The organism is Robertmurraya korlensis (assembly GCF_023715225.1).
Lineage (GTDB): Bacteria > Bacillota > Bacilli > Bacillales > Cytobacillaceae > Robertmurraya_A.
Window position 1 is genome coordinate 1 of the sequence record NZ_JAMBNS010000015.1, and the last position, 57,671, is coordinate 57,671.

53 protein-coding genes, 11 tRNA genes, 1 rRNA gene, 1 riboswitch and 1 other annotated feature (1 of these 67 running past the window's edge) are annotated in these 57,671 nt (G+C 39.8%); of the genes, 11 read left to right on the forward strand and 54 right to left on the reverse strand.

Annotated features, from left to right (window positions below):
• The 13 genes from M3175_RS21050 to M3175_RS21110 all read right to left on the reverse strand — a co-directional run.
• Positions 1-221 (reverse strand): 16S ribosomal RNA (locus M3175_RS21050); the annotation flags it as partial.
• A 110-nt stretch (positions 222-331) separates the two neighbouring features.
• A tRNA-Gly gene (locus M3175_RS21055) sits at positions 332-405 on the reverse strand.
• Between the two features lie 19 nt (positions 406-424).
• Positions 425-501: transfer RNA gene (locus tag M3175_RS21060), tRNA-Pro, on the reverse strand.
• Between the two features lie 10 nt (positions 502-511).
• Positions 512-588, reverse strand: a tRNA-Arg gene (locus tag M3175_RS21065).
• A 73-nt stretch (positions 589-661) separates the two neighbouring features.
• Positions 662-747: transfer RNA gene (locus M3175_RS21070), tRNA-Leu, on the reverse strand.
• 61 nt (positions 748-808) lie between these two features.
• Positions 809-893, reverse strand: a tRNA-Leu gene (locus M3175_RS21075).
• 60 nt (positions 894-953) lie between these two features.
• A tRNA-Lys gene (locus M3175_RS21080) sits at positions 954-1,029 on the reverse strand.
• A 33-nt stretch (positions 1,030-1,062) separates the two neighbouring features.
• Positions 1,063-1,137, reverse strand: a tRNA-Gln gene (locus M3175_RS21085).
• A 6-nt stretch (positions 1,138-1,143) separates the two neighbouring features.
• Positions 1,144-1,219: transfer RNA gene (locus tag M3175_RS21090), tRNA-Asp, on the reverse strand.
• Positions 1,220-1,248: 29 nt separating this feature from the next.
• Positions 1,249-1,320, reverse strand: a tRNA-Glu gene (locus M3175_RS21095).
• 29 nt (positions 1,321-1,349) lie between these two features.
• Positions 1,350-1,440, reverse strand: a tRNA-Ser gene (locus tag M3175_RS21100).
• A 4-nt stretch (positions 1,441-1,444) separates the two neighbouring features.
• Positions 1,445-1,520: transfer RNA gene (locus tag M3175_RS21105), tRNA-Asn, on the reverse strand.
• A 140-nt stretch (positions 1,521-1,660) separates the two neighbouring features.
• The gene (locus M3175_RS21110; RefSeq protein ID WP_251523292.1) at positions 1,661-2,122 is read right to left on the reverse strand and encodes a SprT family protein; all 462 of its coding nucleotides are present in this window, start codon (positions 2,120-2,122) and stop codon (positions 1,661-1,663) included.
• 104 nt (positions 2,123-2,226) lie between these two features.
• Between M3175_RS21110 and cmpA the strand changes: the two genes are divergently transcribed.
• Positions 2,227-2,340 (forward strand): cortex morphogenetic protein CmpA, encoded by a 114-nt coding sequence (cmpA, locus tag M3175_RS21115; protein ID WP_251523294.1) that lies wholly within the window; start codon positions 2,227-2,229, stop codon positions 2,338-2,340.
• Between the two features lie 31 nt (positions 2,341-2,371).
• Here the strand turns inward: cmpA and M3175_RS21120 are convergent, their stop codons facing one another.
• The 14 genes from M3175_RS21120 to acpS all read right to left on the reverse strand — a co-directional run bounded on the left by M3175_RS21120 (position 2,372) and on the right by acpS (position 13,469).
• Positions 2,372-4,543 (reverse strand): Tex family protein, encoded by a 2,172-nt coding sequence (locus tag M3175_RS21120; RefSeq protein ID WP_251523296.1) that lies wholly within the window; start codon positions 4,541-4,543, stop codon positions 2,372-2,374.
• 112 nt (positions 4,544-4,655) lie between these two features.
• Positions 4,656-5,243 carry a PP2C family serine/threonine-protein phosphatase gene (locus M3175_RS21125; protein ID WP_251523433.1) on the reverse strand — a complete coding sequence of 196 codons (588 nt, stop codon included), beginning with the start codon at positions 5,241-5,243 and terminating at the stop codon, positions 4,656-4,658.
• Entirely contained in the window at positions 5,237-6,037 is an 801-nt protein-coding gene (gene sigB, locus M3175_RS21130) for an RNA polymerase sigma factor SigB (protein WP_251523298.1), read from the reverse strand. The genes M3175_RS21125 and sigB overlap by 7 nt, the downstream gene beginning before the upstream one ends.
• Positions 6,015-6,488, reverse strand: coding sequence for an anti-sigma B factor RsbW (gene rsbW / locus M3175_RS21135; RefSeq protein ID WP_251523300.1), 474 nt, complete (start codon positions 6,486-6,488; stop codon positions 6,015-6,017). The genes sigB and rsbW overlap by 23 nt, the downstream gene beginning before the upstream one ends.
• Positions 6,485-6,814, reverse strand: coding sequence for an anti-sigma factor antagonist (locus M3175_RS21140; RefSeq protein WP_251523302.1), 330 nt, complete (start codon positions 6,812-6,814; stop codon positions 6,485-6,487). The genes rsbW and M3175_RS21140 overlap by 4 nt, the downstream gene beginning before the upstream one ends.
• 56 nt (positions 6,815-6,870) lie before the next feature.
• Positions 6,871-7,881, reverse strand: coding sequence for a PP2C family protein-serine/threonine phosphatase (locus M3175_RS21145; protein ID WP_251523305.1), 1,011 nt, complete (start codon positions 7,879-7,881; stop codon positions 6,871-6,873).
• 12 nt (positions 7,882-7,893) lie between these two features.
• A complete protein-coding gene (locus M3175_RS21150) occupies positions 7,894-8,295 on the reverse strand; it encodes an anti-sigma regulatory factor (protein ID WP_251523307.1) in 402 nt (133 codons plus the stop codon).
• Between the two features lie 4 nt (positions 8,296-8,299).
• The gene (locus tag M3175_RS21155; RefSeq protein WP_119706363.1) at positions 8,300-8,656 is read right to left on the reverse strand and encodes an STAS domain-containing protein; all 357 of its coding nucleotides are present in this window, start codon (positions 8,654-8,656) and stop codon (positions 8,300-8,302) included.
• Complete coding sequence (rsbRA, locus tag M3175_RS21160) at positions 8,653-9,486, reverse strand: RsbT co-antagonist protein RsbRA (protein WP_251523309.1); 834 nt, start codon at positions 9,484-9,486, stop codon at positions 8,653-8,655. The genes M3175_RS21155 and rsbRA overlap by 4 nt, the downstream gene beginning before the upstream one ends.
• 308 nt (positions 9,487-9,794) lie before the next feature.
• The gene (ndoA, locus tag M3175_RS21165; protein WP_019156408.1) at positions 9,795-10,145 is read right to left on the reverse strand and encodes a type II toxin-antitoxin system endoribonuclease NdoA; all 351 of its coding nucleotides are present in this window, start codon (positions 10,143-10,145) and stop codon (positions 9,795-9,797) included.
• Positions 10,146-10,149: 4 nt separating this feature from the next.
• Entirely contained in the window at positions 10,150-10,431 is a 282-nt protein-coding gene (locus tag M3175_RS21170; RefSeq protein ID WP_066060032.1) for a CopG family ribbon-helix-helix protein, read from the reverse strand.
• Positions 10,432-10,630: 199 nt separating this feature from the next.
• Complete coding sequence (gene alr, locus M3175_RS21175) at positions 10,631-11,800, reverse strand: alanine racemase (protein ID WP_251523310.1); 1,170 nt, start codon at positions 11,798-11,800, stop codon at positions 10,631-10,633.
• Positions 11,801-11,923: 123 nt separating this feature from the next.
• Positions 11,924-12,940, reverse strand: coding sequence for a LolA family protein (locus tag M3175_RS21180; RefSeq protein ID WP_251523312.1), 1,017 nt, complete (start codon positions 12,938-12,940; stop codon positions 11,924-11,926).
• Positions 12,941-13,112: 172 nt separating this feature from the next.
• Positions 13,113-13,469, reverse strand: a complete 357-nt coding sequence (acpS, locus tag M3175_RS21185) for a holo-ACP synthase (protein ID WP_251523314.1) — start codon at positions 13,467-13,469, stop codon at positions 13,113-13,115.
• Positions 13,470-13,591: 122 nt separating this feature from the next.
• Between acpS and M3175_RS21190 the strand changes: the two genes are divergently transcribed.
• Positions 13,592-14,314: a rhomboid family intramembrane serine protease gene (locus M3175_RS21190; RefSeq protein WP_251523316.1), complete on the forward strand. Its 723-nt coding sequence runs from the start codon at positions 13,592-13,594 to the stop codon at positions 14,312-14,314.
• A gap of 8 nt (positions 14,315-14,322) precedes the next feature.
• Here M3175_RS21190 and M3175_RS21195 read toward each other — a convergent pair whose 3' ends face one another.
• From M3175_RS21195 to M3175_RS21215, 5 genes are all read right to left on the reverse strand, one after another.
• Positions 14,323-15,786 (reverse strand): PH domain-containing protein, encoded by a 1,464-nt coding sequence (locus tag M3175_RS21195; protein WP_251523318.1) that lies wholly within the window; start codon positions 15,784-15,786, stop codon positions 14,323-14,325.
• The gene (locus tag M3175_RS21200; RefSeq protein ID WP_251523320.1) at positions 15,779-16,255 is read right to left on the reverse strand and encodes a PH domain-containing protein; all 477 of its coding nucleotides are present in this window, start codon (positions 16,253-16,255) and stop codon (positions 15,779-15,781) included. The genes M3175_RS21195 and M3175_RS21200 overlap by 8 nt, the downstream gene beginning before the upstream one ends.
• Before the next feature lie 74 nt (positions 16,256-16,329).
• Positions 16,330-17,289: a UV DNA damage repair endonuclease UvsE gene (gene uvsE / locus M3175_RS21205; RefSeq protein ID WP_251523322.1), complete on the reverse strand. Its 960-nt coding sequence runs from the start codon at positions 17,287-17,289 to the stop codon at positions 16,330-16,332.
• 97 nt (positions 17,290-17,386) lie between these two features.
• The gene (gene cshA / locus M3175_RS21210; protein ID WP_251523324.1) at positions 17,387-18,871 is read right to left on the reverse strand and encodes a degradosome RNA helicase CshA; all 1,485 of its coding nucleotides are present in this window, start codon (positions 18,869-18,871) and stop codon (positions 17,387-17,389) included.
• 340 nt (positions 18,872-19,211) lie between these two features.
• The gene (locus M3175_RS21215) at positions 19,212-19,904 is read right to left on the reverse strand and encodes an alpha/beta hydrolase (RefSeq protein ID WP_251523435.1); all 693 of its coding nucleotides are present in this window, start codon (positions 19,902-19,904) and stop codon (positions 19,212-19,214) included.
• 770 nt (positions 19,905-20,674) lie between these two features.
• Between M3175_RS21215 and M3175_RS21220 the strand changes: the two genes are divergently transcribed.
• Entirely contained in the window at positions 20,675-21,508 is an 834-nt protein-coding gene (locus M3175_RS21220; protein ID WP_251523326.1) for a Cof-type HAD-IIB family hydrolase, read from the forward strand.
• 44 nt (positions 21,509-21,552) lie between these two features.
• On the opposite strand, the gene M3175_RS21225 is transcribed toward M3175_RS21220, so the two are convergent.
• The 10 genes from M3175_RS21225 to M3175_RS21270 all read right to left on the reverse strand — a co-directional run bounded on the left by M3175_RS21225 (position 21,553) and on the right by M3175_RS21270 (position 31,460).
• Positions 21,553-22,929, reverse strand: a complete 1,377-nt coding sequence (locus M3175_RS21225) for a UDP-N-acetylmuramoyl-tripeptide--D-alanyl-D-alanine ligase (protein ID WP_251523328.1) — start codon at positions 22,927-22,929, stop codon at positions 21,553-21,555.
• 58 nt (positions 22,930-22,987) lie between these two features.
• Entirely contained in the window at positions 22,988-24,061 is a 1,074-nt protein-coding gene (locus M3175_RS21230) for a D-alanine--D-alanine ligase (protein ID WP_251523330.1), read from the reverse strand.
• Between the two features lie 352 nt (positions 24,062-24,413).
• Positions 24,414-25,502: a D-alanyl-D-alanine carboxypeptidase family protein gene (locus M3175_RS21235; RefSeq protein WP_251523332.1), complete on the reverse strand. Its 1,089-nt coding sequence runs from the start codon at positions 25,500-25,502 to the stop codon at positions 24,414-24,416.
• A gap of 123 nt (positions 25,503-25,625) precedes the next feature.
• Positions 25,626-26,009, reverse strand: coding sequence for a VOC family protein (locus M3175_RS21240; protein ID WP_251523334.1), 384 nt, complete (start codon positions 26,007-26,009; stop codon positions 25,626-25,628).
• Positions 26,010-26,036: 27 nt separating this feature from the next.
• Complete coding sequence (locus M3175_RS21245; RefSeq protein WP_251523337.1) at positions 26,037-26,600, reverse strand: cob(I)yrinic acid a,c-diamide adenosyltransferase; 564 nt, start codon at positions 26,598-26,600, stop codon at positions 26,037-26,039.
• Positions 26,601-26,615: 15 nt separating this feature from the next.
• Complete coding sequence (locus M3175_RS21250) at positions 26,616-27,185, reverse strand: histidine phosphatase family protein (RefSeq protein ID WP_251523339.1); 570 nt, start codon at positions 27,183-27,185, stop codon at positions 26,616-26,618.
• Positions 27,161-27,952: an adenosylcobinamide-GDP ribazoletransferase gene (gene cobS / locus M3175_RS21255; RefSeq protein ID WP_251523341.1), complete on the reverse strand. Its 792-nt coding sequence runs from the start codon at positions 27,950-27,952 to the stop codon at positions 27,161-27,163. The genes M3175_RS21250 and cobS overlap by 25 nt, the downstream gene beginning before the upstream one ends.
• Positions 27,953-27,984: 32 nt before the next feature.
• A complete protein-coding gene (locus M3175_RS21260; RefSeq protein ID WP_251523343.1) occupies positions 27,985-29,472 on the reverse strand; it encodes an adenosylcobinamide amidohydrolase in 1,488 nt (495 codons plus the stop codon).
• A 1-nt stretch (position 29,473) separates the two neighbouring features.
• On the reverse strand, positions 29,474-30,535 hold the full coding sequence (locus M3175_RS21265; RefSeq protein ID WP_251523345.1) for a FecCD family ABC transporter permease: 1,062 nt from the start codon (positions 30,533-30,535) through the stop codon (positions 29,474-29,476).
• Positions 30,498-31,460, reverse strand: coding sequence for an ABC transporter substrate-binding protein (locus M3175_RS21270; RefSeq protein WP_251523347.1), 963 nt, complete (start codon positions 31,458-31,460; stop codon positions 30,498-30,500). Before M3175_RS21270 ends, M3175_RS21265 begins: the two co-directional genes overlap by 38 nt.
• Positions 31,461-31,602: 142 nt before the next feature.
• Positions 31,603-31,790, reverse strand: a riboswitch (cobalamin riboswitch).
• Between the two features lie 247 nt (positions 31,791-32,037).
• On the opposite strand from M3175_RS21270, the gene M3175_RS21275 reads away from it, so the two are divergent.
• Together M3175_RS21275 and M3175_RS21280 are read left to right on the forward strand one after the other, a co-directional pair.
• The gene (locus tag M3175_RS21275) at positions 32,038-32,595 is read left to right on the forward strand and encodes a glycerol-3-phosphate acyltransferase (protein ID WP_251523349.1); all 558 of its coding nucleotides are present in this window, start codon (positions 32,038-32,040) and stop codon (positions 32,593-32,595) included.
• An 11-nt stretch (positions 32,596-32,606) separates the two neighbouring features.
• Positions 32,607-34,184 carry an aminotransferase class V-fold PLP-dependent enzyme gene (locus M3175_RS21280; RefSeq protein WP_251523351.1) on the forward strand — a complete coding sequence of 526 codons (1,578 nt, stop codon included), beginning with the start codon at positions 32,607-32,609 and terminating at the stop codon, positions 34,182-34,184.
• A 69-nt stretch (positions 34,185-34,253) separates the two neighbouring features.
• On the opposite strand, the gene M3175_RS21285 is transcribed toward M3175_RS21280, so the two are convergent.
• Positions 34,254-35,018 carry a hypothetical protein gene (locus tag M3175_RS21285; protein WP_251523353.1) on the reverse strand — a complete coding sequence of 255 codons (765 nt, stop codon included), beginning with the start codon at positions 35,016-35,018 and terminating at the stop codon, positions 34,254-34,256.
• A gap of 250 nt (positions 35,019-35,268) precedes the next feature.
• Here M3175_RS21285 and mgtE point away from each other — a divergent pair, with 250 nt between their 5' ends.
• A complete protein-coding gene (mgtE, locus tag M3175_RS21290) occupies positions 35,269-36,627 on the forward strand; it encodes a magnesium transporter (RefSeq protein WP_251523355.1) in 1,359 nt (452 codons plus the stop codon).
• Between the two features lie 32 nt (positions 36,628-36,659).
• Here the strand turns inward: mgtE and M3175_RS21295 are convergent, their stop codons facing one another.
• From M3175_RS21295 to M3175_RS21305, 3 genes are read right to left on the reverse strand one after another with little or no spacing between them, the layout of a single operon-like run.
• Positions 36,660-37,775, reverse strand: a complete 1,116-nt coding sequence (locus M3175_RS21295) for a GerAB/ArcD/ProY family transporter (protein WP_251523357.1) — start codon at positions 37,773-37,775, stop codon at positions 36,660-36,662.
• Entirely contained in the window at positions 37,775-38,989 is a 1,215-nt protein-coding gene (locus M3175_RS21300; protein WP_251523359.1) for a Ger(x)C family spore germination protein, read from the reverse strand. The genes M3175_RS21295 and M3175_RS21300 overlap by 1 nt, the downstream gene beginning before the upstream one ends.
• Complete coding sequence (locus tag M3175_RS21305; RefSeq protein ID WP_251523361.1) at positions 38,986-40,623, reverse strand: spore germination protein; 1,638 nt, start codon at positions 40,621-40,623, stop codon at positions 38,986-38,988. Before M3175_RS21305 ends, M3175_RS21300 begins: the two co-directional genes overlap by 4 nt.
• Positions 40,624-41,127: 504 nt before the next feature.
• On the opposite strand from M3175_RS21305, the gene rodA reads away from it, so the two are divergent.
• The 4 genes from rodA to adhE all read left to right on the forward strand — a co-directional run bounded on the left by rodA (position 41,128) and on the right by adhE (position 46,086).
• A complete protein-coding gene (gene rodA, locus M3175_RS21310) occupies positions 41,128-42,306 on the forward strand; it encodes a rod shape-determining protein RodA (RefSeq protein WP_251523364.1) in 1,179 nt (392 codons plus the stop codon).
• Positions 42,307-42,430: 124 nt separating this feature from the next.
• Complete coding sequence (locus tag M3175_RS21315; RefSeq protein WP_251523365.1) at positions 42,431-42,865, forward strand: Dps family protein; 435 nt, start codon at positions 42,431-42,433, stop codon at positions 42,863-42,865.
• Between the two features lie 278 nt (positions 42,866-43,143).
• Positions 43,144-43,371: a hypothetical protein gene (locus tag M3175_RS21320; RefSeq protein ID WP_066059082.1), complete on the forward strand. Its 228-nt coding sequence runs from the start codon at positions 43,144-43,146 to the stop codon at positions 43,369-43,371.
• A gap of 111 nt (positions 43,372-43,482) precedes the next feature.
• The gene (gene adhE / locus M3175_RS21325) at positions 43,483-46,086 is read left to right on the forward strand and encodes a bifunctional acetaldehyde-CoA/alcohol dehydrogenase (protein WP_251523367.1); all 2,604 of its coding nucleotides are present in this window, start codon (positions 43,483-43,485) and stop codon (positions 46,084-46,086) included.
• A 200-nt stretch (positions 46,087-46,286) separates the two neighbouring features.
• Here the strand turns inward: adhE and M3175_RS21330 are convergent, their stop codons facing one another.
• The 7 genes from M3175_RS21330 to metG form a co-directional block, all read right to left on the reverse strand.
• Positions 46,287-46,442: a YpzG family protein gene (locus M3175_RS21330; protein WP_119706330.1), complete on the reverse strand. Its 156-nt coding sequence runs from the start codon at positions 46,440-46,442 to the stop codon at positions 46,287-46,289.
• A gap of 79 nt (positions 46,443-46,521) precedes the next feature.
• Positions 46,522-47,682, reverse strand: a complete 1,161-nt coding sequence (locus M3175_RS21335; RefSeq protein WP_251523369.1) for a mannitol-1-phosphate 5-dehydrogenase — start codon at positions 47,680-47,682, stop codon at positions 46,522-46,524.
• A gap of 1 nt (position 47,683) precedes the next feature.
• Positions 47,684-48,121, reverse strand: coding sequence for a PTS mannitol transporter subunit IIA (locus M3175_RS21340; RefSeq protein WP_251523371.1), 438 nt, complete (start codon positions 48,119-48,121; stop codon positions 47,684-47,686).
• Between the two features lie 12 nt (positions 48,122-48,133).
• On the reverse strand, positions 48,134-50,227 hold the full coding sequence (locus M3175_RS21345; protein ID WP_251523373.1) for a BglG family transcription antiterminator: 2,094 nt from the start codon (positions 50,225-50,227) through the stop codon (positions 48,134-48,136).
• A gap of 343 nt (positions 50,228-50,570) precedes the next feature.
• Complete coding sequence (locus tag M3175_RS21350) at positions 50,571-51,581, reverse strand: DUF1646 family protein (RefSeq protein ID WP_251523375.1); 1,011 nt, start codon at positions 51,579-51,581, stop codon at positions 50,571-50,573.
• Between the two features lie 142 nt (positions 51,582-51,723).
• Positions 51,724-53,136 carry a PTS mannitol transporter subunit IIBC gene (locus tag M3175_RS21355; RefSeq protein ID WP_251523377.1) on the reverse strand — a complete coding sequence of 471 codons (1,413 nt, stop codon included), beginning with the start codon at positions 53,134-53,136 and terminating at the stop codon, positions 51,724-51,726.
• A 382-nt stretch (positions 53,137-53,518) separates the two neighbouring features.
• On the reverse strand, positions 53,519-55,138 hold the full coding sequence (gene metG / locus M3175_RS21360) for a methionine--tRNA ligase (RefSeq protein ID WP_251523379.1): 1,620 nt from the start codon (positions 55,136-55,138) through the stop codon (positions 53,519-53,521).
• Between the two features lie 51 nt (positions 55,139-55,189).
• Positions 55,190-55,463: a binding site (T-box leader), on the reverse strand.
• A gap of 158 nt (positions 55,464-55,621) precedes the next feature.
• Between metG and M3175_RS21365 the strand changes: the two genes are divergently transcribed.
• On the forward strand, positions 55,622-56,884 hold the full coding sequence (locus M3175_RS21365) for an ATP-binding protein (protein ID WP_251523381.1): 1,263 nt from the start codon (positions 55,622-55,624) through the stop codon (positions 56,882-56,884).
• Between the two features lie 43 nt (positions 56,885-56,927).
• On the opposite strand, the gene bcaP is transcribed toward M3175_RS21365, so the two are convergent.
• Positions 56,928-57,671, reverse strand: the 3' portion of a protein-coding gene (gene bcaP / locus M3175_RS21370) for a branched-chain amino acid transporter BcaP (RefSeq protein ID WP_251523383.1). The gene runs 648 nt beyond the window's last position; 744 of the gene's 1,392 nt are visible here — the last part of the coding sequence; its start codon lies beyond the right edge, outside the window; the stop codon is at positions 56,928-56,930.

Here is a 57,671-nt window from a genome sequence, read left to right on the forward strand (position 1 = left end):
GCCGAAACCATCTTTCAGCTTTTCTACATGTGTAGAAAAGAATTATCCGGTATTAGCCCCGGTTTCCCGGAGTTATCCCGATCTCATAGGCAGGTTGCCCACGTGTTACTCACCCGTCCGCCGCTAACCTTTGGGAGCAAGCTCCCAAAGATCCGCTCGACTTGCATGTATTAGGCACGCCGCCAGCGTTCGTCCTGAGCCAGGATCAAACTCTCCAATAAAGAGTAAGATTAGCTCTTAAAGTTAAAACGTTGGCTAGTGTATATTTCAACACTAATCATTTTTTGTTGACGTATGATTTGTTTAGTTTTCAAAGAACAATTTGATTTGTTGGAGCGGGTGATGAGAATCGAACTCACGACATCAGCTTGGAAGGCTGAGGTTTTACCATTAAACTACACCCGCATATTAATATTTTATAAGATGGTCGGGAAGACAGGATTCGAACCTGCGACCCCTTGGTCCCAAACCAAGTGCTCTACCAAGCTGAGCTACTCCCCGTTATTCAAAATGGCGCGCCCGAAAGGAGTCGAACCCATAACCTTCTGATCCGTAGTCAGACGCTCTATCCAATTGAGCTACGGGCGCTCTTTTTAAAGAAGCAACTTTTATATAATATCATAACGACATTTTAATGTCAAACACTTTTTTATAGTTTTCTTGGTGCGGCCGAGAGGACTTGAACCTCCACGGGGTTGCCCCCACTAGGCCCTCAACCTAGCGCGTCTGCCATTCCGCCACGACCGCTCATTAAGAGCGATAGAATATATTATATATGATTTCTCCCAGTCAATCAACTAGAAATAAATGGTGCGGGTGAAGGGAGTCGAACCCCCACGCCTTGCGGCGCTAGATCCTAAGTCTAGTGCGTCTGCCAATTCCGCCACACCCGCATAATGATAAATGAAAGTTATTTTACTGAAGTGAAAAACTCTACTTAAGCAAAAAAACTATGGTGAGCCATGAAGGACTCGAACCTTCGACCCTCTGATTAAAAGTCAGATGCTCTACCGACTGAGCTAATGGCTCGTACTAATGAAAAAACCCCTTAAAATAAAAAAATGGCTGGGCTAGCTGGATTCGAACCAACGCATGACGGAGTCAAAGTCCGTTGCCTTACCGCTTGGCTATAGCCCAACAATATGGCGGTCCCGACCGGGATCGAACCGGCGATCTCCTGCGTGACAGGCAGGCATGTTAACCGCTACACCACGGGACCATATTTTTGCTAGTATAATAATTTAGAAGTGACCCCTACGGGATTCGAACCCGTGTTACCGCCGTGAAAGGGCGGTGTCTTAACCGCTTGACCAAGGGGCCATATTTTTAATAATGATAATGAAAGTTACTGGCGGAGAAGGAGGGATTTGAACCCTCGCGCCGGTTACCCGACCTACACCCTTAGCAGGGGCGCCTCTTCAGCCTCTTGAGTACTTCCCCAAAATGGCTCCACAGGCAGGACTCGAACCTGCGACCGTTCGGTTAACAGCCGAATGCTCTACCAACTGAGCTACTGTGGAATAAGAAAAGTGTTCGTGTCGTAATCTCGACTCTTTATATTATATTGAGCCAAGCTGTGAAAGTCAAGGGGAAATTTAAATTACTTTTTTTCGCCCATGTCAGTCACGGAATAATAATTTAACATCTTTTTCTCCACCTGTCAAACATGAATTTCAATTAACTTCCCCCGGCACTTTCCACAAACATACTTTGTTGTATTGATCCTTCTTTTTCTCCTATACTGCAGCTCACATCCAGAACACTGATATATACGAACAGTCTTTGCTGATTTCACTTCAGGGCGGTTTGGGAGAGTGGCACAAAATCGTGGTGCATTCACTTTTTTAAGAAGTGTTTTAAAGTCATGATCTCTGTGTTGATAGCCTTTTCCCTCTAAATGCAGATGATAATGACATAATTCATGCTTAATGATACCAATTAATTCTTGCTCTCCAAGCTGTTCTAGATAACTTCGATTAATTTCAATATGATGAGACCTCAACATATAACGTCCACCTGTAGTTCGAAGACGGGGATTAAAAAAAGCAGTATGTCGAAAGGGTTTGTTAAAAAACTGTAAGGAAATTTCCTCAACTAATTTTTGTAACTCTTTATCCTCCATACGTCCACCTCCGTTCCTAACTAAATAAAAATTCTACGAACATGACAACCCATTATAGCATACATTGAATATACCCCTTGAAATTTGTGCTAGGAGGTATGTCTATGCCTACTTGGTTTCAAAATCAGATGCAGAAAGCATTTTTAGAGAAAAATGCCTATCAAATAAAACTTCTTAACCAATGTTGGTTTTTTTACAGAAAAAAACACCGTTCATGATGAACGGTGTTTCCTTTGTCTAGCTCAGCCTTTAAGGTTGTAGCATCGTTAAAGCTACTCTGCCTTTTTGTTGGTCCACACTATCCACCCACACGGTGACTACATCTCCAACAGAAACAATATCGAGTGGATGTTTTACGAAGCGATTACTTAGTTTAGAAATATGCACAAGCCCGTCTTGCTTTACTCCAATATCAACAAAGGCTCCGAAGTCCACTACGTTTCGAACGGTTCCTTGAAGCTCCATTCCCACTTTTAAGTCCTCAAGTTTTAATACATCTTTCTTTAATAATGGCGCTGGAAGTTCGTCACGCGGATCTCTTTCTGGTCTAACTAACGCATCGAGGATATCCTTTAGTGTTAATTCTCCCATCTCAAGCTCTGCCGCAATAGCTTTTATGTCAACAGCTGATAAGGTTGTTTTTAGTGCTTCAGAACCTAGGTCAGCAGAGGTAAAACCTAATTTACTTAGAAGATTTTTAACTGCTTGATAATTTTCCGGATGGATTCCTGTGCGGTCAAGCGGTTCTTTTCCATCAATAACGCGTAGAAATCCAATCGCTTGTTCATAGGTTTTTGCACCTAACCTCGGAATTTTCTTTAACTGTGTTCGATTGACAAACTTTCCTTCTTCTTCACGTTTCTTAACGATATTGGTTGCAACGGTTTTTGAAAGACCAGCCACATATTGAAGCAACGAGGCTGAAGCTGTATTTACATTCACACCTACTTGGTTAACAGCGGTTTCCACGACAAAAGTTAATGATTCAGATAATCTCTTTTGAGATACGTCATGTTGATACTGACCCACACCAACTGATTTCGGATCAATTTTTACTAATTCTGCTAATGGATCTTGCAAGCGTCGGGCAATAGAAACGGCACTGCGCTCCTCCACTTGAAAATCAGGGAATTCTTCACGCGCTAAGTCAGAAGCTGAATAAACACTAGCACCCGCTTCATTCACAATTAAATAATAGATCTCTCTTTTTTGATCTTTGAGCATATCCACTACAAACTGTTCTGTTTCCCGAGAAGCCGTTCCATTTCCTACTGCTACCATCTCAACTTCATAGGTTTCAATGATTTCTTTAAACTTTTTCTCTGCTTCTTGTTTCTTCGATACAGGTGGGTGAGGATAAATCACGTCAATTCGAAGGACCTTCCCTGTTTCATCCACTACAGCTAACTTACATCCTGTTCGATACGCTGGATCCACCCCAAGAACAACCTTTCCTTTTAAAGGTGGTTGAAGCAGAAGATTTCTTAAATTCTCAGAGAATATATGGATCGCTCTTTCTTCTGCTTTTTCAGTTAGCTCATTACGAATTTCTCTTTCTATAGAAGGTTGAATTAATCTCTTATAGCCATCTTCAACTGCCTCAATAACCGTTTCAGCAACAAATGAATTAGAATTCTTAATCCATTTTTTCGTTAAATAGCCCATGTTACGTTCCACATTCGGCTTAATCGCAACACGTAAAATATCTTCTTTCTCCCCGCGATTGAGAGCAAGCGTACGATGGGGAACCACTTTGCTAATAGGCTCCGAATATTCATAATACATTTCATAAACTTTTTTCTCGTCTTTTTCCATATCCTTAACGGCAGCTTCAACAAAACCAGATTTAGCAGTCTCGCTTCTAATCCATTTTCTTGAATCTGCATCGTCTGAAACCCACTCAGCGATAATATCCTTCGCCCCGTTTATGACTTCTTCAATAGAGAGAACCTCAAGCTCGTCCGACAAAAATTCACTCGCCTTCTCTTCTATTGAACCATTTACAGGGAAGGTTACTAACCATTCCGCAAAAGGCTCTAATCCTTTTTCTTTCGCTACAGTTGCCTTTGTACGCCTTTTCTGTTTATACGGACGATATAAATCTTCCACCTCTTGAAGCTTAATAGACTTTTCTATCTGGCTTTTTAACTCGACCGTCAGCTTCCCTTGTTCTTCAATAATCCGAATAACCTCTTCTTTTCTTTGCTCAAGGTTTTGTATGTATTGCCAACGTTCCATAATGTCACGAATTTGCACTTCATCCAATGCACCCGTTTGTTCTTTACGGTATCTGGCAATGAACGGTAAAGTGTTTCCTTCTTCAAGTAATGAAATGACATTGTTCACTTGTTTGAAATTTAAATTCTGCTCTTTGGCTACCGTTTGTAAGAGTTCCTTACGCTTATCTATTGTTTGATCCAATGTACTTATCCTCCAACACGAATGTCTTTTTCCTTATTTTATCAAAGATTTCTAGAGCAACAAAATGAATGCTTCTAACAAAAAAGAGCTACCCCTTTATGTACAGGTAACTCTAATGCAATGTCCCTATAATAAATGTTGAATCATCCATTTTTGAAGTGAACCGCTCCCTTAGTTGGTTCGCAATACATTCATTGGACAATCCAGAGCTTAGTAGTGATTTTATTCCATTTGGCGTGATGCCATCCGAATGTATAAGAAATCTTGAGTTTGAAGAATAAGAATATCTCTTTGTATTAAATCTTACTGGTTTTCCTGATAAATATCCTGAGACGGGTAGCGGATATGTCAGTTCACCTTTATCCGAGTATAAAAAGAAACGGATATTTCCTACACAACTATAGTGAAATTCTTTTGTTTGAAAAAAAACCTTTAGTACCGCTACCGCAGCTCCTCTTTTCTGAAAAAGAGCCTGATTGCATTTTTTCATTAACTCTTCAACATCTTCATCATGATATTGTTGGACAACATCAACCACTGCTGAAGATGCCTCATTTGCTAGTTTTCCACTGCCCAGACCATCTGCGACGACACAGGTAAAATAATCATCCTGGAGAACGTAGTAATAGCTATCTCCGCATTCATACTTACCTTCCTTAGTTGTTTGTTGAACAATCACATCTATTGGCTGCGTCACGATAAGCACTCCGAGCCCGAGCTGTTATGATCTGAGCGAATGGCATCTTGAAGCTTTTTGATCGCTTTTCTTTGCAATCTTGACACATGCATCTGTGAAATACCTAATTTTTCGCCCGTGTCTTTTTGACTTAGATTGTCCAAATACGTATATTGGATAATCTCCCTTTCTCTGTCTGTTAGAACATGCAGAACCTTGTCTAGTACGAGTTTTTGATTCACTTTTTCATAACCTTCATCTATATTTCCTACCACGTCCAATAACGTGACCGTCCCTCCATCCGAATCAGCCTCAATGGAATGATCCACAGACAACGCCTGATAACTTCTGCCCATCTCCATTGCTTCTAGTACATCCTCTTCGGTTTCTTGCAAGGCTTCAGCAATTTCCCATACTTTTGGCGATCGCTGGAGAGTAGTTGTTAATTCTTCAACCGTCGCTTTGATTCTTGGTCCTAATTCTTTGATTCTTCTGGGAACATGGATACTCCAAGTTTTATCTCTTAAAAACCGCTTGATTTCTCCAACAATGGTAGGTACAGCAAAAGCTTCAAAGCTTCTCCCAAAATTCTCATCGTACCTTCGCATAGCACCTAAAAGACCAATATTCCCCACTTGGACAATATCCTCATGATAGGATTTTCCTTTTGAGTACTTTCGGGCAATCGTTTCAACTAAGCTTTTATAATGCAGAACCAACTGATTTTGGGCTTCATCATCCTGATTTTGCTGATACGCTTTTATATATCGATGAATTTCTTCTTTTGATAGCGAATTAGGTTGAGATTTGTTCTGCATTCCTCTCCACCTGCTCCCCTTCTAGGTATTTGGTCATAAAAACCGTCACACCCTCATTCTCATGAATGATTACTTCATCCATCAGCGTCTCTATCAAGTAAAGCCCTAGGCCTCCTTCACGCATAAACTCAACTGGTTCATTCCCACGATAAGGACCTACCTTTTCTCGAGCCGATTGAAAATCGAAACTCTTTCCGCTATCAGCCACGATGACTTCTAGTCGATCACTATATGACCCAAAACCTATTGCAACCTCTCCAAGCTTCCCTGTTTTATAGGCATGCTGAACCGCATTCGTGATCGCTTCACTTGTAGCAATCTTCAAATCTTCAATTTCGTCAAACGAAAAGCCCATCCGACTTGCAATGGCGGATAATGTTAACCGAATTACACCTACGTATTCCGGCTTAGCAGGAATTTTCATTTCAATGTAGTCACAAACTTCCGTCATTTTGGTTCACCCTCAATCTGGCTAATATTCATAATATCAGCTAGCCCGGTGATCTCAAAAAGTCTCTTTAACCGATCAGAAAGTCCAACTAACTGAAATTCCCCATTACTCGAGCGCACATTTTTAAACGTTCCAACAAACACACCTAAGCCTGTGCTGTCCATATATTCTACTCCAGAAAGATTAATAATCATGTTCACTCCGTCTCTCTCAGATAGAGGAAACAGTGTTTCTCTTAGCTTCGGTGCCGTATAAACATCAATTTCCCCTGTTACATCCACAGCAACACGATCATTATTTTCCGTGATATCTAACTTTATGTTCATATTCCCACCTCTTTACAAGTCAATTGCTATTATTCGATACCCTGAAAAATTAGTACTTAAACATTTCTTTTCAAGATTATTAACGTAAAATCATCTCGCAATTGAAAGTGTTGTAGCTTTTCTAACTCTTTATATATGTTGGTTACAATCTCTTGCGCGGGCAAATGGATATATTTTTTTATATAAGAGATTAATGTTTCTTTTTCAATAAACCCTTCTTCTGAACGACATTCTGTCACACCGTCTGACATCAAGATAATCATGTCTCCAACATTTATTGCTTGCTCATACTGCTTATACTTCGTTCGTTTCTCTACTCCTAACAGCAAACCCTTTGCCTCAATTTCAGTAAATTCTCCTGATTGTGCACGGTATAGAAATCCCGGTTCATGACCTGCAGAAGAATAGGCAAACGTATGCTTTCTAGGATGATACACACCATAGAACATGGTAATAAACATGCTAGGATCCACGTTTTGTTCAACGACCCGATTGAGATTTTCTAACACCTTACTCGGTTCTTGTTGATCATCCGGTTGGCTATCCATCGCATATTTAATCATGGACATACACAAGGCGGCTGGGATTCCTTTCCCAATCACATCGGCAATCGCTATACTTATATTATTCGTTTCATCTTGAACAAAGTGATAATAATCTCCATTCATATGCTTGGCTGGAACACTAATAGCCCCTATATCAAGCCAAGGAACGGAAGGGACATTCGTTCCTAATAAGGTTTGTTGTACATTTGCAGCGATCTCCATTTCCGTTCTTAGTTCCTGCTGCTTATGGCGCAAGCTTTGATGCTCTCTATAAGCTAGACCGTAGCCTAGCATCACTTCTAGTAACATATCAAAGGAAAGCGATACTTCTTCTGGTAATTCTGGATACATGTCATTCATAAGCGTTTTATGTAAACTGATGATTTCCTCAGGAGAGATTCGATGTTCGATAGACTTTCTACTGAACTTTTGGCCCTGATACAATACTTGTTCAGAAGGTTCGTTTATGTATTTTTCAAGTATGTGCCGATATTTTGCCTCCATCAATTCTCGAAAATCCATAAATGTTCCCCCTTAACGTACCCACTTAGTTGCCGTTATCTCTGTTCCATCACCTGGCGTTGAGTTAATTCCAAACTCATCCATCAAGCGTTTGACACCTGGCAATCCAGCTCCTAAACCACCTGAGGTCGAATATCCATCTTCCATTACTTGTCTTATATCCTTTATACCCGGCCCATTGTCTATCGCCACTACCTTCAATCCCGCTTTACCGTTTTCATATAATTTTTCAATGCAGATTTGGCCCTGACCAGCGTATAAATAAATATTTCTCGCTAATTCACTAATAGCAGTTGTGATTCTGGCCTGATCTACAGTTCCAAATCCAAGCTCTTTTGCCACATTTCGGCCTAGCTGCCTAGCTGCAACGATGTCCCATTCATTAATGATTTTTACGCAGGATTGGATTCCCATTCGGTTATTCCCCCAATTCCTGATGTAATTTCTCCAAACCTTTTTCTAGATCCAAAGCTGTTAGGACGTCATCTAAACCAATTCCTAACTCTATAAGAGTAATCGCCACCGCTGGCTGAATACCTGTAATGACAACTTTAGCACCCATAAGTTTAGACATGTTAATTACATCACCAAGCACCTTTGCGATGAATGAATCAATAAAATCAATGGAAGTTATATCAATTACAACACCATTAGCGCTTGTTTCGTGTATTTTATGAAGCAAATCTTCCTGAAATTGAAGGGCCGTTTGATCGTCCAATTCCCATTGAATCGATACTAGTAAGCAATTGTATAATTTTAGAATGGGTATCCTCAATTTTCTCCCCCCGTGCTGATAATCTTCTTGTTCATTATTTCAAGGGCTGACTCGATTCCCTTTTTTAGTGTATTTTTAGTTGTAATTTGATTTAAATTAATCCCAAGGTTGACGATGGTTTGTGCTATTTCCGGACGAATCCCTACTAGCATACATTTAGACCCAACTAGCCTAACTGCATCGGCTGCTTGAATAATATGATGAGCGACCATTGTATCAACGACCGGAACACCCGTAATATCTATAAGAACAACTTCTGAGCGATTTCTTACCACTCCATTTAACAAGCTTTCCATGATCTGTTTTGCCCTCTCCGTGTCTATCGTCCCAACTAGTGGCATAACTGAAATGCCCTCAAACACAGGAATTAAAGGAGCAGATAATTCTTGAAGAGCGATTTTTTGGAGTGATACCGTACGCTCCCAAGTCGAAGAGTATACGTTAACAATTTCGTTTGTCATTGGACTTATCCAGCTATCAAAGTCATAAATGATTTCCATTCGGTTCTCTTCATTTACATTGCCTGTTGCACTCATTCCTTCAAAAGCAATCCTTGCAAAGTCTCGTAATCCGTCCGTAACAAAACTTAATGGCCACGCAAGCCTAACTACTTTTTCAGCAAACTCTACAAGCTTTTCACTATACTTTTCATCAGAATCCTGTAGATTAGACACGATTAGATCAATGAACTCTCGGCTTGTCCCTACGAATACTTGGTCAGAAACTACCTTTAGAACCCGTTCGTCAGATTTTTCCCTCATGCTCTCGATCCACTTTGTTAGTATCTCTTCCCGATTCGTTTGAATATACTGTTCAATAGCTTTGTTCATTATATCCTCCCAATTTTAACATGATAAGTTCTATTAAAACGGGTTGTCTTTAAACTGTAACGTAAGATTAAAACCCAAATTATGAACCTATCAGTAATGATATCAATTTTATGCGAAAGCTTAAACTAATTATGACAATATTGCGACTTTGTTACATACCCTTTTTTTCGAGTATCTAAACATAGAAGGGCCCGATTAGCAACATAGGGATTGGAACAAAAAAAAGGATAGCACTCGGCCATCCTTTTTTTTGCACACTATGATCTCTTTTTCATACAATAAAAAAACGCCCTTTGTAGAGCGTATTTTTAGAATTCAATTAGACCTAGGCTAATTTGTAAAGCTTCGTCCACTTTCTCCATCATTTCGTCATCGAGATGAGTGATCTTATCGGTCAGACGTTGTTTATCAATTGTACGAATTTGTTCCAACAGGATAACTGAATCTCGTTCGAAACCATAGCGTTTCGCATCAATTTCAACGTGAGTAGGCAGTTTCGCTTTCTGAATTTGAGCTGTAATGGCTGCAATAATCACTGTGGGACTGAACCGATTCCCGATATCGTTTTGGATCACAAGAACTGGACGAACGCCACCTTGCTCGGAACCAACAACTGGGGATAGGTCTGCAAAATAAACGTCACCACGTTTGACAATCAAAGGATTATCCCCCACTTACTAGACGTTCAACTGTGTGTTCTGCCTCATACTCCGCTTGAAACGCTTCTGAAGCAATTGTTAAGTTGATCTTCGCCATCTCCATGTAGCCTCTTCTCATGGATTCACGAATTTGTCTCTTTTTCCGCTCACGCAAGTACATTTTAGTAGCTTGATAAATGAATTCGCTTCTGTTCACATTCTCCTGTTTCACAAAACCGTCCAATTCGGTTAAAAGATGTTGCGGTAATTTCACCATAATTTCTGTTGTTGCGCTGGACTCAGACACAAACATACACCTCCACCATCACTACACACCATTTTATCTCTACCATATTTTATAATAACACCAATCCACAACAATGCAAAGGGGAATAAGTCATACTTCAGTATTATCCACCAAAAAATTACCCTTTTATTCATGAAGTCTCCAAAGATGCATAAATATGGTGCTTTTTCTATAAATCCTTATTCTAAAAGGGTTTCAACTATACATACGTTTGTAAAATATCGTTTCTTTGCTCAACCATTTTTCCATATTTTTTATAAATTCTAGGCACACGACTTGAAATGATACAAGGAACTTCATAATTGATTGTCTCTAGTTTGGTTGCAATTTCATTCATCGAAATGAAATCCGCTTCTTGTTCTCCAATAAGTGTAACGAGTGTTCCAACGGGAAGCTCTTTAGGTAATCTAATCATGCATTGATCCATGCAAATCCGACCGACAATCGGTACTCGGTCTCCTTCAATCAGTACCTCTTGTCCGTGTAGTTTTCGGATCCAACCATCCGCATAACCAATTGGTAACGTGCCAATCCACTCAGGCTCAAGAGCCGTATACGTGGCACCATAGCTAACCGATTCCCCTTTTTCTAACTTTTTCACATGAACAAGCCTAGTATGAAGAGAAAATGCCTGTTGTAACGGAAACGGTAGTACTGATTCCATTTCTAATGATGGAGTGAGCCCATACATCCCAATGCCAAACCGAATCGCATTAAATGAGGCCTCACCAAAACGAAAGGATGCAGCACTGTTGCTCGCATGGACCATGTCCGGTTTCACCCTTAAATAGGATAAAAGCTCGTGAAATTGAGAGAGCTGCTTTCGAAAATAGCTCTCTTCTAGCTCATCCGCTGTAGCAAAGTGAGTATAGATACCCTCAAAAAGGAAACATCCACTTGATTCTAATAGCTCCTCAATGGATGTCAATTCCTCCCTTGAACGAACACCAATTCTTCCCATACCTGTATCAATTTTTATATGAATAGATAATTTTTCTCCTTCACCTAACATTCCCTTTGCTTGCTGTAACCATTCATATCGAAATACAGTTAATGTAATATTATTTTTAACAGCGACTGGTATATCCTCCGGACGACTGGCTCCTAACACAAGGATTGGTGCTATTATTCCTTTTTTCCTTAAAGCAATCGCCTCATCTAAAAACGCAACAGCCAAATAGGTGGCCCCTGCCTCTAAAGCCGCCCTTGCCACTTGTACATCACCATGACCGTACGCATTGGCTTTAACCACCGCGATCATTTGGACATGATTGGGCAAATGTTTTTTTAACTGCGTAACATTATACATGATTTTATCTAAATGAATTTCTGCCCATGTATCTCGATAAAACATAGTATTGTGACTCATATCTACACTTCCTTCTACTTCCGGTCTTACATATACTTACGATTATCGAATTCACAACCTTGATTGTCAACTTTCTTATCCATGCAAAAGAACAGGCTCCACAAAAGGAAGCCTGTTGATTATTTATTTACTTACATCCGCTTGTACTTGAACAGACCTTGCTAACATAGCCATTTCTTCTTCGGATAAGTCATTAGAGGCAAGCATGTAGTCTACACCTTGATACGTCCATGAAATTGTATTTCCTGACACGGCGCCAATCGTGAACCCAAGATCAATCGGTTCCCCAGAAACTGTCGTTGATGTAACCGACGCTTCGGCAACAATGGCTTTTTCCTGCACAAGCGTGAAGCTCTTTTCACCATCATATGTTAAAATTACACGTTTTCCATTCTCGGTTTTTACTTCTTTTTCTTCGATTAAGTCCACACCAGCAATCTCTTCTGTTGGATACATCACCGTGAACGCTTCATCTTTTACATTTGTCATAACAGGAACTTCAAGCTGGGCACCTGTCATATTTTTAGCCATATCAAAATCCTTCGCATCAAAGCTTGCATCAAATTTCACATTGGTAAATTCGACGGTGACTAATGCCTTTCGGTCAGGATCCATTACTTTTACGCTTACAGGTGTTAAATCCTTTTTAAAAGTAATTTCTTGGTAAGGTAGCATCTTGTTGTTTTGATACCTAGTCTTTGTTTCAAACACATAATGCTCTTTAGTCGAACTAAATTTGGCTTCCTTATCAGCAATAATGTCCTCAATCAGGGATTCATACAAATACGCCTGGCTGCTATTTTCCGGCCAATCGCTTTGGAAGCGGAAGCTCTTGTTAAGTGCTGGTGTTAATACAAACACTCCATCATCATTACGTAAAATCATTTGACTTTGGTCTTTTTGAGCATTTTTTAAATTTACTCGATAGTAAGTAGGAGCTTTGTGCCAAATTTGCACATCATACGTTTGAGGCTCAGTTCCCATTTGCAAAGTCATTGTGGCATCTGCCTTATACCCTTTCAAACTTTCAACCTTCCCGCTTAAATCCTTCACCACATCTTCTTGTGATTTAGATCCACAGGCGGCTAACATAAGTACTGCCATTAGCCCGGCGAATAGCAATAATAATTTCTTCCTCATTCCTTCAACCCCTTTAGTTTCATTTCTTCGTAGTAAGAAGGGTGAGGGAAGGATATGACCTCTTACGGTTGTTGAGTAACCGCTAAAGAAACTCGCCGCCATCCCTCGCTCTTCTGTTGCACTATGAATATATGAGACAACCTTGGGGAATATGTCCAACGATTAGAACAAGCTATTTATTTTTTTCAATGACCACCTGCGCAACTGCATACTCTTTACTATGTGATATAGAGAGGTATACCCCCTCACTAAAGGGTTTGACAATCATCGGTTGCCCTTTTTCATCCGACTGAATTTCGATGTCTAAAAAGGATAACGATTCACCAATCCCCGTTCCAACTGCTTTAGAAAAGGCCTCCTTGGCAGCAAATCGCCCAGCTAAGTATTCCGTTTTTCTTTTTCCGTTATATGTTTGATATTTATCTTTTTCTTTATGTGTTAGTATTCGATCGACGAACTTGCTTTGCCTTGTACTAAGCTCCTCAATTCGAGAAAGCTCCACGATATCAATACCTATTCCCGAAATCAAACGTAGCAACTCCTTCTAAAAATTTATTACGATGCATATGGTGTACAAACTGTAGGGTAATCACGTGTATTATCAACACGAAACAGTTATGATAGTATAAATGAAAATATTGGAGGGTTCTTATGTTTATCCGAACGGAGAGCTTCAAAGATTTTACCCGTTATTATCCCATTATAACCGGTATTGTCTTTATTCATATTGTTTTGTACTTGCTTATGGTTCTCCCTTTCTTTCCAGGTGGTCTGCTTTTTGAGAGGTTAGCTGGTGTGAATCTTTACATTATGGAAGGTGAACTTTGGAGGTTGGTGACGCCTATCTTCCTTCATAGCGGGTTTCCACATCTTTTATTTAATAGCTTTTCACTGGTGTTGTTTGGTCCCGGGCTCGAGCATCTCCTCGGAAGAAAAAGCTTTATCACCCTATATTTATCAACAGGTATTTTAGCAAACCTTGCTACCTTATTTTTAAAACCATTAACCTACACACATGTCGGGTCAAGTGGAGCGATTTTTGGATTGTTCGGGATTTATTTAGCGATGATCTTTTTTCGGAAGGAAATGCTTTCTCGTGAAAACACACAGGTGGTGTTAGCGATTGTCGTAATCGGTGTAATCATGACATTTGTTAACGCAAACGTCAATGTGACTGCTCATATTTTCGGACTTCTTGCCGGACTTATTCTAGGCTCCTTTGCCATTGACCGCGGAAAAGAGCTTACCACCTCCTTTCAAAGAATCACCAAAAGAACACTCACTTCCTCACGCAGTCCCAAGAAATGGAGCCCCACATCCATTCTGCTTGCATTGCTCATTTTCCTAGCATTAATTGGATTACTAAGCAGATAAAAAGCGCCTCAAAAAGGCGCTTTTTGGCTATGAGAATACCATTGATAAATCTCTTTGGCGTCCTCCTTTTCAATATCAACAATCGTCCCTCCGATTGCTCCCATCCCCGATTTAATGAGGCTTGTCATTGTTGCTAGATTCTTTCTTCTTTGAAAGATACTTTCTTTATAGTCCAGTGATTGAACATTAGGTTTTTTCATAAATAGGGTATGTTTAATAAGCCCTCTATATTGGATATTCAGCTGCTGACCCTCAATTCCCCAACCCGCATCTTTGTATATTAAATAAGACCAGGCACTAGAGAACACGAAAAGCAAAATGGACAATAAGCCCCATAGTTTAAAAATGGCTATCGCAGCTATCACAAACGGAACAACGATCAATGATCCACGCAGCAAATACCTTGGAAGAGAACGTTTCGGCGGTGAATTAAATGGCTGTGAAGTCGTTGAAATCGGAAGATGCTCCTGCAGGATATGAGCAACCTGCGCCTTTTTCACAGCTGGCAATAAAAGCACCTTCGCCCCCTCTGCATTTCTTACAGAACCACCTGCACTAATCATATAAACCGAACATAGTCCAAAGGGCTGCCTTAGAATATTTTCTGAAATTCGAATGGCTTGTATTCGATTCAAAGGAATGGTGATTTGTCTCTTTTCTAACAAGCCCCTTGAAATAATGATTTCTCTTTCTGTTTTCTTAACCGTAAATTGAGCGAATTTTACCATTGTTCCAATTAAAGCTGCCACCCAAGCGAGTAAGAACCCTAGAAAAACGAGTACAGCAACGATGACGATACCATTTGATATCACTTTTTCTACTTCATGATAGGCACTTTCATAAGGAATCAGATCATCTAACTGAGACAAAAATGCCACCATCGCAGAAAGAACCACCCCCACCCCACCAGAGGTCGTAGCTAACAAAAGAAGTTCTTTAGAGCTAATTTTATAAACAACCTTTTCTTCCACACGTTCTGCTTTGTTCGCAACTTCCGTATCAAAAGTCTCTTCAACAAGCTTCCCTTTCGCTTGAGCAATAATTTCTTGAATCCGATTCGCTTCGTCCTTCGTTATGGCGGTTAATACCGCTTCCGCATCTGCTGTCCCACTAGATCCAGCGGTTTCCACCTTCACTTTGACAAGTCCAAATGGCCGATGAAGAATACCTTCAGAAAAATCAAGGCTTTGAATGCGATCAAATGGAATATATCTCTTCTTCCTTACGAGCAGGCCATACTCCATTCGCAGCTCCCCCTCTTCCAATCGATAGGAAAAGCGGAGCCAATTTAATACGCCTATTCCAAGCACTACTATGACGATGGCAATAGACCCAGTAAAAAACCAAAGATCACCCTCTGAGGCCTTTGTTCCAAACACAAAGAAGGCGATAAACGGAATAATCAGCTCTTTCAGTTGCTTAATAAAATTCGTGACTGCTGCTATGGGATGAAGTCGCTTCGAATTAGACATCTTCATCCGCCACCCTTGCTAATCTTGAAATAAATTGACGCAGCTCTTCTGCCTCCTCCACCGGAAGAGCAGGGATTTCATGTACGGTTGCCGCTGTAGATACATCAACCGTAGCAAGTCCGTATTTTTTTAAAAGTGGGCCTTGTCTCGTATCAACATGTTGTACCCTTATCATCGGGACAAGCGTTCTCTTTACAACAAACACACCTTGTTGAAGCTCGATTTCCTGCTCTCTTACCTCATAACGCCACCGCTTCCAACGTAATAAAGGAAAAAGGTACACATATAAATAAACATGCAGAATGATTGCTCCAACTGCAGCCATTACAACCCAAACAGGCCATGAAAAGACATTGGATAGCCAAATCGCGCCGCCTGCCATAATCGCCATGATGGCAGAAGTAATGGCTCCTGTTATTCTCCACACTGAAAGGGCCTTGTCTGAAATTCGTTTCTGTGGTTCGTTCATATTTGCAAGTTCCCCCTACTCCATATAAACTCTTCTCTCTGTCATACGGTTTGAGCAGGAAATAAGTTTCATTATTAAATTTCAAAACTTGATTGATCCATCCAGCTTATGCTTTTTTCTTCCTTTAAATCATCTACTAGTTGAAATAGCGCGGCATCCTTCTTTTTCGCCTCAATCATACAATGTATCTCATTAACAGAGCCTTTAATTGTATGTAAAAAATGCAGAAACATCTCTCGATCAATCGTATCCGCATGGGCACGATATTCCTTTTCAGACTTTGGACTAGAAATATGCATCTTAATGGGTAACTTTGAAAAACTCCATGTGGAAACCACTCGATCCCATTCCTTTTCCCATTCTGGATTTTCGTGATAGGCTAAGTGGTGATGATAGTCAAACACTAGTGGAATCCCTAACTTTTCACATAAGTACAAGGTATGTTCGAGATGGAAGCTGGTATCATCATTTTCTAGCATAATCATACGCTGGATGGAAGCCGGAACATAAGCCCAGTTATGTATAAACTGCTCAAGTGCTTTTTCTTTGTCCTCGTATGCACCGCCTACATGCATGACACAACGATGTTCTGGGTCAATACCCATCCCTTTGAGCAAAGCTTCATGCATTGCAAGGGTCTTAATCGAATTATTTAGTATATCGGTGCTCTTCGAGTTCAGCAGGACAAAATGATCCGGATGGAAATCCACACGGATTGGATGCTCTTGTAAATATTGCCCGATTTCTTGCAATATCCCTTTTAAGGGTCTCATATACTTCCAGTCCGACAATTCCTCATGGTTAGCAAGCGGAATGAGTTTGGAACTAAAGCGAAAGAAATGAATCTCATTCGCTACATTATGCTTAAGAAGTCGCAGGCAGTTGGATAGATTATTTATTGCTATTCGCTCTAGTTTTTGAATAGCAGCTTCTCGGTCAGCAATTTGCGAAAATTGCTTAAATGTCATGGTTTGTGAAGGTGAGGCATTTTGAAGCTCTACACTCATCGCCACATACCCCAGTCGAACAATCATTTTAGAATCACCTACGTTATCATGTTTTTGCATAGTTTGTGGCAATTTTAAAGTAGTATACCAAAAAGCCCTAACCAGGATGGTTAGGGCTTTAATATTAACGATTATAGCTGTTTGATCTTGAATCATTTCGGTTAGAACCGCTGTGGCTGTGACGGCGGTTACCTTGACTTTGGCCTTGTCTTGGCTTAAAAGAACCTTTGCTTCTGTTTTTAGAATCGTATTTACCACGGCGGTCATTACTACGGAAGTCTTTTTTCATTGGTAATGGTTTCTCTTCGGTTAACGTCACCGGTGTTGAATCCGGCTCCTTCGTTAGCATTTTGAGTACCGCTGCCACGATTGTAGATGCGTCCTGTTGCTCTAGAAGCTCATCGGCCGCCTGCTTATAATATTGTAAGTTCTCAGATTCGATTGATTGAAGAATTTTTTCGATGGCCGCTTTTTGCTGCCCTTCTAATGCCTCATCTAATGTCGGAGGCACCATTTTCTCCATCTTTCTCTTAATCGTTTTTTCTACCACTGATAGGTATGATTTTTCTCTTGGGGTAATTAACGTCATCGCCATACCTGTTTTACCCGCACGACCTGTACGACCAATACGGTGTACATAGCTTTCAGGGTCTTGTGGAATATCGAAATTGTACACGTGAGTAACACCAGAAATATCTAGTCCACGTGCAGCAACATCTGTTGCCACTAACACATCAATGGATCCTTCTTTAAACTTTTTCAAAACAGACATACGTTTTGCTTGGCTTAAATCACCATGAATTCCTTCAGCCATATACCCACGTAAATTTAAGGCTTCGGAAAGCTCATCTACTCTACGCTTTGTACGTCCAAAGACAATTGCAAGCTCTGGCGCTTGAATATTCAATAGGCGCGTTAAGATATCAAACTTACTCTTTTCCTGAACCTCTAAGTAAAATTGCTCAATGGCAGGGACTGTCATTTCCTTTGCTTTTACTTTAACAACCTCAGGGTTCTTCATAAACTTCTCAGCCATACGTTGAATTGGTGCAGGCATCGTTGCTGAGAATAACAGAGTTTGACGCTCCTCTGGAGTTTGGGCAAGAATAGACTCAATATCCTCAATAAAGCCCATGTTTAACATCTCATCTGCCTCATCCAAAATCACGGTATGTACATTTTCAAGGCGAAGTGTTTTTCGGTTAATATGATCAAGAATTCTTCCTGGAGTTCCGACAATGATTTGAGGGAATTTCTTCAGAGCACGGATTTGTCTATTGATATCTTGCCCACCATAAATGGAAAGAACTCTTGCTCGTTTTCCGTAGCCAATTTTGTATAGCTCTTCAGATACTTGGATCGCTAACTCTCTTGTTGGTGCAATAACGATTCCTTGAACCACATTTGAGTTAACATCAATCTTATCGATTAAAGGAATTCCAAAGGCAGCTGTTTTTCCAGTTCCCGTCTGCGCTTGCCCGATCAAGTCCTTGTTTTCCAAGCTAAGCGGAATGGTTTGTGCTTGTACAGGAGTCGCTTCCTCAAAGCCCATTCTCTTTAACGACTTCATCGTTGCTGGACTAATACCTAAATCTTGAAACTTTGTCATCAATGTTACCAATCTCCTTTTGTAACGAAAATATTATCCCGTGTCCACTTTCCCCGTCCTAAGGGGGACGAAGTGAAACTTTCTCTGCATACGGCATCTTATGAAAAGTGCTCTTTAGGTAAAAAAGAGCAATCAGAAGTTTCACTATGTATAAGGTAATTTAGCATCTATAAGTTAGGTTACACACCCAACCGTCTTAATCACTATAAAGTGAACAAGTATATAAAAGTGAAAAAAGACATTCCCCAAGTGGAGTATGTCCGAAAGTCATCCTTCTCGTTGTCACTTTGAAGTTATCTTACCATCTTAAGGAACTGAATGCAATGAAATAGGATTCCACCTATTCCTCCCCTTTAAGAAACGATAACACTTCTTCAAACAGTTCATTTCTCTCCTGACAGTGGCAAATCAGGTGCTTCGCATTCTGATAAAAAACCATTTTCTTTTCCGTCGCACTGATTCGATCAAAAAGGAAACGAGCACTTTTAGGAGGGACAATTCCATCCACATTTCCTTGTGCAATAAAGGTTGGTATGTGAATGTCAGGCAGCAACGGTCGAACATTAGATACTAACCGTCTGAATTGCATCGTCGCTGCTATTGGTGTTTCCTTTATTTTTCGTTTATAACGGAGGAACATTTCATTTTCCAATAACCCGCCTCTAAACGTATCTTTCACCATTTCTTTTATATCTACCGCCAGCTGCTTTGGATTCATATAATAGGCAGCCGCACTCAATAAAACCAGTTTATCGACTGGATAATGAACCGCTAAATAGCTAGCAATCATTCCACCCATTGAAAAACCAATCACATACACTTCATCGCATGTTTCTAAAAGAGACTTTAATTCTCTTTCGGCGTGATCAATCCAATCATGGTAGGCGACACCCTTTAGTTGTAGGGTTTCACCATGTCCAGGAAGAGTCGGTGTAACAATTCGCCAGTCTGTATGTTTCTGTAAAAATAAAACTAACGGCTCCACCTCAAAAGGTGCACCGGTAAAACCATGGATACATAGACAACCAATCACCTTTTTCTCACCCTTTACCAATTACTTTACATTTCTATTTTACACCCTATTTCTGTAAATGAAAGATGTATTTAATGTAATTTTACACTTTTAAGGGTTACCCAGGATTTATTAACTGTTGGGGTTGTTATTTTGTCAGAGTAGGACATTGAGATGTGCTCTCTCTTACCGTTGACCTCGGTTTCCTCCTCCAATGGGCACTGACACGCCTTCTCTCTTACCGTTCTCCTCGGTTTCCTCCTCCAATGAGCACTGACACGCCTTCTCTCTTACCGTTCTCCTCAGTTTCCTCCTCCAATGGGCACTGACACACCTTCTCTCTTACCGTTCTCCTCGGGCTCCTCCTCCAATGGGCACTGACACGCCTTCTCTCTTACCGTTCTCCTCGGGCTCCTCCTCCAATGGGCACTGAGACGTCCTCTCTCTTACCATTCTCCTCGGTTTCCTCCTCCAATGGGCACTGACACGCCTTCTCTCTTACCGTTCTCCTCAGTTTCCTCCTCCATCGGGCACTGACACGCCTTCTCTCTTACCGTTCTCCTCGGGCTCCTCCTCCAATGGGCACTGACACGCCTTCTCTCTTACCGTTCTCCTCAGTTTCCTCCTCCAATGGGCACTGACAAACCCTCTCTCTTACCTTCGACCATAGCTTTCCGCTCCAAGGGGTCATTGAGATACTTCTTTTACTTATTCTCCAATGATTTCTGCTATTCGTGAGAGTCATAATGTAGTAGGATGATAGAGTAACGCTTTAAAGAAAGGATGTTATTATGACTCTTCCATACAAAATGATTGTGTTAGATTTAGACGATACTTTGCTCAATGACGAACATTCTCTTTCAAAAAGAAACAAAGAAGCATTAATGGCCGCGCAAGAGCTTGGGGTAAAAGTGGTTCTGGCTTCTGGTCGACCAACATTCGGGATGGTCTCCATTGCGAAGGATTTACAACTAGATCAATACGGAAGCTATATACTTTCCTTTAACGGCTCAAAAATTATCAATGCTAAAACGAATGAAGAAATGTTTAATTCTACCATCTCAAGTGAAATGGCTCATCGTTTATACGACCTGAGCAAACGAGAAGGTGTGGCAATTTTATCTTATAAAGATGAATCCATTGTCATCGAAGAACCTAACGAGTATGCGGATATTGAAGCTACGATTACAGGGCTTCCGATGCAAATCGTAGATCAATTTAAGGCAACCATCACAGAGCCTGTTGTAAAAGCGATGATGCTTGCACATCCTGATGTTCTCGTAGATGTTGAACAAACGCTTGTTAAAGAAGTAGGAGAAGAAGTAAGTGTGTTCCGTTCGAAGCCTTTCTTCTTAGAATTCACGGCTCTGAACGTAACAAAAGGAACAAGCCTACATCAGTTAACTCAAAAGCTTGGAATTGCTGCTGAAGAAGTGATTGCAATCGGTGATAGTTACAACGATATTACTATGATTGAATTTGCCGGCCTTGGCGTCGCAATGGGGAACGCACCAGACGCAATCAAAGAAATCGCTAATCACGTAACAGAAACTAATAATAATGATGGTGTTGCTCAAGTGGTTGAGGAATTTATTCTTTCGAAGGTAAAGGTCGTAACTAAGTAAACTAACAAACGTCCCGGAAAAAGTTCCGGGACGTTTGTTCTATTTTATTTCTGCAACTCTTGAACTATTTCTTCCAGACGCATTCCTCTTGATGCTTTCACAAGCAAAAGAGTTTTATCGTCCGTGTATTTCTTTAGTTCGGAGATTAACTCCTGTTTATTTTCAAAAGCTTTTACTCGATCCTCTGGGAGTACAGATCTTGCACCCTCTGCTATGAATTGACCACGCTTACCATATGTAAATACATAATCGATTGCTTCCTTATTCACACCTGACCCTATTTCATAATGAAAATTCTCCTCATTTGGTCCAAGCTCAAGCATATCACCGAGAATAAGAATCTTTTTCTCATATCCAGAAAGAGTGGTAACGAGATCAATTGCTGCCCTCATGCTAGTTGGACTTGCATTATAAGCATCATTGATGATTTTCTCGCCTTTTACTCCAGAAACAAGCTCCATTCGCATGCTTGTCAGTTTCAATTGAGCAAAGCCCTCATTCATCTTTTCAAATGGAACATCAAAGTAATTCGCAATTAGCATAGAACCTAAAGCATTTAAAATATTATGGGTACCAAGAACTGGTAAATGAAACTCCTCATTACCCTTGTTCATCGTAAACGTACTACCGTCATCCTTTTGAACTATTGATACAGGGTATAAGGTATTTTCACTAGAACGACCAAATGTTTGAAGTTCAGCACTTCCCACATAATTGGATAGCCCCTTACGTAGAAGTGGCTCGTCTCCATTATAAACAATCAAGCCGTTCTCATTGATTCCTGAAACGATTTCGAGCTTTGCTTTCGCAATATTTTCCCTGCTACCTAAATCCTGTAAGTGGGATTCTCCGATATTAGTCACGATCACAACATCTGGTTTTGCTAGTTTTGATAAAAACTCAATTTCCCCTAGTGCACTCATTCCCATTTCAACAACCGCAATATCCGTGTCCTCTTCTAATCTTAACAACGTTAATGGCAAGCCAATATGATTATTAAAATTGCCTTCCGTCTTTTGTACTTTATACGAAAGAGAAAGAAGGTTCGCTGTCATATCCTTCGTTGTCGTTTTCCCGTTACTGCCTGTAATCCCTACTACTTTAACTTTAAGCTCATTTCGATAACTACGTGAAAGCTGCTGTAAGGCCTCTAACGTATCTTCAACGATTAGAATCGGAAGTCCAACCGGGGGGTTAGGCACATCCTTTTGCCATAGTGCAGCAGCCGCACCATCTTGAATAGCTGCTTCAACAAATTGGTGACCATCCGAATTGGCTCCTTTAAAAGGGACAAATAAATTCCCTTTATCAATCTTCCTCGAATCAATGGAGACTCCAGAAATTTCCACCTGTTCAAACGGACCCACTTCATTTATGACCGTCATCATCTCTGTTAGTTTTTTAATGGTTCTTTTTATCACTGTCATACCTCCCACTCAATGATGTAGGAAAACACGGCAATTACTTGCCTTGCCTCCATTAAAACGTATACTTGATTTTTTGCTTTTCCGCGTGACGCTCCTTGGCAAGGTCCACTAGCTTTTCAATTAACCTTGGATATTCCACGCCAGTATGCTTCCAAAGAAGTGGGAACATGCTAAACGGTGTGAATCCAGGCATCGTATTAACCTCATTAATATATGCCTTTCCGTCTTTTGTTAAGAAGAAATCGGCACGAACTAATCCTGAGCAATCCAGTGCTTTAAATGCTTTTATCGCTAATTCCTTCAACTGGCTGTACTCTTCCTCACTAATTTCAGCCGGAATGATTAAAGCTGTATTTCCATCTTCATATTTTGCTTTATAATCGTAAAATTCAACCTTAGGTACAATTTCTCCTGCAACTGAGCATTCAGGGTAATCATTTCCTAATACAGCAATTTCAACTTCTCTTGCTGTCACACCTTGTTCAATAATGATTTTACGATCAAATTGGAATGCTTCATTACATGCTACCGCAAGTTCCTCACGGTTTGAACATTTGCTAATTCCAACGCTTGATCCAAGATTTGCTGGTTTGACAAAGCAAGGATAGCCAAGCTCTGCTTCTACCTGATGATAAGCCTCTTCTGTATTTTGTTCAAAACTGCTGCGGATAAAAGATACATAGTTCACCTGAGGCAAACCTGCTTGCGCAAATACATTTTTCATTAAGACTTTATCCATACCTACAGAAGAAGAGAGAACTCCATTTCCTACATAAGGTAGATTTAACAGTTCTAGTAATCCTTGAACGGTTCCATCCTCTCCGTTCGGACCGTGAAGAAGTGGGAAAATGACATCATAGCCAGATTCTTCTCCCTTGCTTGATAACGCAGGTGTTAAAGCAGTTGGTGGGAGCGCATCACCTTCTGTAAAAATTAATTCTTTTACCGTTTCAACCGGACCAGTTAATAGCCCCCCACTTACCCAGCTACCTTCTTCTGTTATATAAATAGGATGTATTTCAAACTTGCTATGATCAAGTGCATTAATGACTGCTAATGCGGTTTGTAACGACACTTTATGTTCAGCAGATTTTCCACCGTATAATAACCCTAACTTCGTTTTCATAAACGTACCTCCATATAGTCATTGCCTTTACTATTTTACCACTATCTATTTTAAGAAAGGAACCGTACTTCTGTGCATTTATGTAGTTTTTTTCCCTAAGCCCTTCGTTCTATACCTATGCTATAACTAGCTTGCTTCACAACCTTATTCCTATTAACAAAATAAAAAGACGCATAAATTTATGCGCCTCAAATTTTTAAGGTGATTTCCGCTCCAGGCGCTTGCTTTCCGGGGGCGTTCGCCGAGCCTCCTCATCGCTTCGCTCTTGCGGGGTCTCGCCTGTAACGCTGATCCCCCAGGAGTCAAGCGCCTTCCGCTCCAATCGACTAGATATTCTTTAATATCAAAGCACCTAGTTAAAAAGCCTCTTCAACCAAGAGTCATTGTCTTCGTTCTCTGCTTTTGGTAGATCTTCTCCGAGTAGATCTGTCTTTCCAATTTCTTTCCCTAAAACAAGGACTTTGAGCTCGCCTACTTTTCCTTTACGCATGTCCTTTTGTTTAGATGGCTTAAATTGGACTTGAAGACTTTCTTTTTCCTCTTTTGTCATTGGGTAGACGATTTCATGTTCTGGTACAACCCCACCTAGGTAAGAGCCTTGGAAGGAGGCGAATTTCTCTTGGCTTACAACCTCTACTCGCTCATATTTTTGAAAAGCCATGTTAAACAGGGACATATGGTCTTTCCAGTCTTGTCGGTCATTGATGGTGACGACAATTAATTTCAATCCATCTTTTTCTGCCGTTGATACAAGTGTGCGTTTGGCTCGAATCGTATAGCCTGTTTTTCCACCCGTTGAATAAGGATACAAAATCGTAAGAAGCTTATTTTTATTAAACCACGTTCCGATCGAACGATTTAAACTTTTGCAATGATATTCCTTTGTTCCTGAGATTCTACGGTAATGTTCATTTTTCATGGCATATTTTGTGAGCAGGGCCATGTCATAGGCTGTAGAATAATGATTTTCATGGTCATCTAAGCCATGTGGGTTAGCAAACACCGTTTTTGTCATGCCAATTTCTTTCGCCTTTTTATTCATCATTTTCACAAAGTTATCAAGGCTTCCACCCACATGTTCTGCTATGGCCACTGCTGCATCATTTCCAGAGCGGAGCATTAATCCATATACCAAGTCTTCTAGTTTTATCTTATCCCCTGGTTCTAAATAGAGAGATGACCCTTCAGCGACAGATGCCTTCTTGCTAATGGTCACCATCTCATTCATTTTCCCAGATTCAATCGCTAAAGTAGCCGTCATAATTTTCGTGATACTTGCTATACGCATTGGCGTGTGAGCATCTCTTTCAAATAATACTCGTCCTGATTCTTGCTCCATTAATATAGCGCCTTTAGCAGCAATCGCATGGCTTTTTGTTGGAACAGCTATCACCGTTGACAAAAGTACGAGAAATACGAGTATCGATTTAAAGTGTCTCATTCTATCCCCTTTCTAACATCAGTAGCAAGGATTATTTTTTGAGTTTGAAGGTTTTTATATTCTTAATCCAATAAAAAAGCACAAAAAAATCGACCCTTTATACAAAAAGGATCGATTTCTCTTTTAAGGAATAGGAGTACATATTTCAATATAATGCCCGTCTGGATCTTCAACGTAAGCAACCTTTTGGCCCCATGGTTTCTCTGTCGGCTCAAGCAATACAGGTACTCCTGCTTGACGAAGCCGGTCCACAAGTCCCTCGACGTCCTCTGTCACAAAGCCTAACTCAAATGTATGACTCTTTTGAATACCATCTGGAATAGGCAACCCCGTAACTTCTCTTCCGCCTGCCCTTGTATTCATACTTAAGATCGTTGAGCCCGTTTCATATTCAATGTAGGAACCAAACTCATTTCGAAGCTTTAACCCAAGTAGTTCACCATAAAATTGCTTTGTTCTTTCTAAGCTTTCCACGTACAAAATGACATATCCAAGCTTAACTTCCATCGACAATCTCCTCTTCCCTACTTTTATCTAATTTCGAAACACCTTCGCACTTCTTACATATTCCACATCTTTGACACCTAAACGGAAATTTATTACTCTCGCCAAAGCAAAAAAGTAATCTGACAGGCGGTTTACATATTGTAAGCATACTGTAGGGGTGGTCGAATCAGCTTTCGCCAAACTAACTATTTGACGTTCAGCACGACGAGCAACCGTACGAGCAATATGAATAGTAGCAGAAGCCTTTGTTCCTCCTGGTAAAATAAAGCGTTCGAGAGGTGGGGCTTCCTCCGTATACACATCAATTCTTTGCTCTAAGTACTGAACCGCTTCCTCAGTAAGCTTTGAAACACGCTTGGCTGTTACATTGGCTAAATCTCCGCCGCAGTCAAATAACTCATGTTGAATTTTTTCCAAGTCGGCAAGAACATCTGCAAATACATCCTCATGAAGCTCTGCAGCCACTTGTCCGACGAAGCTATTTACTTCATCAATGGTGCCATATGCCTCCACTCGGATATCATCCTTATCCACTCTTCCACCAATGATACTTGTTTGCCCCTTGTCTCCCGTCTTTGTATAAATCTTCATTTGCTCACATCCCCTTCAAATGGATACTTTCTTTAGTGAAAAGGCTCGGTCTCCCTTTTCAAAGGCTTTTTTCAAAAATAGTAATTCATAATAAAAATCATGTGACACATTCCAGTCCCAGTATGCTCGTTCGTCTGGTGCAAACCTAGCTAATAAATGCCTTATAACACCTGCATGAGTGACAATAAAGGAACGTTGCCAATGATTATTTTTCACTTCCCTAATCATCTTGAGCCAGCCCCTATCAATTCTTCTTACAAATTGTTGAAAGCTCTCGCCATTAGGTGTGGCTGCATCTTTGTAATGATTCAGCCATTGATTATACGCTTCATTATCCTTTAAATCGTCAAAGGTGCATCCCTCAAAGTCCCCAAAATGCATCTCTCTTAGCTCGCTCATTTGAATCGGCTCTACCTCAGGAAAGAAGGCTTGTAACGTGGAAACACAACGTCCTAAATCGCTTGTAAAATAACCTTCATAAGTCGTTACTAGTGGTGAGGGTTGATGGCATAAAGGGGAATCCGTCCACCCTAGATAGGCTCTTTTTTTATTTGCCTCTGTTAAGCCATGCCTGCATAATGCCATAACCACACAATCATCCATAGCAACCATTCCGTCCCTTCTGCAGATGCTCCCAACACATCTCCGGTTATTCCGCCAAACCAGTGCACAGATTTTTTTTGGATAAATAAAAAACATAAAAAAGCACTTGCTAATAACAAAAGGAACATGGGAGTAAGTGCTGGTATGAAAAGGGTTAATCCTATTAACACGACCATACAATAGAAAGGATAACTGAGTAAAGAAATCTTACTCAATCTTTCTCTAAAAAATGCTGCAAGTCCCTCATTCTTTGCAAGTGGAGCAAGAACTAATAACGCACCAATCACTCCCCTACTGAAAAAAGGAATGAATAGTATAACTATGTACGTATAAGTATGAACAAATTGGATGATTTCATATAAAAACAAATAGCGACCACTTAACAGTACAATAGCAGATAACACACCAAATGCTCCTGTTCGAGGATCGCTCATAATTTCTAATCGTTTTTCCTTGTCCCGGTATGAAAAGAAAGCATCGCTTGCATCCATCCAACCGTCTAGATGAAGACCTCCAGTAAAGAAGATCCACGCCAACCATAAGATAAAAGCAATGGAGACGGTCGATAAGGGAGTCCACTCTATTAAGGTGAAAAGAAGAACTGAATACATGGTTCCTTGTAAAATTCCTAATAACGGGAACATGCCAACAGCACGTTTCATATGCGCGGCATCCATTGGCAAGTTCATTTTGACAGGAATTGATGTAAAAAATTGTAAGTTTAATAGAAATGCACGAACCATTTTCATGGCGCTTCCTCCAGGAACAGTTTTAAATGAATTTATACTGACGAACTCATGCCTTCTTTTCTCATTCTAGATTTCCGAATTGCTTCCGTTGTACATTCAAAAACACCTTTGCTAATTAATCGACCTAGTTGAGTAAAGGAGCCTGCATACTCGATGGATGTCCCCTTTTGGGTAGCTGCAATTAAGATGCTGTCCGTTGATGTACCTGTTGCGAGTGTCCCTGTGTTTAAGTCGAGCACCTCTTCATTTTGTAACACCTTCACTTTTACTTCTGTTGCTGTCATGATGGATTGAATAAATGCTTCCTCAGACAATTCACCGTTCACAAAGATCCACGTGTTGATGGTGCCAGGCGTATAATCATACACTTCTCGGTCAATAACAGACGCGTCTATTGCATTTCCGACACCTGCCGTCACGACGACAAAAATGGAAACATGGCCATCCACATAAAGCTTATAAGTGACATCTTCAAGCTTAACAGCAGTCATCATTCCAACTGTTTCTCCTGGAATGAAGCCATTTCTTTTTAGATAGTCGGCCATTTCTTGTTTATGGTCACTAAAATTATAGCTTTTGTCTACATGACGATTAACAAAGTTTTGGTACCAGCCTGTTCCAGAACCAATTACCCCAGAGCTCATCGTTTTTAAGGGTTGCTCCGTTTTTACTACAATTCTTTCGGATGAAGCGTGAATCACGGATGGATCAATTTGATATACCTCTTCTGACTGGTCGTTCTCCCACTCAGGCAACAGCACCATTTGTGGAACCGGAACCTTTGGATGAGGCTGTTTGGCAATTTTCGTATGGTATACGTTTTGAATTCGTTCTTGTTTTAACACTTCGTTCGGAGTATCTTCTATCACAATTTTCCCCTCCTGAAGGAGCAGAAGCCTGTCACAGTATAAGCCCGCTAAATTTAGATCATGGAAAATGGAAACGACCATTAATTCACATTCTTTAGACCACTTTTTTAACAGATCAAACAACTCTTTTTGATAGCTTAAATCTAAGTGGTTGGTCGGTTCATCCAGAAGGAGGATACGTGGTTCCTGGGCAAGCGCCTGAGCTAAGTAAACCCTTTGTCTCTCTCCACCAGATAGATCTTGAATATTTCGGTGTTGAAGGCTCAAAGTTCCCGTTTGCTCCATCACTCGTAAAACCGTTTCCTCATCTTTTGTACTCCAGCTATGAAACCAACCTTTTTGATGGGCATAACGCCCAAGCGATACGGTTTCTTTGACCGTGTAGGAAAATGGATCTGCTGCATGCTGAGGCAGCACCGCAATCAGCTTAGCCAGTTCCTTGGGAGAATAATTGGGAAGCTTAGTACCATCAATGGATATGGTTCCTTTTGAAACGGGCAGTATTCCACTAATCATTTTTAAAAGTGTGGTCTTCCCGCTTCCATTCGGTCCAAGAATACCGAGCATCTCGCCTTTTCTCACTTCAAAGGAAATATCCTTTACTATAGAATTACCAGCGTATCCGCCACTGACATGCTGAATGTGAAGCATGTTAACCACTTCTTTCTGCTCTTGTTTTTAGTAGGATCACCGCAAAGACAGGTGCCCCGATCAGAGCGGTGATCACTCCAATTGGAAGCTCGATAGGAGCAATGATGGTCCTTGACACTAGGTCAGCTAAAATTAAAAAGGCACTACCTGTCAGAACCGATAACGGAAGTAGATGTTTATGATCGGGCCCCCAAAGCATTCTCGCTAAATGCGGAATCACCAATCCAACAAATCCAATCGTACCTGAAACAGCTACGGCACTGCCGGTTAACATGGACCCCGCCATCAAAATGATATGCTTTCTGCGTTGGACATTCACTCCCAGATGATGAGCTCTTTCCTCTCCAAACGACATGGCATTTAATTCTTTTCCGTTAAAAATTAAGATGGCTGATCCTATAAGGAAGAATGGGAGGATAATTTTTATATATACCCACCCTCTCATGGAAACGCTTCCGAGTAACCAACCAATAATCTGACGTAACTCTTCACCTGTTAAGGCAATCATTAAGGAGATCAGAGCTCCTAGAAAGGAACTAAAAATGATTCCTGTTAAGATAATCGTCTCTACTCGCATGGAGCGCTCTATTTTTTGCGCAAAACCTATTACGAGAAAAATCGTTAGAAAAGAAAACAATATACTGAGAACAGGAAGTGTAAATGCTCCAATGACTGGAAGCGACAGCTGAAAAAACAGGGTAACTACTGCTCCAACTGAAGCACCCGAGGAAACTCCTAATGTATAAGGGTCTGCCAGTGGATTTCGGAGTAAACCTTGAAAGGCAGCTCCAGCAATAGCTAGAGCCGCTCCAACAAGTCCTGCTAAGATGACTCTTGGCAGGCGAATATTCGAAACGATGTTTACGTGCATTTGGTCAATTCCATCTAGTGAAACAAACGGAAAGAGTTGGGCAAGTAAAATTTGAATTGTACTTAAGATGGGAACTTTCACGGTTCCTAGTGAAATGCCTAGTACAATCGCCAATAGGAGAAACGAGGCTCCCATGGTGTAGGCTGCTAATCGATTAGTTATTAAATACTTCCGGATATACGGCTTTTGCAAGTTCCTCTACCCCTTCAACGACCCTTGGACCTGGTCTGTTAACAAGATCTGGATTAACAGCAACCACCTGCTTATTTTTGATCGCACTCACATCCGCCCAACCTTCTCTTGCCATTAGCTGACCAACAGGGTCTTCAATGTAATTATAAGTAGCAATAATGACATCAGGATTACGTTCAAGGATAGATTCTTGGTCAATGCTTGGCCAGCCGTCAAGATCTCCCGTCGCATTTTCTGCATTTATGGTTTGTAGCATGACATCCATGAAGGTGTTCTTACCAACTGAATAGATATCTGGAGATGGAGATATTTCAATATATACCTTTTTCTTTTCTGTTACTGTTGCAGCTTTTTCCTTAATTTCATCAATCTTGGCTTTCATGTCAGCAGTTAATGCTTCTGCTGCTTCTGTGGTTCCTGTCAGTTGACCGATGATACCAATTGTATCGTAGACATCTTCAAAATTAACGGCATCATTTACGATGAAAACCGCGATACCAGCATCCCTCATTTGCTGAAAACCAGCTTCAGAAGAGGTTGCTGAAGATTCGTGTGCTAACACTAAGTCTGGATTAAGGGCAATAACTTTTTCAACATCTATGTTAAAATCGCCTACTTTTTCGACTTCTGCTGTTTCTTCTGGGTACGTATCATTTGTTGTTAACCCGACAACTTTATCTCCTAGGCCCAATTCGTAAATAATTTCTGTGTTACTAGGAATTAGAGAAATGATTGAGGTTGGTTCTTCCTCTATTACTACTTCATTGTCTAACGCATCTTTGATCGTAACTGGAAAAGCTGCTTGTTCCGTTTGCCCTTCTGTGCTTTTGTTATCTTCTGCCTTTTCCGTTGTGCTCCCACAACCAGCAAGAATCCCTAGTGATAGTACGAGTAATGCAAATAGTGCGTAAAACTTTTGACGCATGTTCTTTCCCCCTATGATATGTACAAAATAAAAAGCATCTTCCTACAAGGCAGGAAGATGCTGGTATGATAGACATTTTACACTAATTGGAAATAATAGAATAGGTAACAGTCTGCCACACCACTCCTATCCTCGTAGGAAATTCGGTGTAAAGCAATAGGCGAGTCTCCTGGCTTATGATCATTGCTTGCTGCACCTTCCCATACTTATTACGTACAGTGGTATTACTGGCAGCTTGCTCCCATTTACAGTGGCGGGACCGCGTTGGAATTTCACCAACTTCCTTTTTAAGTCTTCAATAATGAAGACACCTACTACTAGTCGAATTATGAAGTTTTCTGCTACGTCTGATTATACACCAACCAAGCCCCAAAAACGCAACCCCTTTTTCACAAAAAGGTGACAGACACCCTTCGTGGACAAAATCGGGCAAAATGTCCACGGAGGGTGTCTGTCACCGCTCGTGGACACTTTGCCACTATTTGTCCGTATGGAGTGGACAGTAACTTCTTATTGTGAAGAGGTTTTGCATAGCATAATATGGAATATATACAACATAGCGCGGAGGTCATGTTCTATGGTAGTAGTGGTTTATTTCTTCGTTTCCTACTTCATTGGATGCATCATGTTTGGATACATTATTGGAAGATTGTTTGGAAAGATGGATATTCGAAAGGTAGGCAGCGGTAACGTGGGTGCCCGTAATATCGGACGAAGCTTAAATAAGACGGCCTTTGTCGCTACTTTTTTAGGTGACGCGTCTAAAGGAGTAGCGGTTATCCTTCTTGGCAGAATGCTAGGCTTTTCAGAGGAGATTCAATTAGATGGATTTCTCTTTGTCCTTATAGGACATATTTGGCCCATCACCCTTTCCTTTCAGGGCGGAAAAGGGATCTCCAGCTTTCTTGGGGGAATCATTGCTTTTGAACCGACCGTAACCATTGTGATTCTCGTAAGCTTCGCCATCACCTATCCCATGTTCCGCAGCTTTACGATATCTGGTCTACTAAGCCTATGCATTCTTCCGGTCTATTTCTTTATTGCATCATATACATACACATCCGTCGGAATGATCGCACTCACAGTTATCACAATTCTTTTTGCTCATCGAACAAATATAAAAGAAAGAGTATAGGGGGAAACCAAATGGGCTTGCTTTTCAAAATTGCAAGAAGCGAGGAAGAAATGGAGCAAATTCACAAACTAAATTATCGTACCTTCGTCGAAGAAATTCCACAGCACCCAAAGTCAGATACAGAGAGAAGAGTGGACCCTTTTCACGCTGAAAATACGTATCTGATCTGCTTAAAAAACAAACAACTGATTGGAATGATTGCTGTTCGTGACAAGCGACCTTTTTCCATTGATAAAAAAATTGGTCCTGTAGAAGATCATCTTCCTTTTCAAGCTCATCTATTGTGTGAAATTCGCCTCCTCGCGGTTGATGCAAAAAATCGAAACGGAAGAGTGTTTCTAGGACTTTCACAATTATTAGCCAACTACTGTATCAAACAAGGATATGACGCAGCCGTTATCTCAGGAACCACCAGACAAACCAAACTGTATACACAACTCGGATTTACCGTGTTTCATGATCCAGTCGGAACAGAAGATGCACAATTTCATCCTATGTATATCACCAGAGACACCTTTGAAAAACAGGTCTCTTCTCGCATAGGGATTTCTTCCAGCCGGTTTCTCCCCGGACCCATTATGGTCACTGAGGATGTGACAAAAGCACTTATCAGTCCACCGATTTCACATCGTTCTAAAGCCTTTCTAGCATTATTTAATTCTGTAAAAGAAAAACTTCTGAGATTAACAAAAGCGGCAAATTGTCAGCTTCTTCTTGGATCTGGAACGCTTGCGAATGAAGTCATCGCCATGCAGCTGAAAAAACTTTCGAACGGAGTCATTTTTATTAACGGGGAGTTCGGAAAGCGACTCCATGGCCACGCTTTCCGTGCTGGCTTAAGTTTTGAAAGCTACGAAATACCGTGGGGAACATCATTTACTCTACAAGAAATAAAAGAGGTTATAAACAAGCATAACCCTGAGTGGATCTGGTTTACCCATTGCGAAACATCGACTGGTATTCTAAACTCCTTGGATGATATGCAAAAAGCCTGCATGGAGAAAGATATAAAAATCTGTGTTGATGCTATAAGTTCCATAGGAGCTAGCCCATTAAATCTCTCAAATATCTTCCTTGCCTCAGGAGTTAGCGGAAAAGCACTAGGCTCGTATTCAGGGCTGTCCATTGTGTTTCATCAGCATTACATGAAAAAAGATAATAATATTCCCAGCTATCTGGATCTCGGATGGTATATTGAGAACGACGGAGTCCCTTTTACACATTCATCCAATCTCATCTCCGCCCTTCACCAGGCACTAGAAGCCTATGAAGAGGACCAGCCATTTGAAAGAATTGGCCGTCAATATCTTTATATTCGAGAGTTTCTTGAATCTCATGGTATTCGGGTACTATCTAAGATAGAGCACTCTTGTCCGACCATTATGACCATTCCATTTCCAACAAAAATACCCTCATCCTTTATCGGTGAGGATATGGAGATGAATGGCTATTTATTACATTATGAAAGTGCATATTTGAAACACAATAACTGGATTCAAATCTCTCCTATTAATCCTATTGAAGAGAAAGAGACACAGCGCATGCTATCCCAGCTTAATGAACTAGTTACATACTATCAGTCTCTATAAAACCCTGAGTGTCCACCCCACGTGGACAAATCAGCCCGATTTGTCCACGAAGGGTGTCTGTCACCTTTTTTACTGCCATTGCTTTGTTTTTTTGTCGAATGTGAGGGTGGCGTCAAATTTGGTTTTAGACAGTTTTTCGTATTCCTCGAACATATCGTCCATATTCATATAGTCGCCAATAACCCAAATAGGAACCTCAATCTTTGTTCTGCTTTGTACCGCATCTTTAAAAGATAGTAAGATTCCCTCTTTCATCAATGGTTTTAACGAAAGAGATATATCGATATCCATCGGAGGGTACTCCCTCTTTTTTTTCAACCCTAGTATTCCTTTTTCTGGTTTGAACTCATTTAACTTCTCAGGCACGAGATCAGATAGTAGCCGATAAAAATCGGTTAATGTCCGGTAATAAACCTTATTCCACCATCCATCATCATGAGCAAAATAACCATATCTATTTCTCAAATGTCGGTTAAATGGCTGCTTGAGTTGCTCCTTCATATGCCCCATATAAAGTAACTCGGCAATCTCCTCGCCAGATAAGGCATTTACTCCTTCAAGCTCCTCAAAATCCACCCAGCAAAAATCTCCATAACCATGTACATCGTCACTGATAAGCCGATGCAGTTTCTCTTTAGGGACGTATTCTAGTAATGTGTGACGATTAAACTCTCCCGATTCGTAAGCATGTTTAATCAACAAAAGATGATTCAAAGAATCGGAAAGAGACCGAGCAAACTCTTTAAATTCAATCCCGTGTGTAAGAACATATTGTTCACCTTCATTAAGGAATATGTAGAGAAGATCGCGTTTCTCCTGATTGCTTTTTTTCACCTAGTAAACCTCCACAAAAATAGTAATATCTCCCTTAGTTATGACGAATGAACGTATAAAAAAGTTTCGATGAATTTCCCGCACTGTTCTTCTAAATAAAACTATACTATTGTAAAAGCACTATATAATTCAAGCACAATGTTTACAATTCACAAACTTTTATTAAACATCCATTTTAAAATGAATTGTTTTTCTCTATAATTAGCATGTTACTTTAAAAAATGAACTTCCCACCTGAGAGGTGATACGTATGATTACTAACATGACAGAAAACCAAATTACCCTATATATCATTAAAGTGCTAAAAGAATCCAAACGCCGAGAATTTGATACGATATTGGATGAGCTTCAGCCTTATGATGTCGCAAGAATATATGGGGAGTTGCCCGAAAAACACAAAAAAAGGTTTTTATTATATTTAAATATAGACATGCTTGCCGACCTCATTGAGGAATTAAGCAAAACCGAACAGCTAGATGTTCTAAATCGACTAGGTATTGAACGTTCAGGTAAAGTCCTCGATGAAATGGATAACGATGACCTCGCCTCTTTGCTTGATGACCTGTCACCTGAAAAAATCAGCCAGCTCTTATCTGGAATGAAAAAAGAAGAATCTAAAGCCGTTCAAGATATCATGAATTATCCTCCTGAAACAGCCGGGCGATTGATGACGAACCGTTTTGTATGGATAAGAGATTACTATACCGTTAAGGAAGCGGTAACGAAGCTCAAATCGTTTACCGACTATGCAGAAACCATTAATTATCTGTATGTAATCGACCAATACCGTAAATTGGTTGGAGTTGTTTCCTACCGTGATATTTTAATGGCAGAAGCAGATGCAGTGATTCGTAATATTATGTACGAACGAGTCATTTCTGTTTCAGTCGATACGGACCAAGAAGAAGTTGCCATGCTTATTCAACGCTATGATTTCATGGCCATTCCTGCTGTAAACGAAGAAAATGTACTTATGGGTATTATTACCGTTGATGATATTATTGATGTTGTTATTCAAGAAGCAAATGAAGATATCGAAAAGCTTTCCGCTTCAGGGAAATCGATTGATTTTGATACAAAGGCCTATGTGGCTGCTTATAGAAGACTTCCATGGCTCATTCTTTTATTACTCATTGGCATTTTATCTGGAAGCATCATAAGTACGTATCAAGAAACACTTAAAGAGATAGTAGCACTAGCATTCTTCATTCCTATGATATCCGGAATGACCGGAAACACCGGTACACAATCCTTAGCCGTGGTGGTTCGTGGTCTTGTTTCGAATGATATTAACAAACGCGTGATCACGAAATTGGTTCTTAGAGAGCTTGGTGTTGGTGTCATTATTGGTATTACCTGCGGAATCCTTATTTCTCTTATCGCATTTATCTGGCAGGGCAATTTAATGATTGGCCTTGTAGTCGGCATCTCCTTGCTTCTTACTCTGATTATCGGTACCTTAGCAGGAACAGTTATCCCATTGATTCTTTATCGACTGCAAATCGATCCAGCCATTGCTTCTGGACCTCTTATCACAACGCTAAATGATATTTTTTCACTTCTAACCTATTTTGGGATTGCTACGCTTTTCCTACATCATATACAGTAAAGAGGCACGAAGCCATCGAGCGCTTCGTGCTTTTATTTTGCCTCCTCAGCCACTACTTCTTTTTTTAACTTTTTCTTAAAAAAGAACCCCATAACAAGAATCAAGAAAGGCAGCCCAACAGCAACACCAATGCTAATATACACCCACCATCCCTCTAAAAAATCAACCGCACGATTTTTATCAAAGTTGATCCAATAACCAAACGCATGGAGAATAATAGCAGTAGGAAGAATCACTTTTCGATAATCCTTTAAACCAAGTATCTTTTGCATAGCGACTGAAGCACATAACAAACTCATCATAATCTGGGTAAGAATCGATAAGGCAAAGAAAGCGATCATAATCATTTCGTATCGATGAACAAAATAACCAATTTGCGCACTTCTAGCCATTTGCATACATGAAACAATATATTGTGCAGCGGTCTCAGGAGACAATACGCCTGCTTCTAGAATGGGCCACATGATGATGAATACCATTCCATAACCAATCCCAGCAAACCCCATTTTCCCCCAAGTTTCCTTATTGGCAACCATAGGCAATATGATTCCCGCCATAATGGTAGCCATAGCCCAATCCGTATTATGATGTCTACTTGCCCAAACCGTTCTTAAAAAACCCATCTGAAACGTTGGACGCAATTCTCTAATATCGAACTCTGACAGTGACCCAAGCATTAACAAGATATTTAAAGCGATAATCGAAAACACACCAATTAAAGCCATTCTAGCTATTACTTCTACTCCAAAATAAATCGCATATGTCCCTATTAAAAAGGCTGCAAGTATAAACAATAAAGTCGGTGCTTCTGGCAGGAAATAATCCTTTAAGTGAAAAACAAAGGTTGACATAACTGGTCCATAGGCAGCTAGGAAGAATATAAAGGTGATAAGCGCTACAAATTTCCCAAACCATTTACCGAGTATCCTTGCCGATTGGTCAATTAAGTCCCCCTCCGGCATTCGACGGATGACAAAGATCACCAAGAACATGATCACTCCACCTTGAATGGTCGCAATTAGGGTTGAAATCCATATATCACCACCTACTTCTCTAGCCATCGATCCTTGCGTCACACCAATTGCCTTTGCATAGATCATATTGATTATTAATGCCATAAACATACCGTTTGAAATTTGTACTTTCATTAGTTTGCACTATTCTCCTTTTTACCGGAGTTCGTTTCCTCCCATAACAGAACTGAATCCTTAATCTCCACATTTACAGAAACTTTGATATCGACCGTAGGGAATACTTCCTCCCAATCATCAGCAACTTGTTTCCAGTATCCTGGATAATCATTGTGGAATACTTTCCCGAGCTCGAGTACATCTGTTTTATACTCCTTTTGAACCTTATTAACAGTCGTTTCTATTTCCTTTTTCAATTTTTTCTCAACCGCTTTTTCTACTTCTGTTACTTGTTCTTGATCATCTATAGAAAATGGACAACCCGCTTCAACCACCACGGCTAAAGAGTCAAACTCAGCGGTAAAGCTTATTTGGCTACCTTTGAAGTGAGGAGTAACCTGAAACATCTGGTCCCTAAGCTCTACACTTATCGTTCGTTCAGGTTTACTTGTACATGGGGTGGTAACGACACCAGACTGTAATCTTTCTGTAAAAAGCATTAACGCCCTTGTTTCTTCTGGTTTTAAGATTCCAACTAAACGATCTTCCTGAAAGACTCCTGCCCCAGCCAAGTCTACTTGTTTGATCGTAGGGCCCTTTTCCGGCTTTTTGTTAGAGACCATCACTTCCTTCAAGGTAACTCTAGCGATAATCGGTTGTGAGCTTTGACTTAAGTAGGCGGCCTGAACATCCATAATTTGTGTATTCGGAGCAACATTTGAAATTTCCCCATATCGAAAGAGTTTATTCACCGCTTCACCTGGTATGAGTTCCAACCCCGTAACGGTTGAGACTAACGTACTTGCCTTCTCTGGCGTGATAACAACCCACGTTCTCATCCGGAGTTCAGGGTTTCTTGTGAAAAAATCAATCACCTGCGCAATTCCATCCTTGGCCAAATCTTCATTTATGACAATCACTTGATTATGAGCCCAAAAAACATTTCTTGTGGTAAAGGAAGAAAGATCACGAATTGCGTCAAACAAAGACTCACCTTGTCCTACAATGGTGAGAATTGGCTCCCCCGTCTGCCCAGAAGGAGCACCTGTCTGACCCCTGGCATCTGCTGGTCGAGCGATCTGTGCCGTCACCTTAAAGGAGTTCTCTTCCTCTCCTTTATCAATCCCTACAGCCATCACCAAGGCTAGGTCATTTAACTCTCTCTTCCCTGCACATCCCGTTAATAGGAGAATTATGATCAATAAAAGAGACCACTTTAGGTATCTTTTCATTCTTCATCCTCCCCCTTAAGCTTGATTACATGGCGTTTCTTTTTCCTAGGTGATTGTCCTCCACCTTTTGGATCACTTTCTTTACTTTTACCCCCTTCTTTAGAATAAGGATCTGTATTAGGAGGCTCTGGAAATTGATGATCACCTACACGTTTCTCATCCCCTGTAACCCCAACTGGCCTCGCCTGCATTTTCCACCAAGGAAAGCGAATGATGGTATCCTTCTGATCTTTAGGTTGGAAAGGGGTTGCGGGCGCTAAGTAGGACTCCCCGAAAGAGCGAAGAGTAAGAGCATGAATGGCTAATAGAGCAAACATGGCAGAAAAACCGAGCAATCCAAGTGTCCCAGCTGCAATTAGCAACGGAAAACGGATAAGACGAATCGAGAATGATGCCGCATAGTTAGGAATAGCAAACGAAGCAATACCCGTTAAAGCAACGATAATAACCATAAACGGAGAAACAATCCCTGCTTGAACAGCTGCTTGGCCAATGACAAGAGATCCTACGATACTTACTGCTTGACCAACAGGCTTAGGCATCCGAAGTCCTGCTTCCCTCATCAATTCAAAGGAGATTTCCATCATTAATGCTTCTAGTAAAACCGGAAAAGGAACAACCTCACGGCCGGAGGCAATAGTCAAAATCAATTGGGTAGGAATCATCTCTTGATGAAAGCTTACGAGCATCACATAAATGGAGGTAAGAGTTAAGCTCAGTACAAAGGCCAAATATCGTATAAAGCGAAAAAAACTGCCGGTCATATAACGCGAATAATAATCATCACTTGCCTGTAAAAACTGCCAAAAGAAGCTGGGAACTACCAATACGAAAGGTGTATTGTCAACAAAAATAGCCACTCTTCCTTCTAGAATAGACGATGCTACTTTATCTGGTCTTTCTGTACTTTGTACGGTAGTAAAAGGAGATCTAGGTGCATCTTCAATTAATTCTTCGATATATCCACTTTCTAAAATGGCATCGATCCTAATATCTCGTAACCTCTTCTTTACCTCTTCAACCAAACCTTCCTTCACGATGTCTTCTATATACGCAATATTGATATCTGTCTTTGAGCGCGTCCCGATATTCATTTGCTCTATCCGAAGCTTCGGGTCTCGAATTCTTCGTCTGACAAGTGCCGTATTGGTTCGAATGCTTTCTGTAAATCCGTCTCTTGGACCACGAACAACCTGCTCTGTCTGCGGTTCATTTACCCCTCTTTTTTCCCACCCTTTTGTTTGTATAACGAAAACTTCATCGCTTCCATCAAGAATCAGGACTGCGACTCCGGAAAGGATTCCATCTACAGCTTGACTAACCTCTTTGACAACCTGAAAAGATGCATTAGTAAGCATATGTTCCTTCAGCAATGCTAATGGAGGACCCGAGGGTAAGGTCGAATGATGCAGTAACAGATTTCCCTTATATAGTAGGTCACTAATAAAAAGTTCTATTTGTGTAACATCGACTAATCCATCCGTGTAATAACAAATCGCTTGAACATTTTTATGCTCATGAAAGGTAATACGCCGTTTGACTAGGTCGACACTGTTTCCCAAAATACCAGTCATCAAATCTTCATTATCTTGCAAATTTCTAAAAAAGTGATCCTTCTCTTCCACTGCAGTCATAAATTGAAAACTCCTAAGATGATTATTTCCACATATATTACTCTCTTACTTTTTTTGTCCAACTACTCCATATTCTAGTCAGGTTTTCGGTTTATTTCCTGAAACGTTTGGAGAACATGTAGCCAAACAGATAGAAGAAAAGGCGGATGGTTATGGAATTTTATAGTACTTGGGTATACCGGTATATCCTGAATGCGGAATGGGCCATATGGTCATTTGTTGTCTTAATTATGGCTTTAAACCTTCTTGCTCCAATCTTTATATGGTTGATTATGAACGGAACCCCCATTACCAAAGTGCTAAAGAAAAAAATAAAAAACAAAAAAGACGAGAATATGAATGGATCCTAACATCCAATAACTGAAACTAATACATAGATCTCTTCGTCTATATAAAAAGAACTATGATAAAGAATGAACATAATCTTTCATGCATATCTTGAATGAGGAATTTTTGTTTGATAGGATAAAATTGTAAATAGAAGAGGGAATTAGGTGCAGATAAATGGAAGTTGTTAAAAAACCGACAGAAAAGTTTGATTGGACCTTAAGTCTTATTTTGTTTTTATTGTTTCTAGTAAGCTGCTTATCTATCTATAGTGCTCAAACGACAGGACAGTACAATGAAAACTATTTTGTTAGGCAAATATTTTGGTATGTGGTAGGAATCATCATTGTGGCAGTCGTTATGTTTTTTGATAGCGATCAATATAAAAAGCTTTCCTGGTATCTTTACGGGTTCGGCATATTTCTGCTTTTCGCTCTGATTATTGCCCCCGAAAGCATTGCACCTGAAAGAAATGGAGCACATAGCTGGTTTCAAATTCCGGGTTTTGGTACGATTCAGCCTTCGGAATTTATGAAAGCCTTTCTCATCCTTTCCCTTAGTAAGGTCATAAGCTCTCACCATGAAAAATACATAAAGAAAACCTTTCAATCGGATTTTTGGCTTTTCACTAAAATGAGCTTATCTACAGCTCTTCCACTAGCGTTAATCATGAAGCAACCTGATTTAGGAACAAGCTTAGTTATTGTAGCTATATTTACTGGACTTATTTTTGTATCAGGAATTACATGGAAAATTATTCTAGCCATTTATGGACTTGGCTCGCTCCTTGGAGCAATCATTATTTATTATGTGGTTTGGGCACCAGAGGTTCTTGTAAAATACTTAAACGTCCAAACATACCAGTTCAATAGAATTTACTCCTGGATTGACCCTGACAACTACCAAGCAGGGTCGGGATATCATCTTTATAATTCTTTAAGAGCGATTGGTTCCGGATTATTAACCGGAAAGGGCTTTGGCGAGAGACAAGTATACATACCTGAGAGTCATACCGATTTTATTTTTAGTGTGATTGGTGAGGAATATGGATTTGTAGGTGCTAGCATCGTTATTGGTCTTTTCTTTATATTAATCTACCATTTAACAAAGACTGCCTTAGATGCGAAAGATCCATTTAACACCTATATCTGTGCAGGAGTTATTTCAATGATTACCTTTCATGTCTTCCAAAATGTAGGAATGACGATTCAAGTTCTGCCAATTACGGGCATTCCTCTCCCCTTCGTCAGTTATGGAGGAAGTTCATTAATGGGCAATATGTTTGCGATGGGTTTAATATTCAGCATTCATTACCACAAAAAAACTTATATGTTTGGATCGGAAGAAAAGCAATGAGGCTAACACTAGGTTAGCCTCATTTTTACTATTAACTTATTTATAATAATTATAAATAAGTATTGATTATAATTTAATATATGTTATAATTTATTCATACAATAACTCAAGGAGGATTTTTATTATGGAATTACAAACTCAATTAAATCAACAAATTGCAAACTGGAATGTTTTATACACGAAGCTTCACCGTTTCCACTGGTATGTAAAAGGTCCTTTATTCTTTACCCTACATGCAAAGTTTGAGGAATTATATAATGAAGCTGGTTTAGTAGTTGATCAATTGGCAGAACGATTATTAGCCATCGGTGGTCAGCCAGTAGCTACCATGAAGGAATATTTAGAAACAGCTACACTCGTTGAGACAAATAATGAAACAAAAGCTAGCGAAATGGTAGCTGCTCTTGTTGCAGACTACAAACATATAAAGGAAGAACTTGCTTCATTAGCTAATCTAGCTGAAGAAAACCAAGACATCATCACGAACGATATGGCAACAGGACTCATCGAATCACTTGATACACATATTTGGATGTTAACTGCTTACTTAGGAGAATAATATTACAAGAAGAAAAAGTCAGTGACAAATGTCGCTGGCTTTCTTTTTTAATAAAAACCTCATCCAACTAAAATTATATTAATATATCATTTTCATTGTAAGCGTTTTCAATAAATGATGAGAATTTTATATATCCTTACTTATAATCCCAGTAAATACAGTCTTTTTTAATCGTTGTAAGGGAAAAATCATTGTTCATACTTTGTTCAATATTTCACAAACTATTATTGTTTTTATGTGTTATATTTAATTCAAGAAAAACATTAGGGGTGATAAACATGATGGTATGCGAATGGAAGAACTTTTCTACAGACACTGAGACTTATACACTAGAAGTTTTTGAGGAAGTTATTGGAGATGAATTCGAGTCAATGATGTTTAAAGAAAATGAAAGCCTTCCAGCATTCATTTGGACAGTTAACTATGTAGTCATCGTAAAGAGCTGTTCTAAATATATTTCAGATATTTCTTTCGAGAAGATCCCTAGAAATCCAGTTTGCGCGTAACGTCCATTTAGGCGTTTACCTATACATCTTGCAATACTTCAAGTTTATATTTTTTTACTAACGAATGTGAAATGTTTCACAAACTAAATTGTTTAAACGGAGGTCTTTAACATGGCAGTTGAAGAAAAAGTACTAACTGAAAATCAAGAAGTAGCAAACATGATTGATGAGTTAGTTGCAAAAGGTCAAAAAGCGTTGAAAGAATTCCAAGGTTTTACACAAGAAATGATTGATGACATTGTAAAAGAAATGGCTCTTGCTGGACTTGACCAACATATGCCTTTAGCGAAACTAGCGGTAGAAGAAACAGGCCGCGGAGTTTTTGAAGATAAAATGATCAAAAATATTTTTGCAACTGAATATGTTTACAACAATATTAAGAATAACAAAACCGTTGGAATTATTGATGACAACCAATATGAAGGTGTTTATACAATCGCTGATCCAGTTGGAGTGGTTGCTGGGGTTACACCGGTTACGAACCCAACATCAACAACTATGTTCAAATCTTTAATTTCTATTAAAACAAGAAACCCAATCATCTTTGCCTTCCACCCATCTGCACAAAAATGTAGCAGTGAAGCAGCTCGTATCTTACGTGATGCAGCAGTGAAAGCAGGAGCACCTGAAAACTGTATTCAATGGGTAGAAAAGCCATCTGTTCAAGCGACTCAGGCATTAATGAAGCATCCTGGTATTTCACTAATTTTAGCAACTGGCGGCCCTGGAATGGTTAAATCCGCTTATAGTTCAGGAAAACCTGCTCTTGGTGTTGGTGCTGGTAACGTACCTTGCTATATTGAAAAATCTGCTAAGATCAAGCGTGCAGTAAATGACCTGATCCTTTCTAAGACTTTCGATAATGGTATGATTTGTGCTTCTGAACAAGCCGTTATTATTGATAAAGAAATCTACAATGAAGTGAAGAAAGAGCTTATCGCTAACAATTGCTACTTCTTAAATGAAGCAGAAAAGAAAAAGGTTGAGGCGCTAGTTATTAATGAAAATACTTGTGCAGTAAATCCAACAATCGTAGGGATGCCTGCTGCGAAAATTGCACAGCTTGCTGGAGTAGAAGTTCCAGAAGATACTAAGATTCTTATTGCTGAACTTAAGACAGTTGGACCTGAATCTCCACTTTCTCGTGAAAAGTTAAGCCCTGTACTAGCTTGCTTTAAGGTAAACAGCTTAGAAGAAGGTTTAACACGTGCTGAAGAAATGCTAGAATTCGGTGGACTTGGTCACTCAGCTGTTCTTCACTCAACAAATGAAGAAGTAATGAAGGAATTTGGACTTCGTATGAAGGCTGGTCGTATCATCGTTAATGCTCCTTCTTCACAAGGTGCAATTGGCGACATCTATAATGCATTTATGCCTTCATTAACACTTGGTTGCGGTACATTTGGTGGAAACTCTGTATCTCAAAACGTAGGAGCTATCCATCTTGTAAATATTAAAAAGTTAGCGAAGAGGAATAATAATATGCAATGGTTTAAGGTTCCACCTAAAATCTATTTCGAGAAAAATTCTACTCAATACCTAGCTAAAATGCCAAATGTTTCAAGAGCATTTATCGTTACTGACCCTGGAATGGTAAAACTAGGATATGTTGACATCGTGACTCGTTACCTTCGTCAACGTCCAAATCTAGTTCATGTTGAAGTATTTTCAGCAGTTGAGCCAGATCCATCTATCGACACAGTTATGGCTGGTGCAGAAGCTATGGCAGCATTCCAACCAGATGTAATTATTGCACTTGGTGGTGGTTCTGCAATGGATGCTGCAAAAGGTATGTGGTTATTCTACGAACACCCAGATGCAGACTTCTTTGGATTAAAACAAAAATTCTTAGATATTCGTAAGCGTGTTGTTAAGTATCCTAAGTTAGGTGAAAAAACTCAGTTTGTTGCGATTCCAACAACATCTGGAACAGGTTCTGAAGTAACATCTTTCTCTGTTATCACAGACAAGGTAAACAACATTAAGTACCCATTAGCAGATTATGAGTTAACTCCAGATGTAGCGATTATCGATCCACAGTTTGTTATGACTGTTCCTAAGGTCATTACTGCTGATACAGGTATGGACGTATTAACTCACGCATTCGAAGCCTATGTATCTATAATGGCTAACGACTATACAGATGGATTAGCAATGAAAGCTATACAACTGGTGTTCGAATACCTGCCAAGAGCTTTCCGTGATGGCAGTGACGCAGTAGCACGTGAAAAAATGCATAATGCTTCAACCATTGCGGGTATGGCATTTGCTAACGCATTCCTTGGAATTAACCACAGCTTGGCACATAAGCTTGGTGCAGAATTCCACATTGCTCACGGACGCTCTAACACTATCTTAATGCCACACGTAATTCGTTATAATGCAACAAAACCAACTAAGTTTGCTGCATTCCCTAAATACGAGAACTTTATTGCTGACCAGCGTTATGCTGAAATCGCAAGAACTTTAGGTCTTCCTGCTCGTACAACTGAAGAGGGTGTTGAAAGCTTAATCCAAGCAGTTATCAAGCTTGCTAAAGAGCTAGAAATCCCTATGAGTATTGAAGCTAATGGAGTAACAAAAGAAGCATTTGAAGCAAAAGTAGATTACCTTGCTGAGCGTGCCTTTGAGGATCAATGTACAACAGCTAACCCTAAATTACCGCTAGTAACAGAATTAGCAGCAATTTACCGTGAAGCATTCAAAGGTGTATAACCGTTAAGTCCAAAAGTGTTTTCCATTAGGAGATTCCCCTATCTCCAATTAATCAATAGTGACCCATCCCTCTCCCCGGGATGGGTTATTTTATGTATTCCATTTCCATATTGAAAGAGAGAGAACCTAGGCGGCTCCCTCTCTTTTGGGTTAGTAACACTAACCACTATTCCTTTTTCCTCATATCATCAAACAATTCCTTACCAGCGATGAGCCTTTGCATTCTTAGCCAGAATAATTTCTGCCTGCGACTTTCTAGTCTCTCCATTCACTTGAGAACTACTAGCATGCTTTCGTCTCGTCCACGTGTGACAAAAAAGTTGAGAATGTTGATCCAAATGATCTCTAAAACTCATCTCAAATCACCTCATTGGTCAGGATACGTGCTGATATTCGGAGGAATATCTATTATAGCTTTTCACTTTTACCTAATAATTATGATAGCTGATTTTGGAATTGCTTATATTCCTCTACAACCGTCTGAATAATGGAATGATTAGGGTCTAAATTTGTTAACCTCGTTAATACCGCAAGAACTCCATCTTTCTTCAAACTCTCTTGAAGATCAAGCGCTTCTTGATCATCATTTGATGTAAATAATAATGCCGCTGCAACGACTTTACATAGATTAACTGGAGCTTCGTGAAACTCGTTGAAATATTCAACAGCCGGCGCAAACAAACGGTCGTGAATACCTAGCTTTCGAAGAGGTGATCTCCCCACTCTTTTCACATCATCAATAATGTATTCATTTTTAAATCGACCAATAATTTTCTGAATATACGCTTGATGCTGTTCATTGGAAAATCCATACTTTTTAACAAGCACTCTCCCTGATTCTTGCAATGCTCCCGAAACAATCTGATTCACTTGATCATTTTGTATCGCTTCTGCTATTGGATGAAACCCATATACAGAACCTACATACGCAATAGCTGCGTGTCCTGTATTGACTGTAAACAACTTTCTCTCAATAAATGGTGCCAAATCATCCACGAGTGTTGCTCCGTCAATAGAGGGCTTTTCTCCTACCCAAGCCGTTTGTTCAATGACCCATTCAAAGAATGGCTCTACTTTAACCAAGAGCTTGTCGTCATTCGATTGGTTCGGAACAATTCTGTCGACCGCAGAATTTGGAAATCCGTATAGTGAATCAAAGCTATTTCTTTCCTCCTCAGTCAGGTGCTCGTATACCTTCTCTTTGAGAAAAGCACTCCCGCCAATCATATTTTCACATGCGATGATATTTAACGGCTTGTTTGTAATAGCGGCTCTTTTTTTCAATCCTTTAGCAATCATCGGTGAAATAATCGCTAAAATATTCGGTCCCACTGCAGTGGTAATCAGATCTGCCTGAACAATTGCCTCTTCAACTAATTCGCCATTTATTGCACTGTTGATAGCAGATATGTTTGTTACCGTTGTCTCTGTTTGTTCCTTATTTGCTAATACAACTTTGTATTCTTTACGCTCATTAAGTAAATCAACGATTTCTGCATTCACATCGGCAAAGCAAACCTCATAGCCTGATTGTTGTAATAACAAACCGATAAACCCACGGCCAATATTCCCCGCACCAAAATGTAGTGCCAACATATTAGTTCACCTCAGCAAATAAACTTAAAATTTCTTCTTCGGTTTTAGCCTGAACAAGTTTCTCGATATTTTCTTCCTCCGAACAAACGATGGCGATATTTGATAAAATATCTAAGTGTTCATTATTTTTTCCTGCAATCCCAATAAGAACCTTTACCATATTCCCTCCACCAAAATCCACTCCCTCTGGAGCTTGAATGATGGAGATACCTGAGTGCTTAACCATATCCTTTGCATCCTCTGTGCCATGTGGGATAGCCACAAAATTCCCCATGTATGTGGAAGTTAATTCTTCTCTAGCAAGCATTTTCTCGATATATGACGCTTCAACATACCCTTTATCAACAAGAATTTGTCCTGTCTTTCTAATCGCTTCCTCTTTTGTTGATAAAGTTACATTTAATTGGATATTTCCTGCTGTTAAAATTTGTACTGACATATTGTCCACTCCTTAGTGAATATTTTTTGTTTCAAAAATATCTCTTATCTCGTTGCATAGATAACCAAAAAGGGCATCCTTTTCTCCACTCTCATACAGGTGTATCGAGTCCTCATTTCGGATAATCGAAGCACTGATTTGACTGAGTATCTCTAGTGACTCCTCGCTTGCTTCTTGTGGTGATAACATTAGGAGAATTCGTTTATTAAAAATCTCTGTCCCATCCATTGCACTCACTTTCACGGGTTTTTCAAGTTCATACATAGTGAAAGAGGGTTTAGTCACCTCAGTACTTCTGGTATGGTAAAGCGAGAGAGTGGTTTCAGGGATTCCAAGTCCACCTAATGCTTCTCTTTCCGCTAAGTGATTAACAACTTTTTCAGCATCGTTAATGATCCCTTGCTGTTGAAGTGTTTCACATGCGGCCAATAAAGCTGTTGCAACCGAAAAATCTCCTCTCAGTTTTTGAATAAAATAACCAGAGAGTATGTCAATCGCTGCTGATGTAAAACGATTGTTTCGTTGAATTCTCGCAAAAAAATCTTTCCCTGCATCATTTTTTAGACTGGAGTTTATCTCATTTTTCGGATGATCGGGAAGATCGACTCGAACCGACTGCTTTATTCTTTCAATTTCCGCCTGAGAAAGGATAGGGCTTACAAGAACATACTGACCTTGATAATCCTTTAAAGGAACTGTCGAAATGATAATCGAATACTCCTCAGGGTTGATCTGCTCAAAATCAAATAGTGAAACATTTTTTGTTTTTAACCAAGGCAATTCTTTTTGAATTTTGGTTGCTAGAATCTTTGATGTTCCAATTCCACTCGAACATACGACCAGGCCATTCATTTGCTTATTTTCTTCTCCCTTTAGCATGGCAGAAGCAAAATGCATAACAAGAAACCCTATTTCTTCTTTTGGAACCTTGAAGTCAGGAAAAACAATTTCAACCCCATCTTGAATCATGCTAAATAGTTCATGGTAATCTTCCATAATCCGCTCAAGCAATGGATTACTAATCTTCATATGCTGCTTCATTCGATAGATAGCAGGACGCAAGTGTGCAATTAAACCTTGGTAAAGATCAATATTATTTTCAAAATGATATCCCATCCTGTTCCCAACATACTGGATGAGCTTTTGAGCGGTATATCCGACTTGAACCGCCGTTTCTTCGAAAATATCTCCTTGTTCATTCCTCAGCTTTGCTCCTAATAGATGCATCGTAATATAACTTGCTTCCCCTTGAGAAACAGATATTTGAAAGGCAGTTTCTAATCCTGAAACAATTTTTTCAGCAATCTTATACTCTTTTGTTGACACAAGCTGCTCAGGGAATCTGTCATCTAACACGATCTCCACACCTTGTTGAATCCTTTCTGTGGCAAGAGCTAGATGGACAACCAAACCGATATATGCGCTATCAGCGATTGGGTAAGGCAGTTCCTTTTTTACGTCATCAATGATACTTTCAATGATAATCAGCTTCTTTTTGTCAACCAATCCAAGTAATCGGTCGGTTGCTGTGTCCATATCCATAGCAGAACGTTTTTGGATATTCTCCCTGATAAAAGAAATAAATTCAAACTCATCCAGGTGATCTAAAATCAGACTGCTCATGACTTTTCTCTTAGCTGTTTCTAATCCAGACAGTTCTACTCCATATCCTCTCTTCCGAATAAGAGATAGACCGAACGGTTCGATTTTTTCTTCAATTTTGTTTAGGTCATTACTTACTGTTGCAATCGTGACATTTAGGTCACTTGCTAAGACAACCAATTTCACCGGTTCTAAGCTCTCCAGTAAGCTTGAGAGAATAATGGTTTGTCGTTCATCTGGAGTGTACTCGTTATGAGAAGCACTAAATAAGAATAATTTTAGCTTCTCTTTGCTTTCACTACTTCCTTTGACGAGAATTCCAACCCCAGATTGCTTTGAAAGTGACAAATCGTAGGACTTTAGTATTTCTTCGACTCCTTTTAAATCACGATGTACCGTCCTAGAACTCACATTAAGTATTTTGGCAATACTACTCACGGTCGTTTCCTCTTCACTAAGAAGTATCACCTCGAGAATTTTTCTTTCTCTCGCTGTAATATACAAGACCATCAACTCCTAAAGAGTCCAACTTACTGACAATTTTAAAATAAAGACATTTACATATTTAATGATACTCTTGCAAATAACGGTTAACAACCGTTTACAAATACACATTCGTCATAGTATTTGTTGACAAAATTAAATAAATTCAAAAGAAAAGCGCAAGCGCCTTGGTAAGCTCCGACAGGCATAAGACGAAGAACGAAAGAGGTCCTGACCTCTGTAGGGCTTTGGCTTATGACCCCGAGGAGCTAGGCGCTGGAGCTAGACACCGCTCAAAGTCCAAGAACTCATACTTATCTTTTTAAAAAAAGGAGCCCAGATTTATTCTAGGCCCCGCTTCCTCTTATAATAAAAAAGCATAAATAATCATCATTATAACCAATCCAACAGGCACTCCAAAATATGCCCATTCCTTACTTGAGATTCCCAGTTTATTCGCAGCTATGATATTAGGAATATTCCCTGGTATTAACATCCCTCCGCTAATCAGCAGACCCAATAGAACGGCTCTTACCTTTTGTTCTCCCATCTGAGGACTCATTTCAGCCGCTGCAAGAGTAGCATTATCTAAAACAGCAGAAACCGTATTAATCCAGTACAGCAAGGGTGTGTTTAAATGAATGATATAGAGATCAATTACGGTTTTAAACCCCGATCCTAGTAATGTTAAGCCCATCACAAACAAATATATTTTGATTCCTCTATAAAAAACTTCCTCATACGTTTCATTGTTAATTTGCGCCTCTCTGAATTCGTGTAGATGCTTTGGCTTTTTAACTAAAATAGCAGCCAATACACCTAATAAAATGATTAATGGAATAATAATCGGTCCTAATAAATTGAATAGGTAGAAGAAATCCTCTCCTAATTTGTTAATGGCTATTGTTGCTACAGGTTCACCTACAGGTGTTAAACTTGCGCCTAGTCCAATACTAAAACAGGAAAGGACCACATAACGCACTGTTGATTTTGTATCTAACCTCATTGAAGTGACAATTGCTACCAAGAGGAGAGAAGAAATAATCGCCGTTATAATACTTGATACTAAACCCATGGTAATCACAGTTAAAGCTATGCACCATCTAAAAGATAACGCAAGTAACAATCGATTGATGAATCTGTCGATACTGCGGTGAAACCACTTTAAAAGCAAAGATGCAAGTAATACAGCAATGGTAATCCCAATCGGATTACTTGCAGCTTTTAAGAATAGCTCTCTGCTCCAACTTCCACTAGTGATTGCAGTAATCGTACCCATAATAAAAATAAATAATTCAATATTGTTCTCAACAACCTTTATCCTTAATGGTAAAAGTAATACTAACAAAAAGATGATTATCAACCACAACACCATTGTTCCACTTCATCTCCAATAGGATATTTCCTTTTTAAAGGAGTTATATATATATGCTCTGTCTGGGACAAACTTGCCTTTTAGTTCAAACATAAAACACCCCTAACCATAGACTGTGATTAGGGGTGTTCATGTTCATTCATTATTTTAAGTTATTAACGATTTCATCATATTTAGGGCTATTTAAGAAGTTTTCTACAGACACATGATGGGCATTTGGAAGCTTAGCTTTGGCACGGTCCGTTAAATCTTTATGCGTTACAACGATGTCAGCATCCGCTGGAAGATTATTGATAGATGTATTCGCTACCTCTACCCCTTCTACTTCTGCCTTTTTTACTTTGTTTCGTAAAATAGAAGCTCCCATTGCACTAGATCCCATTCCAGCATCACATGCAAAGATAATTTTATTTACCTTTTTATAGTCCACTTTGTTTTCTAATGCTTCTGCTACTGAGCTCTTCTTCCCTTTCATTTCTTGCATCTTCTCTGTTGCTGCTTCTAAATCTTCTTCTTCGTTGTTTTTGCTTACTTTTAGAATAAATGATGCTACTGCGAATGAGACCGCTGCTGCAACAAGTACACCTAGTAGTACTCCTAAGTGACCACCTTTTGGAGTCATTGCCATTAAAGCAAAGATACTTCCTGGTGATGGAGGAGCTACAAGACCTGCGTTAAAGATGGATAATGTGAATACTCCACTCACTCCCCCTGCGATTGCAGCAAGGATTAACATAGGCTTCATTAGGATGTATGGGAAGTAAATCTCATGAATTCCCCCTAAGAAGTGAATAATCACCGCACCTGGAGCTGTTCTTTTTGCTGAACCTTTACCGAATAACATAATCGCTAAAAGAATACCAAGTCCAGGACCAGGGTTTGATTCTAATAGGAACATAATTGATTTTCCAGCGTCTGCTGCTTGTTCTACACCAAGTGGGCTTAAAATCCCGTGATTGATTGCATTGTTTAAGAATAATACCTTAGCAGGTTCAATTAGAATATTTGCTAATGGAAGAAGCCCTGCATCAACGATTGCTTCTACTCCTGAAGCTAACACTTTGTTTAAACCTTCTACAACCGGACCGATTACTTTAAATGCAATTAAAGTTAACGCTCCACCTAAAATACCAGCTGTGAAGTTGTTTACCAACATTTCAAAACCTTGTCTGATCTTTGGAACGATTATGGCATCAAGCTTCTTAATGAGATATCCTCCAAGTGGCCCCATAATCATGGCACCTAGGAACATCGGAATCTCTGCACCAACGATTACACCCATGGTTGCTGTGGCACCGACTACTCCTCCACGAGTATCATAAACGATCTTACCACCAGTGTAACCGATTAATAATGGAAGAAGATAAGTAATCATCGGTCCAACTAGCTTGGCAAAATCCTCATTTGGATACCAGCCTGTTGGAATAAATAAAGCCGTAATAATCCCCCATGCGATAAATGCACCAATATTCGGCATAATCATGCCACTTAAATGACTACCAAAGCGTTGGATTTTTACACGAACATCCGACTTTTGCGCTACTTGATTAGACATATAGTATAATTCCCCTTTCAGAAATATAATTCTTTTGTCCTTGTTTCTAACTTTATGATAAAGCGTTTTCAACACCTAATCAATTCAAACTAAAATGCATTTTGTCATGAATCATGTTGTCATAATTGAATTGTCAACAATATTGATTGTTTCTCCTAGAGGGAGTGAATAGGAGGCTGATTTAGACCGTGCCAGCGCGATGGACTCTTTGTTTGTCCGAATACGAGGCTCATTCAGACAGGACGAGTTATTTTCTATGCTTAGATAAGCACTTTGATTAAGGGAATCAAAAAAGACCAAACCATATGCGATTCGGCCTGCAAATTTGTTAGTTCTCCACAAAAACTGAACTACGCATTAATAGATAGCTCACATTCAAGATTCATTTAATCTGCGCGCGGAGTCTTTCCCCTTCCTCGGCTATTGCCTTTATATCAATTCGTTCAAACAGTGGATGAACATTTTCCACGCTCAACGGGAAGTTAGTAATTACTTTCCAAGAGAATTGAGAATGATGGAGCATTTTTCTAACTTCCTCACTAGAATGGGGAAGAAAGGGATGTAATAATTGGGCAAAATTCACTATAAGAAATACACATGTAGCAATAGTCGCATCCCGATTTTCCTCTTCCACTCTCCAAGGTTGTTGTTCATCAAAATACTTATTTGCGTATCTTATACACTCAAAAATCTCTTCTAGTGCTTGCTTCATTCTTGCTGCCTCAATCGCTTCCCCTACCTGATGGTAAAGTAATTCAACATGTTTTTGCACTCTTGTATCAATTGCCGATTGGGGAACTTTTCCTGATAATTTGTTTTGAATGAACTTTAGAGTACGGTTCACGAAATTCCCATACGCTCCTAGCAGTTCGCTGTTATGGCTATAGATAAACTCCCGCCAGGAGAAATCCGTATCACGATTTTCCGGAGCATTAATGGTTAAAAAGTAGCGTATGGAATCAGGATGATACCTTTCCAATAGATCCGGGATCCAAATAGCCCAATTTTTGCTTGTAGAGATCTTCTTTTTTTCTAATGTTACGTACTCATTTGAGACGATATACTTCGGATATGCCTCCAAGCCCGCCCCCATTTGGATTGCAGGCCAAATGATGGAATGGAAAGGGATATTGTCTTTCCCATGAACATAATAGCTTCGGGTAGATTCCTTCCAGAAACCTTCTATCGCTCCCCCATTATCAATCGCCCATTGCTGACTTGCTGAGTAATATCCTGATACCGCTTCAATCCACACATAAATTTTTTTATGTTCAAATCCTTTGATTGGAACCGAAACACCAATTGGCAGGTCACGAGTCGCAGGTCGATCTTTCAGTCCTTCCGTTAAATATCTCTCGGTTAATTGCAATGCGTTTTCACGCCATACCCCTACCCTATCCTTCTTTAAATCTTCTATTTGGCTTTGAAGCTTACTTAATGCTAAGTAATAGTGCTCCGTTTTCTTAATGACAGGTGAGGAACCACATATTTTACAAGTCTTATGATGAAGCTCGACTGGATCTAATATCGCAGAACAATAATCACATTGATCCCCACGGGCATGTTCTCCACACGTCGGGCAATTTCCCTCTACATATCGGTCAGGCAAAAACTGATTACAAACACCGCAATAAACTTGATCAACTTCTTTTGTATAAAGTAGACCATTAATATCAAGCTTTAAAAACAAGTCCTGCACCACACTAGCATGATGTGCGGTATCTGTACGTGTATAACAATCATAAGAGAATCCTAGTTTTGTAAAGCATTCGGCAAACTCTTGGTGATAACGGTTGGCTATATCACTTACCTCCACACCATCCTGCATGGCGCGAATGGCAATAGGTGTCCCGTTACAATCACTTCCACTCACATATAAAACTTCTTCCCCTTTTAAACGATAGTATCTTGCTAGAATATCCCCTGGCAGTAAGCTTGCTATATGACCAATATGCAGGGAACCATTTGCATATGGCCAGGCACCCCCAATAAACACATTCATTTAAGATTCCTCCTTTTAAAATAAAAAAAGCCCTGTCCGTATCTTAATAAAGATAAGGACAGGGCTTTACTCCCGTGGTACCACCTTAATTCACCAACAGCTCACACTGCTAGTCTCAGCAAGTACGAAAGTAGCCAAAACTCTACTCTTATACCGTGACGTTGATAACGGGCGTCAACTCCCGACAACTCCTACTTCTGTCAATGACAGGTTCAGTTCGTAGCTCCGAGGCCATTGTTCAAATGCGTATCCTTACTCCTTTTCAGCAACCGGAGCTCTCTGCAAAGAATCACTACACTTTACTTTTCCTCTTCTACGCCATTAAAGATATTATAAACAAAATCTGTAAATGTAACAATATACCAATAACAGTTTTACCACTCTCTTTATACCTAGGCAATAATCCCTAATTTTTGTTAATTTTAACCCTTTTTCCCTTTCTACCCTTTATAATAATAGAAAGCTAACTTTTCGGAGGCAATCATGGAGAGTATGACACATTTTCTTATCAATTTATTAATTATATTAGTATCGTTACTTTTTTTTCAGGGCTCCGTTAATAAGCATCACTTAAAAAATACACAATTAGAGTTTTTTATGTTTTTTACCCTAACTTCTGCTATATCCCTTTGCATGTTGTTTCCCTTAACGCTTCCTGGTGGAATTCCTTTTGACTTAAGATTCATTCCACTGGTTCTTGGTTGTCTTTATGCAAGCAAATACACAGGTGTATGGCTATTGGCACTTATTATCGTCTTACGGATAGCTATTCATGGATTTGACCACTCCTGGTTTGCCATAGCAAATGCCATTATTTTCGTTTGTATATCCTTTTCGATCAGGGAGAAATTTAAACAATACGCATTAGGAAAAAAAATCACCCTACAAGTCTTTTTTTCTTTAGTGATGTCTATTTGGGTATTGGCAGGATCGAAATTCTTGTTTCATTCACCCATTACCCTTTCGTTTACTTTAGCGTATTCAGGCATTCAAGCTGCTGGGATGGGACTGGCTATATATATGGCCGAACATATCAAAAATCAACATTTATTATTATTACGATTAATACGGAGTGAAAAAGCAGAGGTTGCTAGCCACTTGGCATCAAGCATTTCTCATGAAGTAAGGAATCCTTTAACATCTAGCCGAGGATTTTTACAGTTATTAAGTGAGTCACACGAAATTCCCGAGAAGGAAAAGGGGTATTTAGCCTTGGCAATCAGTGAGATTGACCAGGCTGATCATATCATTAAAGATTACTTAACCTTTGCCAAACCCACTCCTGAAAAAATTGAAGTCCTCGAGATTGACCAGGTTATTCAGCAAGCGATCCAGATAGTCGAACCAATGGCCAAACAATACAAGGTGGAAATCAACTCTAATTTAGATACATCCTTAATTACTGGGAACTTTGGACTTCTTCAGCAAGTGATCGTAAATATTATGAAAAACGGAATCGAAGCTATGTCTTCTGGTGGTGCTTTAACAATTACATGCAGCAAGGAACACAAAACAACACTAATAAGCGTAAAAGACGAAGGTGTTGGTATGAGTCACCAGCAAATAAATCGACTAGGAGAACCTTATTTTTCAACTAAAGACTTAAAAGGAACAGGACTTGGAATGATGGTCGTCTATCGAATAGTAGAAAGTATGAAAGGAACGATACAAATAGATAGCAAAAAAGGAATGGGTACAACCATTTCCATTCGACTACCACATATGTCAGAAGCTAAAATTTCATAACGATCTATAGAAAAAGTCGGTTCACTCCTGAACCGACTTTTGTTTATGAATCTGATGGTTCAGGGTTGTTTAATTTACTATTTCTATACCCATAACCAATATATATGCCTAAACCGATGACTAACCAGACCAAAAATCCTTTCCAAGTAAATGCTGATAACTGTAGCATTAAATATACGCAAAAAACAACTGCCAAGATAGGAATCAAAGGAACAAGAGGGGTCTTGAACGGACGATGTAGATCTGGCTGTGTTTTACGAAGTACAGCGACTCCAAGAGATACCGTTGCGAAGGCAAATAATGTTCCAATGCTTGTTAACTCAGCCAATTTGTTTAAAGGAATAAAGCCTGCAAAAATGGCCACTAATCCCCCTGTTACCCATGTGCTTGTTATAGGCACTTGAGATTTCGGATGAACCGTTGATAATTTTTTCGGTAACAACCCATCTCGACTAATGGCATAAAATAAACGTGTTTGTCCAAACATCATGACAATTAGTACGGTTGTGATACCTACGATGGCTCCAAGCGAGATAAATCCTGCAGCCCAGTCTTGTTGAATAAATCGTAAAGCAAAGGCTACTGGATCCTTTACGTTTAGTAGGTTAAACGGAACAATCCCTGTTAAGATTAAGGAAACAGCGATATATAAGACGGTACATACCGCAAGAGCAGAAATAATCCCAATTGGAAGATTTCGTTGGGGATTCTTTACCTCTTCAGCTGCTGTTGAAACGGCATCAAATCCAAAATAAGCAAAGACAACGACAGCTGCACCCGCTACGAC

Bases quoted from the DNA above. Each gene is read 5' to 3' on its own strand.
- M3175_RS21110 (WP_251523292.1), bottom strand. From the start codon at position 2,122: ATGGAGGATAAAGAGTTACAAAAATTAGTTGAGGAAATTTCCTTACAG.
- cmpA (WP_251523294.1), top strand. From the start codon at position 2,227: ATGCCTACTTGGTTTCAAAATCAGATGCAGAAAGCATTTTTAGAGAAA.
- sigB (WP_251523298.1), bottom strand. From the start codon at position 6,037: ATGCAGAACAAATCTCAACCTAATTCGCTATCAAAAGAAGAAATTCAT.
- rsbW (WP_251523300.1), bottom strand. From the start codon at position 6,488: ATGACGGAAGTTTGTGACTACATTGAAATGAAAATTCCTGCTAAGCCG.
- M3175_RS21140 (WP_251523302.1), bottom strand. From the start codon at position 6,814: ATGAACATAAAGTTAGATATCACGGAAAATAATGATCGTGTTGCTGTG.
- M3175_RS21145 (WP_251523305.1), bottom strand. From the start codon at position 7,881: ATGGATTTTCGAGAATTGATGGAGGCAAAATATCGGCACATACTTGAA.
- M3175_RS21150 (WP_251523307.1), bottom strand. From the start codon at position 8,295: ATGGGAATCCAATCCTGCGTAAAAATCATTAATGAATGGGACATCGTT.
- rsbRA (WP_251523309.1), bottom strand. From the start codon at position 9,486: ATGAACAAAGCTATTGAACAGTATATTCAAACGAATCGGGAAGAGATA.
- alr (WP_251523310.1), bottom strand. From the start codon at position 11,800: ATGAGTCACAATACTATGTTTTATCGAGATACATGGGCAGAAATTCAT.
- M3175_RS21180 (WP_251523312.1), bottom strand. From the start codon at position 12,940: ATGAGGAAGAAATTATTATTGCTATTCGCCGGGCTAATGGCAGTACTT.
- M3175_RS21190 (WP_251523316.1), top strand. From the start codon at position 13,592: ATGTTTATCCGAACGGAGAGCTTCAAAGATTTTACCCGTTATTATCCC.
- M3175_RS21195 (WP_251523318.1), bottom strand. From the start codon at position 15,786: ATGTCTAATTCGAAGCGACTTCATCCCATAGCAGCAGTCACGAATTTT.
- M3175_RS21200 (WP_251523320.1), bottom strand. From the start codon at position 16,255: ATGAACGAACCACAGAAACGAATTTCAGACAAGGCCCTTTCAGTGTGG.
- uvsE (WP_251523322.1), bottom strand. From the start codon at position 17,289: ATGATTGTTCGACTGGGGTATGTGGCGATGAGTGTAGAGCTTCAAAAT.
- cshA (WP_251523324.1), bottom strand. From the start codon at position 18,871: ATGACAAAGTTTCAAGATTTAGGTATTAGTCCAGCAACGATGAAGTCG.
- M3175_RS21220 (WP_251523326.1), top strand. From the start codon at position 20,675: ATGACTCTTCCATACAAAATGATTGTGTTAGATTTAGACGATACTTTG.
- M3175_RS21230 (WP_251523330.1), bottom strand. From the start codon at position 24,061: ATGAAAACGAAGTTAGGGTTATTATACGGTGGAAAATCTGCTGAACAT.
- M3175_RS21235 (WP_251523332.1), bottom strand. From the start codon at position 25,502: ATGAGACACTTTAAATCGATACTCGTATTTCTCGTACTTTTGTCAACG.
- M3175_RS21240 (WP_251523334.1), bottom strand. From the start codon at position 26,009: ATGGAAGTTAAGCTTGGATATGTCATTTTGTACGTGGAAAGCTTAGAA.
- M3175_RS21245 (WP_251523337.1), bottom strand. From the start codon at position 26,600: ATGAAGATTTATACAAAGACGGGAGACAAGGGGCAAACAAGTATCATT.
- M3175_RS21250 (WP_251523339.1), bottom strand. From the start codon at position 27,185: ATGGCATTATGCAGGCATGGCTTAACAGAGGCAAATAAAAAAAGAGCC.
- cobS (WP_251523341.1), bottom strand. From the start codon at position 27,952: ATGAAAATGGTTCGTGCATTTCTATTAAACTTACAATTTTTTACATCA.
- M3175_RS21260 (WP_251523343.1), bottom strand. From the start codon at position 29,472: ATGCTTCACATTCAGCATGTCAGTGGCGGATACGCTGGTAATTCTATA.
- M3175_RS21270 (WP_251523347.1), bottom strand. From the start codon at position 31,460: ATGCGTCAAAAGTTTTACGCACTATTTGCATTACTCGTACTATCACTA.
- M3175_RS21275 (WP_251523349.1), top strand. From the start codon at position 32,038: ATGGTAGTAGTGGTTTATTTCTTCGTTTCCTACTTCATTGGATGCATC.
- M3175_RS21280 (WP_251523351.1), top strand. From the start codon at position 32,607: ATGGGCTTGCTTTTCAAAATTGCAAGAAGCGAGGAAGAAATGGAGCAA.
- mgtE (WP_251523355.1), top strand. From the start codon at position 35,269: ATGATTACTAACATGACAGAAAACCAAATTACCCTATATATCATTAAA.
- M3175_RS21295 (WP_251523357.1), bottom strand. From the start codon at position 37,775: ATGAAAGTACAAATTTCAAACGGTATGTTTATGGCATTAATAATCAAT.
- M3175_RS21300 (WP_251523359.1), bottom strand. From the start codon at position 38,989: ATGAAAAGATACCTAAAGTGGTCTCTTTTATTGATCATAATTCTCCTA.
- M3175_RS21305 (WP_251523361.1), bottom strand. From the start codon at position 40,623: ATGACTGCAGTGGAAGAGAAGGATCACTTTTTTAGAAATTTGCAAGAT.
- rodA (WP_251523364.1), top strand. From the start codon at position 41,128: ATGGAAGTTGTTAAAAAACCGACAGAAAAGTTTGATTGGACCTTAAGT.
- M3175_RS21315 (WP_251523365.1), top strand. From the start codon at position 42,431: ATGGAATTACAAACTCAATTAAATCAACAAATTGCAAACTGGAATGTT.
- M3175_RS21320 (WP_066059082.1), top strand. From the start codon at position 43,144: ATGATGGTATGCGAATGGAAGAACTTTTCTACAGACACTGAGACTTAT.
- adhE (WP_251523367.1), top strand. From the start codon at position 43,483: ATGGCAGTTGAAGAAAAAGTACTAACTGAAAATCAAGAAGTAGCAAAC.
- M3175_RS21330 (WP_119706330.1), bottom strand. From the start codon at position 46,442: ATGAGTTTTAGAGATCATTTGGATCAACATTCTCAACTTTTTTGTCAC.
- M3175_RS21335 (WP_251523369.1), bottom strand. From the start codon at position 47,682: ATGTTGGCACTACATTTTGGTGCGGGGAATATTGGCCGTGGGTTTATC.
- M3175_RS21340 (WP_251523371.1), bottom strand. From the start codon at position 48,121: ATGTCAGTACAAATTTTAACAGCAGGAAATATCCAATTAAATGTAACT.
- M3175_RS21350 (WP_251523375.1), bottom strand. From the start codon at position 51,581: ATGGTGTTGTGGTTGATAATCATCTTTTTGTTAGTATTACTTTTACCA.
- M3175_RS21355 (WP_251523377.1), bottom strand. From the start codon at position 53,136: ATGTCTAATCAAGTAGCGCAAAAGTCGGATGTTCGTGTAAAAATCCAA.
- metG (WP_251523379.1), bottom strand. From the start codon at position 55,138: ATGAATGTGTTTATTGGGGGTGCCTGGCCATATGCAAATGGTTCCCTG.
- M3175_RS21365 (WP_251523381.1), top strand. From the start codon at position 55,622: ATGGAGAGTATGACACATTTTCTTATCAATTTATTAATTATATTAGTA.